The sequence below is a fragment of the Fusibacter tunisiensis genome (assembly GCF_016908355.1).
Taxonomy (GTDB): Bacteria; Bacillota; Clostridia; order Peptostreptococcales; family Acidaminobacteraceae; genus Fusibacter_D; species Fusibacter_D tunisiensis.
In genome coordinates, this window is record NZ_JAFBDT010000020.1 from 1 (window position 1) to 41,128 (window position 41,128).

34 protein-coding genes are annotated in these 41,128 nt (G+C 33.5%); 32 read left to right on the plus strand and 2 right to left on the minus strand.

Annotated features, from left to right (window positions below; translation table 11 throughout):
- Positions 1–68 precede the first annotated feature (68 nt).
- The 31 genes from JOC49_RS10175 (at position 69) to JOC49_RS10325 (ending at position 38,205) form a co-directional block, all read left to right on the plus strand.
- Complete coding sequence (locus JOC49_RS10175) at positions 69–224, plus strand: hypothetical protein (protein WP_204664923.1); 156 nt, start codon at positions 69–71, stop codon at positions 222–224.
- Positions 225–426: 202 nt separating this feature from the next.
- Positions 427–753, plus strand: coding sequence for a PadR family transcriptional regulator (locus tag JOC49_RS10180; protein WP_204664924.1), 327 nt, complete (start codon positions 427–429; stop codon positions 751–753).
- 14 nt (positions 754–767) lie between these two features.
- Positions 768–1,361, plus strand: a complete 594-nt coding sequence (locus JOC49_RS10185; protein WP_204664925.1) for a DUF6550 family protein — start codon at positions 768–770, stop codon at positions 1,359–1,361.
- 66 nt (positions 1,362–1,427) lie between these two features.
- Positions 1,428–3,473 (plus strand): hypothetical protein, encoded by a 2,046-nt coding sequence (locus JOC49_RS10190; protein WP_204664926.1) that lies wholly within the window; start codon positions 1,428–1,430, stop codon positions 3,471–3,473.
- A gap of 5 nt (positions 3,474–3,478) precedes the next feature.
- On the plus strand, positions 3,479–4,708 hold the full coding sequence (locus tag JOC49_RS10195; protein WP_204664927.1) for a C40 family peptidase: 1,230 nt from the start codon (positions 3,479–3,481) through the stop codon (positions 4,706–4,708).
- Between the two features lie 17 nt (positions 4,709–4,725).
- On the plus strand, positions 4,726–5,367 hold the full coding sequence (locus JOC49_RS10200; RefSeq protein ID WP_204664928.1) for a hypothetical protein: 642 nt from the start codon (positions 4,726–4,728) through the stop codon (positions 5,365–5,367).
- 161 nt (positions 5,368–5,528) lie between these two features.
- The gene (locus JOC49_RS10205; protein ID WP_204664929.1) at positions 5,529–6,917 is read left to right on the plus strand and encodes an AAA family ATPase; all 1,389 of its coding nucleotides are present in this window, start codon (positions 5,529–5,531) and stop codon (positions 6,915–6,917) included.
- A complete protein-coding gene (locus tag JOC49_RS10210; protein WP_204664930.1) occupies positions 6,907–7,584 on the plus strand; it encodes a hypothetical protein in 678 nt (225 codons plus the stop codon). The genes JOC49_RS10205 and JOC49_RS10210 overlap by 11 nt, the downstream gene beginning before the upstream one ends.
- 96 nt (positions 7,585–7,680) lie before the next feature.
- Complete coding sequence (locus tag JOC49_RS10215) at positions 7,681–9,504, plus strand: VirB4 family type IV secretion system protein (RefSeq protein WP_204664931.1); 1,824 nt, start codon at positions 7,681–7,683, stop codon at positions 9,502–9,504.
- Positions 9,505–9,513: 9 nt separating this feature from the next.
- Positions 9,514–9,681: a hypothetical protein gene (locus JOC49_RS10220; protein ID WP_204664932.1), complete on the plus strand. Its 168-nt coding sequence runs from the start codon at positions 9,514–9,516 to the stop codon at positions 9,679–9,681.
- Positions 9,656–10,693 (plus strand): P-loop NTPase family protein, encoded by a 1,038-nt coding sequence (locus tag JOC49_RS10225; RefSeq protein WP_204664933.1) that lies wholly within the window; start codon positions 9,656–9,658, stop codon positions 10,691–10,693. Before JOC49_RS10220 ends, JOC49_RS10225 begins: the two co-directional genes overlap by 26 nt.
- Positions 10,686–11,273, plus strand: a complete 588-nt coding sequence (locus JOC49_RS10230) for a helix-turn-helix domain-containing protein (RefSeq protein ID WP_243423690.1) — start codon at positions 10,686–10,688, stop codon at positions 11,271–11,273. The genes JOC49_RS10225 and JOC49_RS10230 overlap by 8 nt, the downstream gene beginning before the upstream one ends.
- 206 nt (positions 11,274–11,479) lie before the next feature.
- Entirely contained in the window at positions 11,480–11,728 is a 249-nt protein-coding gene (locus JOC49_RS10235; protein ID WP_204664934.1) for a TIGR04540 family protein, read from the plus strand.
- A 1-nt stretch (position 11,729) separates the two neighbouring features.
- Positions 11,730–14,984, plus strand: coding sequence for a helicase-related protein (locus tag JOC49_RS10240; protein ID WP_204664935.1), 3,255 nt, complete (start codon positions 11,730–11,732; stop codon positions 14,982–14,984).
- Positions 14,985–14,993: 9 nt separating this feature from the next.
- Positions 14,994–15,731, plus strand: a complete 738-nt coding sequence (locus JOC49_RS10245; protein ID WP_204664936.1) for a DUF4391 domain-containing protein — start codon at positions 14,994–14,996, stop codon at positions 15,729–15,731.
- 11 nt (positions 15,732–15,742) lie between these two features.
- Positions 15,743–17,617, plus strand: a complete 1,875-nt coding sequence (locus tag JOC49_RS10250; RefSeq protein ID WP_207754718.1) for a site-specific DNA-methyltransferase — start codon at positions 15,743–15,745, stop codon at positions 17,615–17,617.
- Positions 17,618–17,632: 15 nt separating this feature from the next.
- Positions 17,633–20,743 (plus strand): type III restriction-modification system endonuclease, encoded by a 3,111-nt coding sequence (locus JOC49_RS10255; protein ID WP_204664956.1) that lies wholly within the window; start codon positions 17,633–17,635, stop codon positions 20,741–20,743.
- A gap of 24 nt (positions 20,744–20,767) precedes the next feature.
- Positions 20,768–22,480 (plus strand): Shedu anti-phage system protein SduA domain-containing protein, encoded by a 1,713-nt coding sequence (locus tag JOC49_RS10260; protein WP_204664937.1) that lies wholly within the window; start codon positions 20,768–20,770, stop codon positions 22,478–22,480.
- A gap of 36 nt (positions 22,481–22,516) precedes the next feature.
- A complete protein-coding gene (locus JOC49_RS10265; protein WP_204664938.1) occupies positions 22,517–23,215 on the plus strand; it encodes a hypothetical protein in 699 nt (232 codons plus the stop codon).
- Positions 23,212–24,963 carry a DEAD/DEAH box helicase gene (locus JOC49_RS10270; protein WP_204664939.1) on the plus strand — a complete coding sequence of 584 codons (1,752 nt, stop codon included), beginning with the start codon at positions 23,212–23,214 and terminating at the stop codon, positions 24,961–24,963. Before JOC49_RS10265 ends, JOC49_RS10270 begins: the two co-directional genes overlap by 4 nt.
- On the plus strand, positions 24,963–25,184 hold the full coding sequence (locus JOC49_RS10275) for a YdbC family protein (protein ID WP_204664940.1): 222 nt from the start codon (positions 24,963–24,965) through the stop codon (positions 25,182–25,184). The genes JOC49_RS10270 and JOC49_RS10275 overlap by 1 nt, the downstream gene beginning before the upstream one ends.
- A gap of 13 nt (positions 25,185–25,197) precedes the next feature.
- Complete coding sequence (locus tag JOC49_RS10280) at positions 25,198–30,042, plus strand: AAA domain-containing protein (protein WP_204664941.1); 4,845 nt, start codon at positions 25,198–25,200, stop codon at positions 30,040–30,042.
- A gap of 17 nt (positions 30,043–30,059) precedes the next feature.
- Entirely contained in the window at positions 30,060–31,058 is a 999-nt protein-coding gene (locus JOC49_RS10285; protein WP_204664942.1) for a helix-turn-helix transcriptional regulator, read from the plus strand.
- Between the two features lie 18 nt (positions 31,059–31,076).
- Positions 31,077–31,655 carry a hypothetical protein gene (locus JOC49_RS10290; RefSeq protein WP_204664943.1) on the plus strand — a complete coding sequence of 193 codons (579 nt, stop codon included), beginning with the start codon at positions 31,077–31,079 and terminating at the stop codon, positions 31,653–31,655.
- On the plus strand, positions 31,639–32,118 hold the full coding sequence (locus JOC49_RS10295; protein WP_204664944.1) for a hypothetical protein: 480 nt from the start codon (positions 31,639–31,641) through the stop codon (positions 32,116–32,118). The genes JOC49_RS10290 and JOC49_RS10295 overlap by 17 nt, the downstream gene beginning before the upstream one ends.
- A 152-nt stretch (positions 32,119–32,270) precedes the next feature.
- Entirely contained in the window at positions 32,271–32,816 is a 546-nt protein-coding gene (locus JOC49_RS10300) for a hypothetical protein (RefSeq protein ID WP_204664945.1), read from the plus strand.
- A 396-nt stretch (positions 32,817–33,212) separates the two neighbouring features.
- Positions 33,213–33,650, plus strand: a complete 438-nt coding sequence (locus JOC49_RS10305) for a sigma-70 RNA polymerase sigma factor region 4 domain-containing protein (RefSeq protein WP_204664946.1) — start codon at positions 33,213–33,215, stop codon at positions 33,648–33,650.
- Positions 33,651–34,159: 509 nt separating this feature from the next.
- Positions 34,160–36,415 carry an ATP-dependent DNA helicase gene (locus tag JOC49_RS10310; protein ID WP_204664947.1) on the plus strand — a complete coding sequence of 752 codons (2,256 nt, stop codon included), beginning with the start codon at positions 34,160–34,162 and terminating at the stop codon, positions 36,413–36,415.
- Positions 36,416–36,576: 161 nt separating this feature from the next.
- Positions 36,577–36,780 (plus strand): helix-turn-helix domain-containing protein, encoded by a 204-nt coding sequence (locus JOC49_RS10315; protein ID WP_204664948.1) that lies wholly within the window; start codon positions 36,577–36,579, stop codon positions 36,778–36,780.
- The gene (locus JOC49_RS10320; protein ID WP_204664949.1) at positions 36,777–37,844 is read left to right on the plus strand and encodes a site-specific integrase; all 1,068 of its coding nucleotides are present in this window, start codon (positions 36,777–36,779) and stop codon (positions 37,842–37,844) included. The genes JOC49_RS10315 and JOC49_RS10320 overlap by 4 nt, the downstream gene beginning before the upstream one ends.
- 1 nt (position 37,845) lies before the next feature.
- A complete protein-coding gene (locus JOC49_RS10325) occupies positions 37,846–38,205 on the plus strand; it encodes a plasmid mobilization protein (protein WP_204664950.1) in 360 nt (119 codons plus the stop codon).
- A gap of 370 nt (positions 38,206–38,575) precedes the next feature.
- On the opposite strand, the gene JOC49_RS10330 is transcribed toward JOC49_RS10325, so the two are convergent.
- Positions 38,576–39,673 carry a site-specific integrase gene (locus tag JOC49_RS10330; protein WP_204664951.1) on the minus strand — a complete coding sequence of 366 codons (1,098 nt, stop codon included), beginning with the start codon at positions 39,671–39,673 and terminating at the stop codon, positions 38,576–38,578.
- A gap of 38 nt (positions 39,674–39,711) precedes the next feature.
- On the minus strand, positions 39,712–39,897 hold the full coding sequence (locus tag JOC49_RS10335) for a transcriptional regulator (protein WP_204664952.1): 186 nt from the start codon (positions 39,895–39,897) through the stop codon (positions 39,712–39,714).
- Between the two features lie 213 nt (positions 39,898–40,110).
- Between JOC49_RS10335 and JOC49_RS10340 the strand changes: the two genes are divergently transcribed.
- Positions 40,111–40,944, plus strand: coding sequence for a replication initiator protein A (locus tag JOC49_RS10340; RefSeq protein ID WP_204664953.1), 834 nt, complete (start codon positions 40,111–40,113; stop codon positions 40,942–40,944).
- The last annotated feature ends 184 nt before the right edge of the window (positions 40,945–41,128 follow it).

Here is a 41,128-nt window from a genome sequence, read left to right on the forward strand (position 1 = left end):
TTCTTTCACCCATTGGGTGAAAGAATGGTTTTGGCTTAACGATTATAAATACTTGCTTAAAGGGTTATATGAGTAGATTGCACGTAGAATCTAGGAATCACTTAATTGGTGTTTTAGATATCGACAGTCCTGAATTGGAACGGTTTACGGCTGTTGACCAAAAGGCACTTGAGGAAATTGCACAAATCATGTTACAGTATATCCATTTCCCAATCAATAAATAAAAAAATTGATTCAATAATAAAAGCGTGTTTATAATACTTTTGCGGGTTAACCCCAGACATACAGTATTAAAAACACGCTTTATTAATATTGACGCTCTAACAAGCCTTTTGCCAATTGATCGACAGCCGACTTATAGTTGGACTCCGGATGTATTTATAGAACATGTATAGATTATACATATTGTTATTGGAGCTAATGAACATGAAAAATAAATCGTCTATTAATCTAAATGAACCAAGCTTTTATATCTTATTGGCACTATCTAAAGAGCCAATGAGTGGGTATGAGCTAACAAGAAATATACTAAATATCACCAAGGGCAGACTTGAAGTAAGGACTGGAATCATGTACCCAACGCTAAAAAAGTTAGTAGACCTTAAACTCATTGAACAGATTGACGAAAGAAGTCAAGAGAGAAACAAGAAGACTTATCAATTAACTGAGGAAGGGAAGAAAATCCTTCAACATGAAGTTGATATGCTCAAGGAAAAATTAGAAGAAGTAAAATTGATTATGAACGAAACCTAAGGAGGTCGTGGAATATGAAAAAAATGAATTCAAAACAAATAACTACGGTTACTGTAACATCTTTAATTATAGTGGCAATAATATTCGGTGCTTTGATTTTTTCAAAGCTAAACACAGTAGAAGTTACAAATGACAATTTAGCATCAGATAATCAGAATAACATTCCTGTTGTAGAAGAAATTGAGGTATCTGAAGAAGTTATGCCCCATGTGGAAGTACCTAAAATTCAGGATACAGAAACAGTGGATATTAAAGATAATGAAGAAGTCGTTTCTATTGATGAACCACTGCCTGAGCCACCAGAAAAACCAGAACTAGAAGCACCAGAAGACAAACCGGAAACAACAGATGATTTAGAAGACATGGATAAGGTACCAGAGTACAATGAAGAAGATTTGGTTGTTGAAACGGAAGAGGTTGTCGTGGTGAATGAACCTCAAGAATCAACAGAAACAGAACCGATAGTCGGAGATGAGGTTGAAAGTAATTTAGTACCACCATCTGAGAACCCATTTGCAAATCCTGCTAATGCTGCAAAACCAATAGAGTCAAATGGCGAAGACTATTATGAAGATGGAAGAAAAGCAGGTGAAGGCGACAAATTTTAATCAACTTAAAACATTTTAGACAGTCTCTTAGAAAGAAGGGGCTGTCTTTTTTATGGAGGAATGAAAATGATGAAGAAATTTAATAGTGTACTAGGACTATTTCTTGTTATGGCATTATTGATTGGGTCTTTATCCGTATATGCTGATGACAATGCTGATACAGGTTCAGGTGATACAAGTAATGCTTTGGATGGTAAAGGTTTTTACCGTGGTAGTGAATATATGTATAAGGTGTCTGTGTATGTTGGACTATCAGATCAAGCTGATAAGAACACAAACTTGAGGTCAGAGTGGAAGATGGTTGGAACAAGTCCTATATATGTTAAACCGTCGAACTTCTCAATGCCATCAAACGTTTTTTTTGGTATTGAAAACAAAGTGAAATATCAAAATGGAAGTGCATTAACACCTAATAATAGTCCAATCGTAGTTACTGATAATCCACCACCAATACCAATTACGAATGGGGGGAATATAGGCTCTGTAAAATCCTATTTTGGAGATGTAAATACACTTGATATGTTTATTAACTATTTTGCATCACAAAAAGGAACTTCAAGAGAAGGGTTAGTTGAAAACATTATATTTACCATAGAAGGTGAAACAAAACGTTATCCAGCAGAAGAAATATTACCTATAAAAATTGATGGTCAATACCAGAATAAAGTACCATGGCTGATCTTGTATGAACCTGTAATTATTTCATACCTAAAAGACCGTACAACTACATTAGCCTTTACTGCCACAGAATATGCCTTAGCTCAAAAGCTAGGGTATTTTAATTTTAGAAGTGGAGCTGATGGACAGTATATATCAGGTATGACCCATTCTGATTTGCCCAATTCAATTTTCTTAGAAGAAAGTTGGTTTGGCTATCCGGTAACGTCAGCACTTCCTGATAATGTGTATTGGGATTTGGATCGTATTATAGCAGGCGGTGGCTGGGGCATGCGTCTATTAAAGGCAAATGCAGCAAATGTCGTTGAAAATGATACAGAGTATGACTATGAGTATCGTGTTGATACAGATGTTATTACATCGGTTCGTATTTATGCAAGTGATGATATCACCCCTGATAATAGGCATTTCAGCGAGGCAGCTTATAAGAAGCCAGTTAAAAACACAGCCACTATAACCATCAGTGCTAATGGCTATTCAAAGAGCACTGAAGTCGTTATTCCTAGTGGCGGTTCAGAATTGGTTTGGCTTAAATGGCATACTCCAAGTACACCTGGTGAAGAAACAATTCAGGTGAATGTCAGTGGTAACAGTGCAGCAAAAATTGATGGAACAAGCCGAAGTGCTACCTTAATAGGTAAAGTTGTAGATTTGAACTTAAGTGAGCCACCAAATCCAACAGCCAATGACCGAAATGATCATTTTACCTTGCCGAGTATTCCGGTCAAAGCAGAGAAGACTACTGCGAACTGGGGTGTGTATGATTGCAACTGGATTCCTAAATGGGTGTGGCATCCAAAATGGGAATGGGAGTCTGATTGGCAAAAAGAGTATTATACCTATCATCATTCTGGTGGATGCAGGGATACGGATGGCGATGGAGATGACGACTATTGTCCGGGACATAGGAGATATCGTTGGGTAGATGAAGGTGAATGGGTGGATAACGGTCATTGGGTAGATGAAGGACACTGGGAATATGATTATACAAACTTTAATGCTAGTCTTTCAGGCATTATGACATTAAAGCCGGATGAAAAATCTCCAACTGCAGACGGAGAAAATATGAAATCTGGCTATGGTGTTAACATCAATGTCTCGACCTATCCTACAACAAATGCACCAAGTTCGCATGTAACCAATGCTCAAAATGTCATCACTTATTTTCCTGAATTTCAATATGACACTTACTGGAGATTGTTGGATGCAAGGGGATATGGTGAATTTGCTTTCAAGGAGAATAAGTATTCAACATTTAATAGCAGAGTTCATTTTACGCCACTGTGGTTCCCAGATGGAAGGTATAGAGTCTATTCTGAAATCATAGATATGTGGACGCCAGATGGCATGCTTAGAATTAATTTAGATGATGATGTGACCATTGATGGAGATTTATATATGGATTGGCACATTGGTCCCAAAAGGAGTGAATAATAGACATGGCAATAAATCCAGCAACACTAAAGGCAGTAGCAAAGGTTGCTACAACAGTTTTGTCAGATGAAAAGGGCAGGCGAATCATTTTGATTGCCTGCCTTGTTCCTTTTATTATCATTCTACTCGTTTTGTCCTCACCATTTGCAATCTTCTTTTCAATGCTTGGTGGTCAGGATGAAACGGTATCGGTTATCAGCGTCTTGAATGAAATGAAAGAAGATTTTAGATATAGCATTCAGCAGGAGCAATCAGATTCTTCCGCTGATACCATCAAAACAATAGTAATGGGAAGTGAAGATGGAACAATCATAGATAATTCAGAAGACGTGTTGATTGCTTTTGCTGTGAAATATAATGGGACAAAGGATGATGCTGAGCAGATTGCCGTGTTATCTGATAAGCAGGTTGAAAAGTTTAAAAAAGTCTATTGGGATATGAATTTGATTAACACTACTTATGAAACTACGTCAAAAGAAGTTGAAGTCACTACAACAAATGGCAAGGGTGAGCAAGTTACCAAGACTATAACCGTTACAACAACCACTAAAATTATTACCATAGATTGTTTGACAGCTGAAGATATCGGTGAAATATATGGATTTGATGATGTTCAGAACCGGATGATTGTTGAAATGCGGAAAAGTGGATATGGTGTACTGATGGTTTCGGGCAATGTCAAAACATTTTTAACTAGGGAAGAAATTAATGCCATACACAGTTATATCCCTGAAGGTGTAACCATTGAAAGTGAAAAAGTCGTTGAAGCTGCAGAGAGTCTAGTTGGGAAAGTAAATTATTTCTGGGGTGGAAAAAGTCTTGCCATTGGTTGGGATGAACGTTTTGGTATAGATATGGAAGTCACTTCACCGGGAAGTTCATCTACAGGCACAATACGTCCCTTTGGTTTGGATTGTTCAGGCTTTGTGACTTGGGCATTCGTGAATGCAGGATTGCCTGCTGAGTCCATTGAGTCAACCATAGGCCATGGCACAACAGCTCAGTGGAATGTATCGACCAGTATTCCTGCTAGTACAGTAATGTTAGGTGATCTAGCTTTTCTTGCAACACCAGGAACAAGAAAGGTCAATCATATTGGTATCGTTGCAGGTAGAAATGATGACGGACAGATATTGGTTGTCCATTGTTCATCAGGTGCTAATAACGTTTCAATAGCAACAGCAGAAAGTGTTGGTTTTCAATATTATAGACGACCGGCAGTTCTAATCCATTAAAATCAGGGAGGTAAAACATGAACCCAGTATTACCAATTATTATGATTGTATTATGTGCTATTGCAGGAGCAGTAGCCTTTTTCTTTATGAAAAGACCCATTCAATCAAAGACAAATCAAATATCAGAAAAACAAAAAACAGCACAAGAATTTGTCAATGTAAAAGATATTCATGACAATTTTTTATATACGAGAGATGGACAAATTATCGCCTATATCAAGATTCATCCCATTAGTATAGATTTGTTTTCAGACAGTGAAAAAGAACAGATATCAAAGGTTTTAACAGCTGAATTATCCAGTGTTCAGAAACCCTTTAAGTTTTTAGCGGTCTCAAGACCTGTAGATATCACACCGCTGGTGAACGAGTATCAAAGTCTCTTATCAGAAACGACAGATCAAAAGCAAAAGGAACTTCTTAGAAATGAAATCATGGAGATCAGCAATTTTGCTACCAGTGGGGAGGTTATCGAAAGAAACTTTTTTATTATGATGTGGAGTCCATATCGTCAAGGTGTAGAACCTGAATTGATTAAAGAGTGTAAGGAGATGATTCAAAAGTTTGAAAGCGTGAATATCAGCTCTGACATCATCAAAGAACAGGAAATCGTGAGGTTGTGTAACCTCATTAATAATCCAGCATATATTTATTATGAGTAGGATGATTTGATGAATACACTTCATGAATACAATTATAAAAATATGGTTACAATAAACACTATATAAAATTAAAAACCGATACATAATGTATCTGATTTTGAAAATAAGTTTACAAATAAAGAGTTTTGTGATATGATTTATTGTAACCGGAGGTGTATGTAATGAAAGATTCTATGATTCGTATAAAAGAAGCTGAACTCTATAATATAAAAAATGTTGAATATGGAAAAATTGATTTCCCAAATGATAATACATCATCTAATAAATTAATGCATTCTGAGATTGTTGGTATATATGGTCAAAATGGTTCAGGTAAAACAGCATTTGTTGATGCTATGTGGATTATTAAACACCTTATCAGTGGAAAAGAGCTACCTAAAAACGCAGGTGACTATATCTTTGAAGCAGAAGAAACAGCTACGATCAAACTTGGTTTTGATTTGCACCAAGGTGACCATGAGTATCAGATTTTCTACGAAGTAGAGATTGAAAGAACAGATGAAAACAAAGCTAAAGTCATTCGAGAAAACTTAACGTACAAAGAGCTTATTGATGGTGCTTGGAAAAGTAAAGCGGGAATTATTGATTATCACGTAAAAAACAAAGAATATGTCTTTAAACCGGTAAAAAATTATCGTTTGCTAACTTCAAATAATGCTGATGTTCAAATTGACTTGGGTGTTGCAAAAAAAATGTCAGATAAAAACAGTACATCTTTTGTTTTCAGTAGTGAGTTAGAAGATATCATTAAGAAAAGTGATGCGTTTAAAAACTACACAGATATTATTATATCTTTAAAGCATTATGCCAATGTAAATCTGTTTATCATAAAGAATCACCATTCAGGGATGATTAACATGAATGTGTTGATTCCCTTTAGTTTCAGGTTGTTGGATGAGAAAAAGGTGACACAGGGAGATTTGGCAATTGGTCTGTTAAAGCCATCGGTTGTACCGGAAGAAGTATATAATGTTGTGGTTAAGATTATTGACCAGATGAATATTGTACTTGAGACCATTGTTCCAGGTCTTAATATCGGACTCAAAAACCATGGCAAACAGCTGAGAGAAGATGGTAATGAAGGAATTAGGATTGAACTGATTTCCATAAGAGATGACATAAAAGTTCCTTTAAAGTATGAATCTGATGGTATCAAGAAAATCATCTCCATACTGAGTACTTTGATAACAATGTTTAATAGCCCCACAGTTTGTATGGTGGTTGATGAACTAGATGCTGGAATATTTGAGTATTTACTCGGTGAAATTCTTCAGATTATTAGTGAAAACGGAAGAGGACAGTTGATTTTTACTTCTCATAATTTAAGACCCCTTGAAATGCTGGATACAAGTTCAATCATTTTTACAACAACGAATCCTAAAAATCGATATATGCGCTTTGCAAATGTTAAGAGCAATAATAACCTTCGAAACCTGTATTATCGAAGCATAAATCTTGGTGGACAAAAAGAGGAAATCTACAAAGAGACCAATAGCTTTGATATCAGTCGCGCCTTCAGGATTGCTGGGAGGGTGATTGATGAAAACTAAAAAGGTCATTCTATTTATTGTAGAAGGTGTCACTGATAAAATATCTTTAGGTGGCATTATTGATAAATTGGTTTCGTCGAACCTGGTAAGATTCTACATAACCGGAGGAGATATAACCAGTGATCGATTTTCAAATAGCTCTAATGCCATTGCCAAAGTCAATGATCATGTTAAAACTTTTCTAGCAAGAGAACTAGGAATAAAAAAGAGCGATATAATTCGGATTGTTCATCTAATCGATATGGATGGGGCTTATATTGGCAGTGATCAAATTCAAGTGGAAGATATCGATGGATTCGCTTATTCTGAGACTGCAATTACTGGAAGTTCAGTCGAACGAGTAACTGAAAGGAACAACAGAAAGCAGCAAGTGATCAATCGATTGTCATTATGTCCTAAGTTATCAGGGATACCATATAGTATGTATTATTTTTCTTGTAATCTGGAACACGTTTTGCATAATGAGATAAATCTGGCGGACGAATTGAAGATGGAGTATGCTGAGCGGTTTTCTGATTCCTATTATAAGACGGAAGCGACATTTATTGACTTCATTCGAGATGAACAGTTTGCAGTTAAAGGCGATTATAAAGAGACTTGGGAATTTATAAAACTAAATGGGAATTCCCTCAAGCGGTATAGCAATTTTCATTTGTTCTTTGAATAAATAAAAAAAGATAAATTAACTAAATGAATAAAATCAAGAGAAAACACAGCACATTGATGTTGTGTTTTTTCGTGCAAAGAAATGGAGGAAAAGTGAATGAAAAAGTCACAAAATAATGATGCAAAAGTTATTAATAGCCTTCTAAATATCATCACTCCAATAGGCTTGGAACTTAAAAGAAATAGCCTGATTATAGGTGAAAACACAGGTCGAATCTACGGTATCGTCAAATACCCACAGAAAGTCGACTACGGTTGGCTTGCCAAGATAACCAATATACCTGGAACGGTTGTCGGTATCACATTTATCCCAATTGATAATGGTGAATTTATTTCAGGATTATCAAAGAGTGTGATTCAAAACAGAGGGGTAGCTGAATCTGCAAAAGATCCATTGATTAGACAAAGAGCTGAACAAGCAGCTCTTGATGGTGAAAGGATTATGTTGCAAATTGACAGAGAAGGTGAAACCGTTGGTACCATGATTATATCTGTCATGGCTATAGCAAGGGAAGAAAATAACTTCCAAAAAATTTGCAGAAAAACAGAAAGCATTATAGCAACAAGCAAAGCAAAACTAAGAATCATGGCAAACCTACAAGAAGATGCATTTAAAAGCATTGCACCATATTATACCCTCGATGAATCCATTGGAGAAGTTCTAAAAAGAGTTATTCCAATGAGTAGTTTTGTCGGGGGTTTTCCTTTTTCGTCTTCTGGTTACAATGACGGTACGGGCTACTATTTTGGACGAGATAACACAGGTGGTCTTGTAGTACTTGATCCATGGAAAAGGGGCAATGACAGAACCAATACAAACTTTACCATCATGGGCGTGGCTGGCGTGGGCAAGAGCACCGTCGTTAAACACATTGCCCTTTCTGAGTATATGAAAGGCACAAAAATCATTTTTATTGATCCAGAAAGAGAAATGAGAGAGTTATGCATGGCTCTTGATGGTGATTGGATTAATGCGGGTGGTGGTAGCAACGGTAAAATTAATCCACTTCAAATCAGACCAACACCAGTAGATGAAGATGATCAATACTATAAGGACGAAGGCAATGGTATGGGTGACATGGCCATATATATGAAGAACCTTGAAATCTTTTTTAGTCTTTATTTACCGTCCATATCCGATAAGCAAAAAGCGATTCTTAAAAACACACTGATCGAGCTGTATAACAACTTTGGTATCTATTGGGATACAGATATCAATAAGTTGTCTAATGATGATTTCCCGGTGTTTCTTGATTTATATGAGTTGTTAAAAGAAAAGATTAAGGATAAATCCGTATCACCTAATGAACAAAATGAATATGAAGAATTGGCGTTACTGCTTCAAGATATAGCTCTTGGTAGTGACGCTTTTTTATGGAATGGAAAAAGTTCAATTGAGACCAATACCAGATGTATTTGCTTAGATACTCATGACCTTCAAAATACCAGTGACAATATTAAAAGGACTCAGTACTTTAATATCCTAACATGGTGCTGGCAACAGATGAGTTTGGATAGAACGGAACCAGTTTTGTTGATCTGTGATGAAAGTTATCTGATGATTGATCCCAATGTGCCGCAGTCATTGGTCTTCTTAAGAAATGTAGAAAAAAGAGCAAGAAAGTATGAAGCTGGAATCGCCATCATATCTCACTCAGTTGTAGATTTTCTTGATCCTAAAGTCAAAATGTATGGACAGGCCTTATTAGATATTCCAGCTTATAAAATATTAATGGGTTGCGACGGCATGAACTTAATTGAAACAAAACAGCTTTTTAATCTTACTGATGCTGAAGAACAGCTTTTAGCTCAGAAAAAAAGAGGAAATGCATTGGTCATGATTGGGTCAAAAAGACTCCACGTTAATTTTCAGATTCCCGATTATAAATTCAAGTTCATGGGAAATTCCGGAGGAAGGTAGGCGACTATTTTGAAGAAGAAACTTGTTATAGAACTCATGGTTTACGTTGTCATAGTTGTTATTGGCATTATTATGCTATTCATGTATGAACCTAAGGATGTAGATATTGTATTACCAAAAGACTTTCAGATAGAGCAGGAGGGAAGTGTAAATGATGCTTTTGTACCTAACCAGTAATGAACATATCAACTTGCTAGATTTTCTTAATGATGAGCATGGCATCATCATTAAGAAATTATCCGGTACTTTTTCACTTAGACAGTTTGTCCTTGGAGATCTTAGGAGTCTTAATCATTTTCAGTATATGGTTATAGATTTGAATGCTATTAAGGATTCAAATAGAGATATTATGGAAGCCGTAAATGCCTATAAGAAGATGTTTACTTCAAGGCTGATATTTTATATTGAGGACATGAAAGCCCATCATGATTTAGTCTATATGCTTATTGAAAATGGAATATTCAATATTGTCACAGCTACAGATATTGAAGCCATAAAAGCAGAACTCCTTAAAACCATAAGTGATTTAGGGATAAGTAAAAGAGAGGTTATGTTAAAACTTAATCCTAATGATGCCTTATTTAATACAACAATAAATGCATATGAATTCTCAAAAAAAGAAATAAAGATAGCTGTCACGGGGGTGCAACACAGAGTTGGTACAACCACCATGTCAATTAATCTTGCTAATTACTTATCAAGTATTGGTGCAAAGGTTTGCTATGTAGAAGCCAATGAACATGATCATTTAAGTAAATTGCCGGCATTTTATCAAGGGATGACATCTAAGGATGATATCATCTTATACAATGGTGTGAAATACTTGTCGCTTCACTCAGAATGTCATGATGAATTTGATTTCATTATCTATGACATGGGTGTCATTAACAGTAAGATTATTGGTGCCATTAGAAATAACTGTGATGCAGCTGTTCTTTGTGCAACAGGTAAACCTTATGAAATAAATGACATTGAAAAACACAAAAGTCTTTTAGATAAGACGTCACTTAATACCATATTTTCTTTTGTTGCAGAGTCAGATCAGCATAAATATCTAAAACTTCATAAGAACATTCATTTTTCAAATTACACACCAAATTATTTTGATGGAGAAGTAAACGAAGAATTATGGGTGCAAATACTGGAACTATTTACATTGAAGAAGAATGGAGGGCGGAGCCATGACTGACAAAGGCAAAATGATTGAAGCTGTTTACAAAGCACATTTAAGCAAACGTGCTACCCTTGTCATCTTTTATCTGATTAATAGGGCAAATAAAGATCTAACATGTTTTCCAGGTATCAAGACAATAGCATCTGATTGTAACATGTCAGATAGGACTGTTAGAAGAGCGCTTGATGATCTTGTAAAGTCAGGATTTGTGAAAAAGGATGCTCGTTATAGAGAGAATGGGGGACAGTCTAGCAATCTTTATACATTGATGTTGGAAATTGAAGTGGAAGTTAAAGAAAAAGAAGATGAGATGAATATACCCTTGAATGACCCTCAAAAAATATCTAGAGCCAGCCAACCGGTTGAAAACATAGATTTCTTGGATATTATTTCAGAACCTACATTCGGAAAGCAAAAATCTGATGAAATAGAAGATGAGGAAATTGAACTAAAGCAGCTACAAAAAAGACAAGTTAGATTCAATGGGATAATAAGTAAACCACCTTCAGCATCATGCAATATTGAATTGTATACGGATAGAATAGATTCAAATTTCTTGTGTCAGGGGGAGGCTGACAGTATGATACCTCCATAGAATGATATAAGTTAATTATCTTTGGTTATTGAAATAAGAATATTTATTCTAAACTGTACGTACAAAGGGACAGTTTGTTTGTTATAATATATAAGATGGGTGTTCTATACTTATGTATATGTAAAATAATTACTTAATTTTCCTTGTGCTTGGCAAAAAGTAAGAATAAAATAAGAATAGAGTATATATTCTGAAGGAGCCAAGGTATGGAAATAAAAACATTTTACAAAACTCAAAGGGAACTAGCTGTTGTTCTAAATAAGTTGATTGATGCATATTGGAATAACGAAATCCCAGAGGAATTTCTATTTGAAAAAGTTAAACTATTAAATACAAACAATCCTGGGAAAATCACAAAATATGATGAATATACAGCAATAATAAAGCAGCAATGTGGAAAAAGAAGGCTTGAAGTTATTGATCTAGTTCTTAATATAGCTAACTTGGAGGAATAATATGCAGAATTTTAAAATGTTAGATAACAAGAAAAATGGAAAAGTAGGAGATGAACTAAAAGAGCATATTAAAAATGGTTCAAAACTATCCGTTATTTCTGCATATTTTACAATATATGCTTTTAATGAGTTACACAGAGAATTAAAAAAAATAGACAACATGAGATTCATCTTTACTGAACCAAGTTTTGTAAAAAAACAAGACGAATTAACACGACAATATTTTATTGAAAGAGACCCTGAAAGAAAACTATCAGGTAATGAATTCGAAATTAAAATGAGAAATGAACTAAATCAGGCTCATATTGCAAAAGAATGTGCAAATTGGTTAAGAGAGAAAGTAGAAATTAAATCATTAAAAAAATCGAATCCAGCTCAGCAAAGATTAATCTATGTTGAGAATAAGGATATCAATATGTCTATAAATGGAACCGTTGATTTTACAGCTGATGGACTAGGATTTGCCCATTCGAGCAGAAATGACATGAATGCTTGTATAGTTGGAAACGAAGCTACATATCAATTTCTAGAGCAGTTCAATGAAATCTGGAATGATAATACTCAAGTTGAAAATGTTAAAGAAAAAGTTCTGGAACAAATGCAGACTATTTACAAAGAAAATACTCCAGAATTTATTTATTTTGTGACATTGTATAATATTTTCAATAACTATCTTGATGAATTGTCTGAAGAAAAAATTGTTAAGACAAAAACTGGGTTCAAGGATACAGTTATTTGGAACAAGCTATATAAGTTTCAGAAAGATGGAGTGCTGGGAGCAATTGATAAACTTGAAAAATATAATGGATGTATCATTGCGGATTCGGTAGGTCTTGGAAAAACTTTTTCTGCTCTTGCGGTCATTAAGTATTATGAACTCAGAAATGACAGAGTATTAGTATTAGCGCCTAAAAAATTGAGAGAAAACTGGTCTATTTATACACTTAATGATAAACGCAATATCTTAGTTAACGACAGATTTAATTATGATGTATTAAACCACACAGATCTCAGCAGGTATAATGGTTATTCAGGCGAAATCAATTTGGATACGATTAATTGGTCGAATTACGATTTGATTGTAATTGATGAATCACATAATTTTAGGAATAATAATCCTAGGAATGATAAAGTCACAAGGTATTCTAGGCTTCTTAATGATGTAATAAAAGCAGGTGTAAAAACTAAAATATTGATGCTTTCAGCAACACCTGTTAACAACAGAATGAATGATCTAAAAAATCAGGTATCTTTCATTACCGAAGGCGATGACAAAGCATTTGAATCAGAAGGTATTATCAGTGTTGAACAGACCTTAAGAAAAGCTCAGATGGTTTTCAATAAATGGTCAGAACTTCAAGATGACGATAGGACTGTGGATGCTTTTGTTGAAATGATGAATATGGATTATTTTAAATTATTAGATACAGTAACTATAGCTAGGTCAAGAAAACATATTGAAAAATATTACAATATTGCTGAGATTGGAAAATTTCCTACGAGGAAAGTACCACAAAACATTTATTCAGATATAGATATAAAAAACAATTTTCCAGAGATTGAACATGTAAATAAAGTAATCAAGAATTTAAGCTTATCAGCGTATTCTCCACTAAAATATGTATTGCCTGAAAAAAGAGCAGAGTATAACGAAAAATATGATATTAAAGTTAAAGGTGGTCAGTCTGTATTTAGACAAACTGATAGAGAGCAAGCCTTAGTTAATTTGATGAGAATCAACATACTTAAAAGAATGGAGAGTTCGATCAATTCATTTGGTATGACATTGTCTAAATTATTACGACAAATCGATCAGATTCTTGAAAAGATTGAAAGAAAGCAGTTTGAGTATGAAGAAGAACTTTCTATTACTGATATTGATGAAGAAGATACACTATACGAAGATCTTTTAATTGGAAATAAAGTTAAGGTTTTGCTTCAAGATCTTGATCTAATTAAGTGGAAACAAGAACTAGAAGATGATAGAGAGAAGCTTGAGTATCTGATGATTGAAGCTGCAAAAATCACACAATCTAGCGATGCAAAGCTTATTAAGCTTAAGCATTTAATTGGAGATAAGTTAGATACACCAATCAATTTTGGAAATAAAAAAGTCATTATCTTCACAGCTTTTGCTGACACTGCCGAGTATCTTTATGAACACTTATCTAATTGGATGAGTAAGGAGTATGGATTACACTCAGCTTTAGTGACTGGTTCAGGAAATAATAAAACTACGATGAAATCTTTAAAACGTAAGGATCTAAACGCAATATTGACGAATTTTTCTCCAATATCAAAAGAGAGAGAAAAGATTTATCCTGAAATTAAAGAAGACATTGACTTGCTTATTGCTACAGACTGTATTTCTGAAGGACAAAACCTTCAGGACTGCGATTTTTTAATTAATTATGATATACACTGGAATCCAGTAAGAATTATTCAACGTTTTGGTAGAATTGATCGTCTTGGTTCAAAAAATGATGCCATTCAACTTGTAAACTTCTGGCCCAATATGGACTTAGATGAATACATTAATCTAGAGGCAAGAGTAACAGGCAGAATGGTGCTGTTAGACATATCTGCAACGGGTGAAGAAAATGTAATAGAGTTTGACGAGAAAAAGAAGATGAATGATCTTGAGTATCGAAAAAAACAATTAAAGCAATTACAAGAAGAAGTAATTGATCTTGAAGATATTTCTGGAGGTATTAGCATAACGGATCTGACCATGAATGACTTCAAGATGGACTTAATGGATTTCATGAAAAATAATAAAGTAAAACTTGAAAAAGCACCACTAGGCATGTATGCAATTTCTACTATTGAGGATGATGTTTTAAAAGAACATATCAAACCTGGTGTAATCTTTACTTTAAAGCAGATCAATGAGTTTAGCAACCCGGGAGAACACAACCCATTAAATCCATATTATATGGTTTATGTATATGAGGATGGAACTGTCAAGTACAATTATCTGCATACAAAAAAGATTTTAGACTTCTATAAAAAGCTTTGTGCAGGAAAGAGTGAAGTTCTACATGAGGTTGTATCAATTTTTAATACAGAGACAAGAGAAGGTAAAGATATGAGTTCTTACTCCAATCTCCTTGAAGAAGCCATTTTTTCTATTATTGGTAAAACAGAAGAAAAAGGTGTTGCAAGTTTGTTCAGTAAGGGTGGGACAACTCTGCAGAAAAACTTATTTAGTGGATTAGAGGATTTTGAGTTAATCTCATTCCTTATAGTTAAATAGGAGTTGGCCATGAATGTAATTTACAAAAAAATGAACTTACCAGACTCATGTCTTGTCGGAAATACGATTTTCAAGAAACTATTCTATGAAAATGCTTCAATGAACGCTAGTGATAAAGATATTTTTGTAGAAAACATTGCAAAAATTACTTGGCAGTACTCACTTAAAGAAGAAACTATTAACATATCGTCTTACAGTGATGAAGAAAGGGAATATGAAGAGATTGCTGTTATAGAGGTGGAATTGAATGACAATAAAAAGTATAAAAGAATTGCTGAAATCATTCAAAAGACAGTTCCGTATCCTTTGATACTAACTTTTATTTATGAAGGTCAATTTCTTCTGAATCTGGCGCATAAGCGTAGAAATAAAGGAGATGAAAGTAAAAACACTCTTGAAGAAATGATTTACTCTGATTGGAAGTCAATTGAAGAGTTTACAAGTGTTGAGTTTGATGCTAAGAAGTTTTCATACACAAATTTCTTCAAGTACTACACAGATGCATATAATCAAATTATTAAAATGAATGCATCGAAGTTTAATGAGAATGAAAAAATTACATTTAACATTGATGCAGAAGAAATCAAAGAAATATACAAAAATATCGAAGACACTGAAAATGAAATACTCTCACTTAGAGGTTTAATCAAAAAAGAAACTCAAATGAGCAAAATCATAGAGATGAACATTTCAATAAAGCAACTTGAGCAAAAGAAACAAAATCTAATTAATAGGTTGAATGAATAGGGAGGATTACCATGGAGAACTTAGAAATAAAAAAGCTAGATGGCTTGAGTATGGACGTGGTCGCTGAAAACAAAAAGAAACTAATGGAGTTATTTCCAGAAGTATTTACTGAAGAAGGAATTATATTAGACAAACTTAAAACTGTTTTTGGTGAATATGTTGAAGATAAAGATGACTACTATAACTTTACATGGAATGGGAAAGAAAGAGCTTTAAGGCTTTCACAAGCACAATCAACGGGTACTCTAAGACCATGCAAGGAAGAAAGTAAGAACTGGGATACAACGCAGAATTTATACATTGAAGGTGATAATCTCGAAGTTCTTATGTTACTCAGAAAATCTTATCATGGAAAAATAAAAATTATCTATATTGATCCTCCCTACAATACTGGGAAGGATTTCGTTTACAAAGATAGTTATAAGGATAATCTAAAGAATTATTTAGAACTTACTAAGCAGGTAGATGAAGAGGGTAATAAATGGAGTACCAATTCAGATCAGAATGGCAGATATCATACAGATTGGCTTAATATGATGTATGCTAGACTTAGAATTGCAAGAGAGTTACTCAATAAAAACGGATCCATATTTATTAGCATAGATGATAATGAAGTTTCAAATTTAAAAAAAATATGCGATGAAATCTTTGGAGAGGATAACTTTGTTGCCAATTTAGTTTGGGAAAAAAAATTCGCTCCTCAAAATGATGCTAAATGGTTTAGCGAGAATCATGATCATATTTTGTGTTATGCAAAATCAAAAGACTATCTTGATATCAAGTTATTACCTCGGACTGATGAAATGAATAATCGTTATAAGAACTATGATAATGATCCGAGAGGCTTATGGACATCTGATAATTTATTAAGAAAAGATGAGCAAAAATCAGGTTTGTACACAATTACTACACCAAATGGAAGCAAATATGACCCACCATCTGGCAGGAGCTGGAGAGTTTCTCAAGAGAAATATAATGAAATGGTTTTAGATAATAGAATTTGGTTTGGTAGTGAAGGTGGAAATGTACCAAGAATTAAGCGGTTTCTTTCAGAAGTACAAGATGGGGTGAAATCGCAAACAATATGGAAGTTTGGTGACGTTGGTCATAATCAAGAAGCAAGCCAAGAGTTAAGAAAACTATTTAGTGGAGAATCCTATTTTGATACACCAAAACCAGTTAGACTAATCGAGCGAATCTGTTACCTGTCAACCGAAGAAGGAGATTTAATTTTAGACTTTTTTTCAGGTTCAGCAACAGCAGCACATTCGGTTTTATCACTAAACAGCAAAGATTGTAAAAAAAGAAAATTTATTATGGTTCAAATTCCTGAAAAAGTAGAGAAAATTAGAACACTTAGTGATGGAGCTTTTTCAAATATTTGCGATATTGGAAAAGAAAGAATTAGAAGAGCTGGAGATAAACTTCTAGAGGAAAATAAGGACAAGGAAGGCATTGAAAATCTTGATATCGGCTTCAAAGTATTCAAACTTGATTCATCAAACATAAAAAAATGGGATGCTAATAATCAGAGTCTCGAAGACTACCTAAGCTACATGGTAGACAACTTCGTTGAAGGTAGAAATGAAGAAGATGTGCTTTATGAAATTATGCTTAAGTATGGTATTGATTTAACAGCACCGATTGAATCTAGATCTATTGCTGGTAAGAATGTATACTCAATTGGATTTGGAGCGTTATTCGTATGTCTTGATATGGAGATTACCATAGATGTGGTTGAAGGGATCGTTGCATATAAGGATGAGCTTGAACCCGCAAGAACAAGTATTATTTTCAGGGATAATGGATTTAAAGATTCAACTGTAAAGACTAATGCCTTGCAGATTTTAAGAACAAATGATATTGAAGAAGTTATGAGTATTTAGGAGGTGGCTAAAGTGATGAAGTTTCAATTCAATAAAGACTTGGACTATCAAATGGATGCCATAAGCTCTATAGTGGATATCTTTGAAGGACAAAAGTTGGCAAAGTCTAATTTTACAGTTACAAATACTTATAATGATAGTATAGGGTTTATTGAAGGAACCGGTAAAAGTGTGCGCGTTAAAAAGCAAGAAGAAACTGAAGGTCAATTTTCTATTGGGGTAGGCAATCATTTGATTCTTGATGACGAAGACATAACAAAAAATATCAGACATATTCAGCTCAAGAACGGAATTAAGCAGTCATTAAGGCTTAAGAGTAAGAGAGATTATAATTTCACTGTTGAAATGGAAACAGGTACTGGTAAGACATATGTTTACTTAAGGACAATATTTGAATTACACAAAAAATATGGTTTTTCAAAATATGTGATTGTTGTACCTTCAATAGCAGTAAAAGAAGGTGTTTATAAATCACTGCAAATTACTGAAGAACACTTAAAGGGTATTTATCAGAATGAATCCTATGAGTATTTTATCTATGACTCTAGTAAGCTGGAACAAGTAAGAAATTTTGCTACAAGTGACACTATTCAAATTATGGTTATAAACATTGATGCTTTTAGAAGAAGCTTTGATGATCCAGAGAAAGAGACAAGTGCTAATATTATTCATAGACGCAATGACAAACTAAGCGGAATGAAGCCTATTCAACTTATTGCCGAGACCAATCCGATTGTAATTATTGATGAGCCACAGAGTGTAGATACTACTAAGAATTCTAAGAAAGCGATAGAATCACTAAATCCGCTTTGTACATTTAGATACTCTGCAACACATGTTGAGAAACATCACATGGTATATAGGTTGGATTCAATAGACGCATATGAAAAGCAATTGGTAAAGCAGATTGAAGTAGCGTCAATAACTGCTCAAAATAGCGACAATGAAGCTTACCTAGAACTTATTAGTGTAGATAGTAAAAAAACACCTATAACAGCGAAAATTAAGATAGGTGTTCAAGATGGAACAAAGATAAAATATGTACCTAAGACAGTAAAAGTTTCAGATGACTTGTGGGCGTTATCTGGATATCGTGATGTCTATGAAGGTTACCAAGTTAAAGATATTTATACAAAAGAAGGATTTGAGTCGGTTTACTTTACGAGTAAGGAGCCTATAAAACTAGGTGAAATCAAAGGAAAGGGCCTTTCTGATGATGAAGTAAAAAGGGCTCAAATAAGAAAGACTATCGAAGAACATCTTGACAAGGAAGTCGTTCTTAATAAAAAAGGGATAAAAGTATTGAGTTTATTTTTTATTGATAAAGTTGCTAATTATAGGGATTATGACGACAATGGCAATCAGACTCCAGGGAAGTATGCAATTTGGTTTGAAGAGGAATATAAAAGGATAAGAAACCTACCTAAATACAATGATCTTCTGGGTGAAGTGGATATTGATCAGGATGCTCATAAAGCGCATGATGGATACTTTTCGATTGACAATAAAGGGAGATTTAAAGACAGCCGTACAGATAACTCAGGTGAACTAAAAGCAAACAAGGATGACGAATCAACGTTCAATAAGATTATGAGAAACAAAGAGAGTTTGCTTAGCTTTGAAGAACCTTTGAGATTCATATTTTCGCATAGTGCCTTAAAGGAAGGTTGGGACAATCCCAATGTATTCCAGATTTGTACCTTGAATGAAACCAATTCTGAAATCAAGAAGCGTCAAGAAATTGGAAGAGGACTTAGACTTGCAGTTAATCAAGATGGTGAACGAGTACATGGATTTGATATTAATACTTTAACCGTAATGGCAAATCAGTCATATGACGAGTTTGTTTCCAGCCTTCAGAAAGAAATTGAAAAGGAAGAAGGCATAAGATTTGGCTATGTAGAAGATCACTATTTTGCCAATATAAAAATTGGTGAAGGCGAGAATGTTACAAATCTTGGAGAGCCTAAATCAGCAGAACTATGGAAACACTTACATGACATGGATTATGTTGATTCAAAAGGGAAGGTGCAGGATAAGCTAAGAACTGCGATAAAAAATGAAGACGTTATTCTACCGGATGAATTTAAAGATGTTGCAGATACCATAATCGCAAAACTTCGTAAAGTGGCTGGAAACCTTAACATTAAAGATAATTCTAAGAAACAGAAAATTGCATTGAATAAGCAGGTGTTCTTAAGCCTTGAGTTCAAAGAGTTATGGGATAGAATTAAGTACAAGACAACGTATTCAGTTGAAATGGATGAAGAAAAGCTTATTGATGAATGTGTGTTTGAAATAAGAGACAATCTGCATGTCGGAAAAGCAAAGCTCATCTATGCAAAAGCTAAAGTGAATATTGATGAGGGCGGATTGACAACTGAAGAAGGTACCGGTGAAACGATTATTATTGAAGACCCGCATTATCAACTACCTGATGTAATAACCTATCTGCAAAATAAGACAAACATCACTCGTAAAGCGATAGTAGAAATACTGACAAAGTCTAAGAGTCTTTCTCAGTTTATTAAAAATCCACAAACGTATATGGATTCAGTCGCTGAGATTATTCAAAGAAAAATGAAGTATTTGATTATTGATGGAATCAAGTATCGAAAGCTTGGAGATAACGAGTATTACACACAAGAGCTTTTTGAGAATCAGGAACTAAATGGATATTTAGAAAAAAATATGATGAAAGCTAATCTTCATAGTAATAAATATCCATATGAGCATGTAGTATATGATTCAGATGTAGAAGAAACATTTGCGAAAAGATTAGAAAAAGACACACATGTTAAGGTGTACGCTAAGCTACCTGACTGGTTTAAAATTGATACACCTCTTGGTTCTTACAATCCCGACTGGGCAGTTCTCTTTGATAAAGATGGTGTTGAAAGAGTCTATTTTGTTGCTGAAACAAAAGGTAGTACAATTCCAGAAGATTTAAGGGATAAGGAAAGATCAAAAATCAAGTGTGGAATTAAACATTTTGAAGCAATTGGCACTGGCGCCAAATTGAGTGTGTGTAAGGAATATGACGATTTAATAGATGATATCTATAATGAATCAAAAGTAGAGTATGTGACAGATTACATTACACATGGCTATGCAGCAGAAGAATAGTTGGTTGTTATTGAAGGAGGTAAGATGCAACTAGATAGTATTCATATAAAAAATTTTAAAGCATTTAAGAATTTTAGAGTTAATTTGTCTGATATGAATATTCTTATTGGGAGTAATAATTCTGGAAAGACTACGGTTATTACTACTCTTAGATTACTTTCTGTTGCATTACTATACGGGAGTAAGAATAAACCGAGTGTTAAGGAGCATAAAAACAAGAATTATGTTTATGACATACCAAAATCGAAGTTACCAGTTTCGCTAGAGAGTATTCAAAATGATTACCATGATGAAGAAGATTCATACGTGGAATTTATATTTGAAAACAATGCAAAGTTAATTCTTCATTTTCCTGAAGCGGGTTCCTGCAGCTTTACTACTGATATAGAAGGTAATGAGATAAATGATCCAAAGAAATTTAGATATTATTTCCCAGTTAACATACTACAGATTCCAGTTTTAGGACCAATAGAAGACGATGAAAAAAAAGTTAAAGAACAAACTATTATAAATGGAATGGGAACTCAGAGAGCGTCAAGACATTTTAGAAATAATTGGTTACTTGATGACTCGCGTTTCAATGAGTTTGCAAATTTAGTAAAGACTACTTGGATAGGAATGGAGATCGAAAAACCGGAGTATAATTACATGGATAACAGAATTACTATGTATTGTAGAGAAGACTCTATAACAAGAGAAATTTATTGGGTTGGCTACGGATTTCAAATTTGGTGTCAAATTTTATCATATATCACAAGATGTGATGATTATTCTGTATTGGTACTTGATGAGCCAGATATTTATTTACATTCTGATTTGCAAAAAAAGTTAATTGAAATGATTAGAAATTTAGGTGCTCAAGTTATTCTAGCAACTCATTCTACTGCAATCCTAAATGAAGCGAAATCTAATGAAGTAGTATTAATTGATAAAAATAAAAACAGTAGTAAAAGAATGAAAGCACCTTCCGGTCAGGATGAAACAAGTTTAAGTAATGAAAAATTATTTGAGTTAGTTGTAGACAACGAAGAGGTTATAAAATCTGTAATTAAGTCGGAGTTGAGAAACGAAGATTTAATAACAATCGGCTACAGAAGAAACCAACTAAACGAATTTAATAAATTACTAAATAATGATTCTTATTTTGAGAAACAGAAAAAAATACTGAGCTCATCAGAAGCAGTATGGCAAAATTTCTTTGAGAAAAATCCATGGATATTTGGTTATGGACTTGGTTACATTTTTATGAGTAATTTAGATAATAAGAAACTTGAGCAAGTTGTAAAAGGATATGATTTTTCATCTAGCGGTAAAAGAGCAGATGCTGTAATGAAAACGAAAGGAGCGATATCAAATCTTTGTTTTGTAGAAATTAAGACACATAATACCGAGTTGCTAGAGAAATCCCAATATCGAAGCGGATGCTGGGGACAGTCAAAAGAAATTACGGGGGGAATTGCACAAGTTAGAATAACAGTAGATGATGCATTAAACAATATCTATGGACAACTAAAGATGGATGATGAAGATGGAAATCCAACGGGGGAAGAGTTGTATAATTATAAACCAAAGTCATTTTTAATAGTAGGACACTTGGATCAATTTAGAAGTGAAAATGGTGTCAATAAAGGGAAATTAAGATCGTTTGAAATTTTCAGGAACAATCAAAAGGATGTAGAAATCATAACATTTGACGAGCTATACGAAAGAGCTAAATTCATTGTTGATAACAGTTAATCAATGTATTCAAATCTTGAAGGAGGACAAAGTCTAATGATAAATGAAAATTTAGTTGAGAAAATTAAATCAATATTTCCCAATAAAGCAATTGACCTATATTCTAGCCTTGAACTTGTTCAAACGGTCCTAAGTGAAATAATAAATGAAATTGGATTAAAAGCATCTAAGAATATTAATGAAAGGAATTTTGAAGAGGTGAATAGTCTGGCTTCTATTGCAGAAAGTCTTTATAAATATGAGCAGAATATTTTAAATGTATTGTCCATACTAGAAATAGAATCCGCAGCCGATAATTCAGATGGAAACAAAATGCTCCCTGAATATGAAAAGTATACTGTGGATACTAACATAGAACATTCCTTATATGAAAATTTCACACATGTTAGACCATATGGCTTTAAAATTAACGATAAAAAAGTTGTTGAGGTTACTAGTTGGCAGCAAATGCTAATAAAGACCTGTGAAATATTCCTAAAGCTAGATAAAGAAAGATTACTGGGTTTTGAAAATCTTGAGCATATGAATGGAAAAAAGAATAAGTATTTTTCCGTGACAAATTCAGTGTTGAGAAAACCTGGATCGGTGAATGATGAAATTTATATTGAATTGAATCAAAGTAGCAATTCTGTTAGAAATTTAATAATAAAAATGTTGAAAGAATTTGGTTTCAAGATTAGTGATTTCAAAGTCTATTTCAGAGCAGACTACACAAATCTGAAGGAGGAAAATTGAGAGCAACTTTAACTGATAAAGAAATTGATATAGCGGTTGATTTACTCATAAACAAGTACAAAATATCCACTAGATTCTTAAATGAATTTATTGGTAAACAGGTAAAGTCTCAGGCTGACTACATACTTAAAGAAATGAAACAAGAATCGTTTGATAAAAAATCTTTATGTAGGATGATTATTATAACTGAAGGAGTTGGGTTGCTTTCAGGAAGCGATAATAATACTAGATTATTACGAAAGAAGATTCTAGATTCGCTAAGTGATGATGAGATTATAAAGTTATATGAGAAATATCCTTCAAATGGAAATAATATAACAACTGCAAGTTATATGAGAAAACCGTTGTCAGAAAAAAGATGGCATTCAGGTAAAATGTGGGCTAAAGATTTTGTAAGAACCACAGGTTTTCCATTAATCTTTGCTGGTATACAGACTGAAAAAGAAAATCAAAAGAATTCCATAGAAATAATTGAGCCTCGAAGAAAGACACCTGAACTTGTGCCATATCAGATAATAATTAGAGATGAACTTAAGAACATACTAGAACAAAGAGATGATAGAAGTAGATGTATGATTTCGTTACCAACAGGCGGTGGTAAGACAAGAGTCGCTGTAGAAGCATTTTTAGATTGGATGGAGAGTAGTTTCGATGATGGAAAATATCTTATATGGCTTGCACAAAGTGAGGAGCTCTGCGAACAGAGTATAAGTTGTGTTGAAGATATGTGGAGGGATAGAGAGTTTGTACTCCCATTAAAAGTATATAGATTCTTTTCAAAATATGGCAACTTTCCTGAAGATAAATTGACGGGTGGCGTTGTTGTTGCAAGCATAAATAAGTTATATTATGGGATATTAAATAAAGACGATAATATTGTGGAAATTCTAAAAAATACTAAAGCCCTAATCATTGATGAAGCTCATAGAGCATCAACAATGATGTATGATACTTTATTTGAACTTGCAGAAAAAGCAACAGAGGGAAGACTCTTCTCGATATGTGGACTTTCTGCAACTCCAGGAAGAAATGCTTTAGCAGCTCAAAATGATGTTCATAAATTAGTTAGTAGATTCCACGCAGAGTTAATAACTCCAAATTTTAGTGATAATCCAAAATATTGCGAAAATCCCTTGAATTATTTTAAAGATGAGGGTTACCTTTCAAAAGTTAATCATATCGTATATAAAACTGGAATAGAATATCAATTAAGTGATGATGAACTTGAAGAATTAAGTAAAATAAATGCTGAATATACACAAGCATTTTTAAAAGAGCATGCAAATGATTCAGCAAGAAACAAGTTGATAATTGAACGTTTGCTAAAAATTAAAGAGAACAAACCAACATTAGTTTATGCATGTACTGTAGAGCATGCGAAGTTTTTATCTGCAATGATGAATTCTTTTAATAGGAAGTCAGCATTTATAGATTCTAATACAAATAAAGCTGAAAGAAGAATGCTAATCAAAGAATTTACATCAGGTGGGATTGAATTTCTTTTTAATTTTGGCGTGCTTACAACAGGCTTTGATGCTCCTAAAACTCAAAATATTGTTATTTGCAGACCAATTAATAGTGAAATTCTTTACGAACAAATTGTTGGAAGAGGAATACGTGGTCCAAGGTTTGGTGGAACCGAAGAATGTAACGTGATAGATTTCTCTGACAATATTAGCAATCTTGGAAAGCAACAAACTTTCATGAGATTTAAAAATTATTGGGATAAAGAAAGTGAGGAAAAATAATGGCAGAATTTAAATATGAGATCACTGAAAGAATTGCTGTTCTATCTGAAAACAATAAAGGTTGGACAAAAGAGCTTAATAAAGTAAGTTGGAATGATAGAGCACCTAAATATGATCTTAGAGATTGGCATCATGAAGATGGCAAAATGGGTAAGGGCGCTACTTTAACTGATGATGAAATAAGAAATCTAAAAGAAGTTTTAAATGCAATAGAACTTTAGGATGGTGAAGGGTATGGCAGAAATTTTAAATGTTTTCAATTTCCTTAAAGAATTTAACGAATTATCGAATCCAGTCATTACTGAAATTGATAAGCAAAAGTGGAACTTAAGTTTTACAGATATTCCTGTAATCGATGAAATAAAGTCTGTATTTCTCGGTCATGAAATGGATGAGAATGTGTATTTTGAAGTAAAAAGACCCACTCTTTTGCCATGCCCTAAACCTCATGAATTATTAATTGAATGGATTCAAAATGATTGGAAAAAACTAAGTCTTGAAACTATCAATGTTAAAGAGAATATTTCAAGAGAAAGTACCGATGAAGAAGGAAACCTAGTTTATTTTGATGAGCTTTTTAATGAAGATCCTTCTAGGGTGGAAGTGTTTGAAGATTGGATTAAAAGCAGAAAGGGTTGGAGAGAGTCTGAACTTCCCAAAGAAAAAGGACTTAGACTATACAATGATTTATTTCAGCTCTATTCAGAAATGAAAAAAGACTCTGAGAGTGTTGAACTCATACTAGGTGATGGGCATATACGCTGGTACACATCTGATAGAGTGCTTGATCATCCAGTACTTCTGCAAAAGGTTCAATTATATTTTGATGCCCATGTACCATTGTTCAAGATTTCCTGTGAAGAAAAGAAATCTGACTTATATACACCAATGCTTAGAGTAATACCGACAATTAATCAAAAAATGCTTTCGGATATTATTCTAGATATTGATCAAGGTGAATATGATATTGCAAATTATGAGGACACTAGCGCTCTGTTTAAGAGAATCATAAACGTGATAGACATAAGTGGCACGTATGTTGATGAAGCTACGCCAATCAATAATACTGCAAAGATTCATTCTGCACCTATGTTATTTCTGCGAAAAAGAACCTTAGGATTCTCAAATTTTATAGAGAGTGTTATTGAAGATATATCAGAAAAAGCAGAAACACCGCTTCCAGACTTCTTTGGGACCATGACCGGTGTATATAAAGATAAACCTCAAGTTGAAATCGTAGAGAAGAATTGGAACTATAATGGCATTGATAAAGATGTCCTACTAACACTACCGGCAAACAATGAACAGTTAAGAATCATAAAATACTTAGATAAATATGGTGCAGTTCTTGTTCAGGGACCTCCTGGTACAGGTAAGACTCATACAATAGCAAATTTAATAGGCCATCTCTTAAGCCAAGGCAGCAGTGTCTTGGTTACAAGTCATACAGAAAAGGCACTTTCTGTACTTAAAGAAAAAGTATATAAAGATAAATACAATTCTGAAGTTAACCTGCAGAGCTTATGCATCAGCTTATTAAGTTCAACTTCTCAGAAAAAGGAAATGGATGAAGCGATAAATGAAATTGCTTCAAAAAGTACTTCTTTAGATTTACATACATCCGAAGAGAAAATTAGGAGACTTGAGCAAAATCGTGAGAATCTAACAAGGGAATCAAGAAATTTAACTGAAGAACTTATTCGAGTTAGATCATTAGAATACAAAGATTTGATTTATGACAATAAGACAATTTCACCTATAGATGCTGCAAAGTTTCTGAATAAAGGAATTGGTCAATATGATTATATTGACGGGAAAAGTAACAATGACGAAATAGCTTTCCCACTGTCATTTGATGAACTTGAATATATTTACTCATCAAATGATCAAGTAAGCAGGGAAGAAGAAATGCTTCTTGCTCAGGACTATCCTGATTTAGAATCTTTATTTACACCAGAAGAATATACTGAAATTGTTGAAGAAACTAAGGAATTGAAGAGCAAACTAAAAGAAGCTGACATATTAAAGGAAGTTGAGCTCACTGCAGATATACTTGCAAAAGAGGAACTTTTAAATCGTTCAAAGAGATTAAGCAATAAGCTGAATGGGTCATCAAATCTTGAATTTGAAATTATTAAAAAAACTGTTGAAGATCCAACATATCCTAGATTATGGGATGAACCAATAAACAGAATAAATAAAATTGAAAAGAACTATGAGAGTTATCAAAAAATAAAGCTGAATGATGATTTTGACATTAATGAAGCACTGATTAATAGATCCTGTTTATCCTTAATAAAGGACATCATTGATTCAAGAAAAGAAAAACCTATTGGTTTTTTAGCAAAAACTGATTGGAAAAAAGTTAAAGATGCAATCATCGTTAATGGAAAGAATATTGAAACCCGTGATGAGTTCATAAAAGCTTATGAGCTTATTTCCTATGAAATTGAGAAGAAAGAAATCTTTAGGCAAGTAGAGAAACTACTCCTAGGTATAGTAGACCTAGATAGTTCCATGCTTGAAGATTTTGAAAATAAAATAAGACAATACAAAGAACGAATTATTGAAGCGCTTAGCTGGTATAAAGCTGACTGTGAGAGATATTTTGATGAAATAAATGAGAAGATTATATTATTATCTGGGGAAAAATTGATAGGTATTTCTTCAATAGCTGATATTGAAATTGTAAAAAGTAGTTTAACGAAAGTTTCTGATTTGATTGAACTAGATCTTAATAATGAGCGATTGATCGTGCTGAATAATAAGGTTCTTGGCTATCAAAAGATGTTAGGGTTATATGCTGCAGCAAATCCATATATTCAAGATTTGCTTGTAGCTGTACAGAATGAGGATCAAGAGTCATATGAAATAAAATATAATGAACTAAGGTCATTAATCCAAAAGAGTGAAATTGTTTCAAGAAGAAAGTCATTGATTGCTAGTATCAGAAATATCTCTCCGCATCTTGCTGAAGAAATTGATAAGCGTGAAGGAAGACACTCTGGAAATAAAACACCTGACAATTTTGCTGATGCATGGAAGCATTTTCAGCTCAGAAATCAAATTGAGCGCTTAGATGAAGTTGATCCTGAAAAAATTCAAAAGCAACTTGAAGACAATACCAATGCTCTTTTAGAGAACGCTAGGTCTTTGGCATATGAAAAAGCGTGGTATGAAAAAATCAAGAATCAAACCGATAAGCAAAATCAAGCTTTACAGGGGTGGAGAAGTACTATAAAACAAATTGGCAAAGGTACTGGTAAAAATGCACCGATGTTAAGGGCGAAAGCCAGAGAGCTAATGCCGCTTTGTCAAACGGCTATTCCCGTGTGGATTATGCCACTTAATAGAGTTGTAGAGAATTTTGATCCAAGAAATAATAAATTTGATGTAATCATAATCGATGAAGCCAGCCAGGCAAACATCCTTGCACTATCAGCACTTTATCTAGCTAAAAAAGTAATCATTGTGGGTGATGATGAGCAGGTGAGTCCAGATTCATTTGGAGTAAAAACTGAAGAAGTTAATGCCTTGGTAGCACAGCACTTAGAACGCATACCAAATAACCATTTATACAATGGATTGACATCCTTATATGATATGGCTAAGTCATCTGGATTTAAACCATTGATGTTAACAGAGCATTTTAGATGTCTACCCGAGATAATTGAGTTCAGCAACAGTCTTTCATACAATGGACGAATTAAGCCGCTTAGAGATGCTTCAAATGTATTAATTACGCCTTCAGTGTTAGAGTATAGAGTTCCAAACGGAAATAAGAATAATAAAAAAGTTAATGAAGCAGAAGTCGAGCATATCGTGTCAATTATTCAAGCAATGATTGAGCAAGAAGAATATAAGGATCAGACTATTGGTGTAATCTCAATGCTGGGGAGTGAGCAAAGTGCTGAGATAGAAAGAAGACTTCAATCAATAATTGATCCGGTTATCTATGAGGAACGCAGAATTCAATGTGGCACACCTCCGCAATTCCAGGGAGATGAAAGAGATGTCATTATACTTAGTCTTGTTGATAGCCCAAATGAAAAAGGTGGTCCACTAAGACTTCTGAGTGAAGATGGAAATAATGATAAATATAGAAAGCGTTATAATGTTGCAGTCAGCAGAGCAAGAAATCAGTTATGGGTTGTACATTCACTCAATCCAGAGATAGATCTTAAACCAGATGACCTAAGACTTAAGTTAATCAAATATGCTATGAATCCTCAGAAAGATCAAGAAGGAATTCTAGCACTAAGTGAGTCGCCATTTGAGATGGATGTTATGAAATACCTTCTTGATAGAAATTATAAAATTATTCCCCAATACAAAGTTGGAGCATATAGAATTGATATGGTTCTTCAATATCTGGATAAAAAAGTAGCTCTAGAATGCGATGGTGAAAGGTTCCATACAATAGACAATCTTGAAAATGATATGGCAAGACAGGCAATTCTTGAGAGATTGGGTTGGCGATTTATCAGAATAAGAGGAAGTGAATACTATAGGAATCCAGAAACCACAATGCTAAATGTCCTTACTAATCTTGAAAAAGAAGGGATATATCCAACTTTTGAACAAGCAGAAGATTTATTGATTGAGAGCAATTCATTGATTAATAGTTTAAAGAATAAGGCAGCAATCTATCGTGGAGAAATTAAAGAATCACCTAAATTTACTTATGAATCAAATGATGATAATACAGAGGTTTTAATTGCATGTGATTCAAGTGAAGCTAATGAAGAAATAGAAATAGTTAATCCAATTGTTTCAAGTCTAGAAGAAAAGGATTATCAAGAAGAAATAATCATTGAAACTAGAACAGATGCTTTGGAGGAATCAACTTCTGAAGTAAATGATGTTTCAATAGTAGAAGAAATCCCAAGTATAATTGAGGCAAAAGCTATAGTATCAGAACATACTGACAGCATTAATGTTGGAAGGGATAAACCTTTGTTCGATTTTAGAAATAAAACAGGACCAGTAAAAACTATAGTAAGCAGCAAAGAATCCATAAACGAAAGTTCTGACAAAGGATTATCTAAACCAAAGTTTGATTTTAGGAATAAGAAGTAACCTTGAGGGGGATTGTAATGAGTAGTAATTCACAGATAAAGCACAAGATACTCTATATTATGAAAATACTGAAAGAAAAATCAAATGAAGATAATCCCCTGACTGTTTATGATTTGATTGAAGAGTTGGCCCATTATGGAATAACCGCAGAACGGAAATCCATATATTCGGATATTGAAATATTGACATCATTTGGTATGGATATTATTTGCGAAAAAGGAAGGACTAATAAATATTTTGTAGGAACCCGTGACTTTGAGTTACCTGAGCTAAAATTGCTGGTTGATGCAGTGCAGGCTTCAAAGTTCATAACACATAAAAAAAGTGAAATTCTGATTAAGAAAATTGAACGACTTACAAATATTTATGAAGCAAAAGAACTTCAGCGCCAAGTAATAGTTGCAGATCGAGCTAAGACAATCAACGAAAGCATTTATTATAATATTGATGAAATTCACAAGGCGATTGATAAAGACAAGCAAATAAGGTTTAAGTATTTTGATTTCAACACTGATAAGGACATCATTTTTAGAAATGAAGGTGACTGGTACAAAGTGAGTCCATATGCGCTAATATGGAATGAAGATAATTACTATATGCAAGCCCACCACCCTAAGTATGATGATATTAGTAATTTTAGGGTTGATAGAATGGATAAAGTTGAAATATGCGATGAAACAAGGCTAAAAACTAATGGTTTTGTAGACCTCGAAATTTCTGATTATTCAAAGATCGTATTTAATAATTTCTTAGGTGAAACCCAAAAGGTAAAGTTATTGTTTGATGATACATTGGTAAATGTAGTTATAGATAAGTTTGGAAAAACGATTGCATTACAAAAGCAGCCAGATGGGAAGTTCATTATAAACGTTGAAATTGCAGTTACTCCGACATTTCTCGGGTGGGTATATATGTTCGGTGATAAAGTAAAAATTATAGAACCAAAAGGTGTTGCAGAGATGTTCATTAGGCATTGCCAAAATGTTATGTCATTGTACACAGAGAACACTATTTGAAATTAACGGAGATTAATTATGAAACCAATATTTACAATACACGCAGGTGAATACCTTGTTGGGACTTATATAGAAAAGCATTTTAAAGATTGTGAATTATGGATTCCAGCAAAAGATACAGGCGTAGATTTATTGATAACGAATAAAAAAGATAGAAGAAAAAATGTTTCTATTCAGGTGAAATTTTCTAAAGACTTTTTACCTGAGATGGACGCAGTATACCATGAGAAGCTTTCTGCATGTGGATGGTGGACATTAAATCCAGAAAAAATTCTATCATCAACTGCAGAATTTTGGATAATTGCACCATATAGTTTCAGTAATAAGGACATCGAATTTATAATAATTGAACCAAAAGAACTTTATGAGAGATTAGTAGCAATACACGGGAGTGATAAGAAAAGCTTAACAACTTATTTATGGGTTTCTAAGAAGAATCAGTGTATTGAAACAAGGGGATTGAAGAAAACTGATTTAGGTAATCTTTTAGACGATTTTGTTATTGAAAATGAAGACAGAAACTTCAGTAAGTATCTTAACAACTGGAGTAAAATTGAAAATATTTTATATGGTGATATAAATGAAAAAGAAAAATAAGCGAATATTAAGTAATAAGATCGTTAGAGATAAAATAGACTTAAAACCTGGAGATGAGTTCTTTCCGAATGGAATTTTTAAGTTTCATATCACAAAACTTATAGAATATATTGAGGAAAATTCTGTAGAATTTCAAATTGATGAGATTGATGTAAATGAATATCATAAACATTTCTGCAATGAAGTTTTAAATCCTGAGTATGTCGAAGCTGCTGATTTAAATAGGCCGGTTATATTGGCTGAGATTGCTCCTGATCGTCTGCATCATGGCTATCCTCCCATCTCAAAGGATTACTATTCAAGGGGATATAATTTGATTGATGGGCATCATAGGTTAATGAAAGCTAATCAGAATGGCCTAGAGAAATTAAAAGCTTATGTTGTTCGTATGGAACAGCATATACCTTTTATGATTGAGGGGTTTGAAGAGTATGTGGAATATTGGAATTACAAGCTTAAGTAGAACTGTCCGATTATTTGGACTGTTCTCTTTTTTACATTGACACCGAACATACGTTCGATATAAAATATAGATAAGCCCTTTCCCTGGCCCTAAAATCTACGAATTAGAAAGTTGGAAGTGTATGAATTAAAAATGAGAGTGTGAAGGTGATAATGTTGGAGAAAGTGAAGGAAAAAGATGAAAAACAGAAATCTATCGAAGACTTAGGTAAGATTTATAATTTTGAAGCATTGTATAGTGACAAAATGTATCATAATACAAAACTCCTATTGAAATTGTACTCAAAAGTCATGTGGCGAATGAGCAACTCAATTATGGAAATGGAGGCAGAGTGTTATCTGTCTAGCGGCAGCAGACTTTTTGATGTTGTCGATACGTTAATTGATGTTGATCCAAGAGTGGATAAGGCGAGAATCGAAAGTCGCCTACAAAGTATTGAGGACAGCAAAAGTATTTTAGAACTGATTGATAGAGCATTGGTCCTCTTGAAGAATTATCCTAATGACGGCGAGAAGTATTATGAGATATTGAGTAAATCTTACTTAGTGTTTGTGAAATATAGCGAAAGCGAAATACTTGAAAGCATGAATATATCAAGATCTACGTTCTTTCGAGACAAGAAAAAGGCAGTTACACTTTTAGGTGTAATCTTATGGGGATTTGTGATTCCTGACATAAAAAAATCACAAGAACAATGATGATACTGTTTTGAGACTAAGTTGACACCTAAGTGATACATAAATGGGACTCAATCAGGACTAAATAGGAACTTGTCTGGTACTGACACGGTATTTTGTGACTGATATAATAACCATACTGGGAAAACTTTGAGTTGAAGCCCCTGAAGATGAAGTGATTTCATCCTCAGGGGCTTTCTTTATGCCCAGAATTATGGTGATAAAAATTGAATAGTGACTCCAAATAAATTGTATTGGAGGCATTTAGTGAGCTGCACAGTTATGTGTGGTTTTTTTATTGCCTTCAAACAAGGAGGAACTAGCAATGAATCAAGGGTATGTAAGTTGGATTCGTGGTCCGTAACTTTTTATTTTGTAAAGAACATTTCACTAACTACAAAATAGGAGGTACTGATCATGAAAGAATCAGAAGAAAAAAGCAAAGAACAAAAGAGATACTATATTCCTGTGGATGGAAAGTATTATGAAACGACAAAAGAGATTTATGAAGTGTATTACCAAATGGATAGACGTGAACGGTATTTAGAAGAAAGGGATATCAAGAAAGGCGTTAAAACATTCAGTGATATCAGTAGTTTTTCATATACAGCCGATGAAATCATTGGCGATGATGAACTTGATGTAAGCGATAAAGCCATAAAAAACATTTATATCGAAGCAGTTCTTGAAGCGTTATCTTATTTGGACGAAGAAGATCAATCGCTAATACAAGAGCTGTTTTTTTATGGAAAGACTGAACGTGAAGTAGCTAATGATTTAGTAATTTCAAAGACTGCGCTTCATTTCAGAAAGAATCGAGCGCTTGAAAGAATAAGGAATCAGTTAAATTTTTAAAAAAAGTTTTTCAAATTAATAGACCAGACCCCCTCGCTTTTCGGCTTAAGAGTGAAGGGGTCTTTTATATCCCTATGAACTTTGACAAATAGTAATGAATATTTTACTCATATTCAATATTTTAGGTACGTTACCTTGTGACCGAGAGGAAAGCGACTAAGCGGATGCGCCATGACGGAGGTTCCAGAGCGATAACATCCGGCTTTAAATTATCTAGTGGTTTAGATAATTCGCCATGACCCACAAGGGAAAATTTGAACGATACTTCTACCAAGTCCTAAGAATCCTATGGATGGTAGCCTGACAAAATGATCAGGAGAATACAGCCTTTGCCTGGAAGCCAATGGCATAGGTTGCTTCTATGAGGTCAATGACCATTGACCGCCTAAAATATTTATTAACTAAATTTTAAAAGAATCACTTAACAGTACAAACGTGTAACGAAGTTGTCTTGGCTTGGTTCTAGGTTTGTGCTGTTAAGTGAAACAAACTTAACTGAAGGAGAAATGATGGATAACATACATGTAAATTTAGATACAAAAGACATTTTAGAGAAAGTAATCGCTGAAAAAATGGTCATGGATAATTCGACAGGCGTATTCATTATAAAAGACTGTATTTTAGTTCAGAGCTTTACCGGAAAGAATTACACCTATCGAGCGGTCAATTATGTTACAGGGGACCAAAAGTATTTATTCTACAAACGACAGGAGCTAATAAAGCAAGATTATGATTGTGTTATTGATAAAATCAAAGCCTTATCTTTTTATGATATGAAACAAGCCTCAGATGGCTCTGAGATGATTGATCTTATCTTCAGGGATATCTTTCCAAAGTATGGTTTCGTTGTAAGAGAAGATCAGGTTGAGTTATCAAAGCATATATATGAAAACATGAAAGACTTGAAGATATCCTTAAGTGACATTGCTGTTGGTCTTGGAAAAACTCACGCTTATCTAATTGCGGCAATTGTACATGGTACTTTTGCTAGAAAGGATCGCTTTTATAAGCAAACTCCAATTGTGATCACCACATCCAGTATTGAATTACAACGCTCAATAATAAAAGAGTACATACCTGAGATTTCTAAAATGCTGATAGAGAATGGTATTATCCCATCACCAATCACATGTGTACTTAGAAAAGGTAAAGAGAACTATGTTTGTGAAAATCGATTAAAGGATTATTTTCAGTCACTAGATCCCAAGCGTAAACGCTCAAGTGAATATATAGGGCTACAAAATTTAATTCAAAGTAAAAACATTGACCTTGCTGATGCTGAAGACATCAGTGGTTATGATAAAAGAAAAATCAACGTCAAAAGCAGCCAGTGTATGAAGTGCAGCAAGTTTAAAACATGTGCTTTTCAACAGTTTATGAAACAAGCGAGAAAAAGCACCTATCACTTTCAAATATGCAACCATAATTATTACTTGGCAGACATCTTAAAGAGAAAAGATGGTCGAAGATCGTTATTGCCAGATTATCAAACAGTCATTATAGATGAAGCACATAAGTTAATGGATGCTGCAAACCAGATGTATGGAACAACAATTAATGAACATGAGATTAATAACTTGATGAAAAAGATATCACCTGCAAATGTGAAAAAGAAGAGCCAAAATGACTTAAAGAATTTATCGAGTGAGGTCATGGCGCTTAACCAAATGTTGTTTGATGTCTTAGCTGATCAAATACCCAATGATGCATTTTCTGAGGATACAGAAAAATTTCCAACAATAATCACTTCAAGGATTAGAACACTTTTAAGGAAAATGGTATTCAACATTCATGAAATCAGTCAGAAGATGACTTATACAGAAAGGCAATTTCAGATTGACATTAAAGCTGTTTTGGATGGCTTGAACGTTTTTCTATTAGAAACAAATATCTATTGGATGGAAAATCCCAAAGCTAAGGGGCAACGAATGCTGGCATCTATTCCTGAAGTCATCAGTAAAGAATTAGGAGAAGACCTTTGGACAGATAAAAGGTCCATGATTTTAACATCAGGAACTTTAGCTGTGGATGGAGATTTCAGTTATATCAAACATCAACTTGGCATGAGTGTTTTAAGTGATTGGAAGATTAATGAACTTACTAAATTATCACCTTATCATTTTAAAGAGAATTGCATGCTTTATATAGCAAAAAAAATGCCTTTTCCAAATGTTGATGATGAAGCTTACATTCAAATGATGGGAGAAGAAATATCAAGTCTAATTACTGCATCCAATGGACATGCGTTGGTCTTATTCACATCTTATAAGCCATTGCGACTCATATTTCAGAAGATTAAAAAAGAGCATCCCAACCGACAGATCATAGCAATGAATCGTGGGAGAAATACAGCCATTGATGAATTTAAGGAAAGTAAAAATGCTATTTTATTTGCAACTGGAAGCATGTGGGAAGGTGTAAATATACCAGGGGATGTTTTATCTCATTTAATTATTGTGAAGCTACCTTTTCCAATACCTGATCCAATAAGCGATTATGAGAAGTCATTGTACCCAGATATAAATGAATATCTTAAATCGGTTTTGATTCCTAAAATGCTTATAAAATTACGACAAGGTGTTGGCAGGTTGATAAGAAGTGAAACGGATACTGGTGTTATTTCAATATTAGATGCTAGAGCCGGTGACACTGGTCGGTATCATCAAGATGTTTTACATGCATTGCCTGAATGCAGAAGGGCAGAGAACATTGAAGATATTCAAGCATTTCTAAATGAAAAGAAGGCAAAAAGCTATTTTGAATAGGAAGTCTAAAAAAGTAATTGTACACTGTACACAAAAATAAAATAAGCGAAATATTGAGCATTTTTTTCTAGAGGGATAGTATGGAATCATAAATACGCTATTCCTTTGATGGAATTGAATTCAGTATTTTTGAACTCATAACTTGAAAGGAAGAAGAACATATGAATGAAGTAAAAAAAATTTATTACACTGCAGAGGAAGTTTCACAATTATTAGGTATTAGTGTGAGCACAAGTTATAGAATTATTAGGCAATTAAACAAAGAGCTTTCAACTAAAGGCTTTATTGTGCTGGCAGGAAAATTACCAATTAAATATTTTGAAGAAAAATATTATGGATACAGTACGACAGGAGGGAACCAATGAAAGCATCAAAAGATCCTAATACAGGAAAATGGAATGTAGATTACGCCTATAATGATTGGCAGGGTGTTAGAAAAAGATCAACAAAACGTGGCTTTAAAACGAAAAGAGAAGCTGAAGAATGGGCTATGAGTTTCTTGGCTCAAAAGCAAGCAGATTTTACGATGAAGTTTTCTGATTTTATTGAAGTGTATTATGAAGATATCGGTACTAGAATCAAAGAACATACGTTAAGAACAAAACAATATATCATAAATCTAAAGTTGTTGCCCTTTTTTGGAAGTATGCGAGTGAGTGACATTAAAGCAGCTCATATAAGAAAATGGCAAAATGAATTAATAAAAGAAGGATATTCAGAGACTTACCTAAAAACGATTAATAATCAATTAAGTGCAATTTTAAATCATGCCGTTAGGTTCTATGAGTTGAAAAGTAATCCATGTAAAAAAGCAGGCAGTATGGGAAAAAGTAATGCTGAAGATATGCAGTTTTGGACAAAAGAGGAGTTTGATCAGTTTGTTGAAGCGATTATGGATAAACATCAGTCACATATTGCATTTATGACTCTATATTGGACTGGTATGAGAATTGGCGAGTTACTGGCATTAACTAAGGCAGATGTTGATATTAACAAAAAGACTATTTCTGTAACAAAATCCTATCAACGATTTGATAAGAGAGATGTAATCACTGAGCCTAAAACCCCTAAAAGTAGACGTGTTATAAGTATTCCAGATTTTCTTATAGCCGATTATTTGGATTACTTTAAGACACTCTATGATTTGAGCGATGATGATCGAATTTTTAAATTCACAAAAGGCTACTTAACAAATGAAATGAAGCGTGGCGTTAAGGAAAGTGGTGTCAAAAAAATTCGCTTACATGATTTGAGACACAGTCATTGTAGCCATTTAATTGAATTGGGCTTTACACCAGTAGCCATTGCAGAAAGACTGGGCCATGAAAAAGTAGAAACAACATTGAATACTTATGTTCATTTGTATCCAAATAAGCAAGCAGAAATTGCAAACAAATTAGATCAAGAATATAAGAAGGAGCTGGTATAAGATGGCATGTCCCAATAAAAATCGGTATAGACCTAAAACCATAGCTTTTAGAGTTACTGAAGAAGAAGATATTCGTATTGTTCAAAGGGTAAAAATAACCGGTGAAGTAAAAGGCGATTATCTCCGTTCAATGGCATTGAACGGAGATATAAACATCGCCGTAGGAAAGTTTAAAAGTGATAAGTTGGCTTTGGCAATTAAAAAGCTTTCTGAAGTATTAAGAGATTCTTTAAACTCAGGTATTGAAGAAGAGATTTCTAATAAGATATTAGAAACCAATATATTATTAGAAGAATTGCAAAAGTTAATGACAGCCGATAAAAATGAGAAGTATTTAAAAAATGCAAAAGAAGGTACATGAACAGTGTAGGATGTTCGTGTACCTTCTTTTGCATTTTCAATATTAATATTTTGACATTGAAAAGTATAGCAGCTTCATTTAAAATTGAGAGTATATAACAAGATTTATTTGACGTAATCAAAAGTACTGGCTTGATTAAATGAAAAACCTCGAATGAAATTTTGACTCCATTTTGACTCCATTTTAAATAATAGTCGAAAAAAACAGTGATAATAATAGTAAAAATGATACCAAAAACACTGTAAAATCAATAAAAAGCAGTAGGAAATAAATCTTCCTAGTCGAGTGGGAATGATAACTAAAAACCCTGAAAGCCTTAATTTTAAAAGGTTTTTAGGGTTTTATTTTGTGTTACCGTACTAAAAACGTACTATTCATTATTTTCAGGGGTTTCAGTGGTGTCAATTTTACCATTTATTACTTCCAATCGATCAGCCACTTCACCATGCTTATTGGGGTAAAGATGCGAATATGTCTGAAGGGTGGTCTCGATGTTTTCATGACCAAGCCTTTCAGAAATTAGTAGCGGTGAAAACCCCATTTCGATTAATAAAGAAGCATGTGAATGTCTAAGGTCGTGAACCCTGATTCGTTTCACTTTTGCTTTCTTGGAACCACGATTCATTTCACTATGCAAATATGATTTTGTGACTGGAAATAAGCGTTCATGGGGTTCATAGTCGTATAGTTTGGAAACATAGTCCTTGATCATGTCACAAATGAAATCAGGTATAGTGATAATCCTTTTGCTTTTGGGTGTTTTGGGTTCCAAAATCAGATCTTCCCTTTCATGCCTTGCATAGTTTTTTGAGATTGAAACTGTTTTATTTTCGAAATTAAAGTCAACCAGTGTCAGTGCAAGCAATTCCCCTGATCTCATTCCAGTCCAAAACAACAGCTCAAAGATTACTTTTGAAATTTGCTTATCTGCAATAAATGGAATAAACTGCTTGAATTCTTCTTTTGTCCAAAATTTCATTGAATCAGCATTCTTTTTTCCCATAGCACCGCAGATTCTTGCTGGGTTGGAGGGCAGCTTGTAATATTTACATGCAAAGTTGAAGATAGCTGAAACCTGATTGTGGACTGTTTTCAAGTATGTCTGACTATATTTCTTTTCATGATCCAAAAGTTCGTTTTGCCACTTTCGTATGGTAGATGCCTCAATCTTATTGATCGGCATGTCTTTGAAGTATGGAAGAAGCTTTGTGTTAATCAAGAATTTCTTCCCTGCATATGTGGTAGGTTTCAAGCGAGATTTACAATCTTCCATATAAAGCTGCACTAAGTTACCAAAAGTCATGTCGGGTGATCCTTGGGATCTTTCCAAGAATTCACGTTCAAATGTTTTTGCTTCCTTTTGGGTTTTGAACCCTTCCTTTTTTTTCTTTTTCTTGTTGCCTATCCAGTCGCTGTAATAGAAAGAACAGTACCAGGTTCCGCGATCTTTGTCTTTGTAAGATGGCATAAAGTACTCCTTTTTTAATAATAAATTAGTGATATTAATCACATCATTACTTTGGTTTCAAAATATTTTTTGCTAATTCTACCGGGAACTATAATGTACCCATCCTTTTTTAGATTATCGTTTAAATTTTTGATTATTCGGTATGCTGATGTGAGAGAAATACCAAGTATATCACTCACATCTTTTGCGTTGTAAAAGCAAATGCTTTTATTTGTCCCACTCATAGCTTTATCCTCCTTTATAAATGTAGTTATAAACCACCTTTGCTTTGTTCTATTTATAAATACGAAAGAAAATAATTAAATATAACTTAATAAAAAAAGTTGCTTTAAATATTTAAAAAAAAAAATCTAAATTTGAATATATAAATCTGCTTAATCGTATTTAATATTAATACATTATTTTGAAGCAAATTTTAGACAAAAAGGAGACTTTTTATGAGTGCGCAAAAAATATCAAATCAATTTTTACAACTCCCAAGATGCTTGTTTGATTCCTATTATTCTTCCCTGTCCAACAATGCAAAGATTCTTTATGCTATTTTAAAAGATCGCTTAAGTTTAAGTGAGAAAAATGGTTGGAAAGATGAGCGTGGAGAAACGTATATTGTGTATACCAGAAAAAATATGCAGGCAATGCTTGGTGTAACTGACAAAACTTTAAAAAAAGCTATTTTAGAACTAGAGGAAGCAGGACTTTTTGAAGAAAAAAGAACGGGATTAAACAAGGCAAATAGAATTTATATAAAAATGCCAAATTTAAATTCCGGACACGAAAAAATTCCGAGTCAAGAACCGGAAAAAACTCCGAGTCAAGAATCGGAAAAATTCCGCCCTAACTATACTGACTCTAATAAACTGAAATTAGTTAGTAAAACATCGTCTTTGAGTTTGGAAGAAATAAAAAAGCAAATTAATTACGACAGCTTTGATGATGAGGAAATAAATACAGTAAATGCTATTATTAGCATTTATTTCAAAGTAAAAAAGTCATTAAAAATAAATAATGAAATAATAGATCCCGAAGTTGTGTTTAGTAAATTGGATCACGAATCTGTAAAACGCGCGCTGGATGGGTTCAAAAAAGCGAATAGCCCTATTAATAATTTTAATAGATATGCACTTGCTACTCTTTACAATATTCAGAATGCTAAAGACTTTAAAATTGGCATTGTGAGTCGCCCTAACGATTATTTAAAAAAGTCTCATACGTGTAAAAAACACCGAGAATATACCGAAGCAGAGCTAGAGGCCCTTCTACTAAAAAAATAATAGAACTGAAAAATGTTTGATACCGGGTTGGAGGCATTGACAAAAAGCAAATAATATGTTACAATATAACCATTATCCCAAAATAAACTAAAGACCAGCTAATAAAAGTCAATAAGTAGTTTGAGTTTTTTTATAAATTTTCATTTCTGAAAAAATGGTACAGCAAATCTAGCCATTAGAAAAC

Coding starts and splice junctions, on each gene's coding strand:
- JOC49_RS10175 (WP_204664923.1), top strand. CDS start 69: ATGAGTAGATTGCACGTAGAATCTAGGAATCACTTAATTGGTGTTTTA.
- JOC49_RS10180 (WP_204664924.1), top strand. CDS start 427: ATGAAAAATAAATCGTCTATTAATCTAAATGAACCAAGCTTTTATATC.
- JOC49_RS10185 (WP_204664925.1), top strand. CDS start 768: ATGAAAAAAATGAATTCAAAACAAATAACTACGGTTACTGTAACATCT.
- JOC49_RS10190 (WP_204664926.1), top strand. CDS start 1,428: ATGATGAAGAAATTTAATAGTGTACTAGGACTATTTCTTGTTATGGCA.
- JOC49_RS10195 (WP_204664927.1), top strand. CDS start 3,479: ATGGCAATAAATCCAGCAACACTAAAGGCAGTAGCAAAGGTTGCTACA.
- JOC49_RS10200 (WP_204664928.1), top strand. CDS start 4,726: ATGAACCCAGTATTACCAATTATTATGATTGTATTATGTGCTATTGCA.
- JOC49_RS10205 (WP_204664929.1), top strand. CDS start 5,529: ATGAAAGATTCTATGATTCGTATAAAAGAAGCTGAACTCTATAATATA.
- JOC49_RS10210 (WP_204664930.1), top strand. CDS start 6,907: ATGAAAACTAAAAAGGTCATTCTATTTATTGTAGAAGGTGTCACTGAT.
- JOC49_RS10215 (WP_204664931.1), top strand. CDS start 7,681: ATGAAAAAGTCACAAAATAATGATGCAAAAGTTATTAATAGCCTTCTA.
- JOC49_RS10225 (WP_204664933.1), top strand. CDS start 9,656: ATGATGCTTTTGTACCTAACCAGTAATGAACATATCAACTTGCTAGAT.
- JOC49_RS10230 (WP_243423690.1), top strand. CDS start 10,686: ATGACTGACAAAGGCAAAATGATTGAAGCTGTTTACAAAGCACATTTA.
- JOC49_RS10235 (WP_204664934.1), top strand. CDS start 11,480: ATGGAAATAAAAACATTTTACAAAACTCAAAGGGAACTAGCTGTTGTT.
- JOC49_RS10240 (WP_204664935.1), top strand. CDS start 11,730: ATGCAGAATTTTAAAATGTTAGATAACAAGAAAAATGGAAAAGTAGGA.
- JOC49_RS10245 (WP_204664936.1), top strand. CDS start 14,994: ATGAATGTAATTTACAAAAAAATGAACTTACCAGACTCATGTCTTGTC.
- JOC49_RS10250 (WP_207754718.1), top strand. CDS start 15,743: ATGGAGAACTTAGAAATAAAAAAGCTAGATGGCTTGAGTATGGACGTG.
- JOC49_RS10255 (WP_204664956.1), top strand. CDS start 17,633: ATGAAGTTTCAATTCAATAAAGACTTGGACTATCAAATGGATGCCATA.
- JOC49_RS10260 (WP_204664937.1), top strand. CDS start 20,768: ATGCAACTAGATAGTATTCATATAAAAAATTTTAAAGCATTTAAGAAT.
- JOC49_RS10265 (WP_204664938.1), top strand. CDS start 22,517: ATGATAAATGAAAATTTAGTTGAGAAAATTAAATCAATATTTCCCAAT.
- JOC49_RS10275 (WP_204664940.1), top strand. CDS start 24,963: ATGGCAGAATTTAAATATGAGATCACTGAAAGAATTGCTGTTCTATCT.
- JOC49_RS10280 (WP_204664941.1), top strand. CDS start 25,198: ATGGCAGAAATTTTAAATGTTTTCAATTTCCTTAAAGAATTTAACGAA.
- JOC49_RS10285 (WP_204664942.1), top strand. CDS start 30,060: ATGAGTAGTAATTCACAGATAAAGCACAAGATACTCTATATTATGAAA.
- JOC49_RS10290 (WP_204664943.1), top strand. CDS start 31,077: ATGAAACCAATATTTACAATACACGCAGGTGAATACCTTGTTGGGACT.
- JOC49_RS10295 (WP_204664944.1), top strand. CDS start 31,639: ATGAAAAAGAAAAATAAGCGAATATTAAGTAATAAGATCGTTAGAGAT.
- JOC49_RS10300 (WP_204664945.1), top strand. CDS start 32,271: ATGTTGGAGAAAGTGAAGGAAAAAGATGAAAAACAGAAATCTATCGAA.
- JOC49_RS10305 (WP_204664946.1), top strand. CDS start 33,213: ATGAAAGAATCAGAAGAAAAAAGCAAAGAACAAAAGAGATACTATATT.
- JOC49_RS10310 (WP_204664947.1), top strand. CDS start 34,160: ATGGATAACATACATGTAAATTTAGATACAAAAGACATTTTAGAGAAA.
- JOC49_RS10315 (WP_204664948.1), top strand. CDS start 36,577: ATGAATGAAGTAAAAAAAATTTATTACACTGCAGAGGAAGTTTCACAA.
- JOC49_RS10320 (WP_204664949.1), top strand. CDS start 36,777: ATGAAAGCATCAAAAGATCCTAATACAGGAAAATGGAATGTAGATTAC.
- JOC49_RS10325 (WP_204664950.1), top strand. CDS start 37,846: ATGGCATGTCCCAATAAAAATCGGTATAGACCTAAAACCATAGCTTTT.
- JOC49_RS10330 (WP_204664951.1), bottom strand. CDS start 39,673: ATGCCATCTTACAAAGACAAAGATCGCGGAACCTGGTACTGTTCTTTC.
- JOC49_RS10335 (WP_204664952.1), bottom strand. CDS start 39,897: ATGAGTGGGACAAATAAAAGCATTTGCTTTTACAACGCAAAAGATGTG.
- JOC49_RS10340 (WP_204664953.1), top strand. CDS start 40,111: ATGAGTGCGCAAAAAATATCAAATCAATTTTTACAACTCCCAAGATGC.